This window comes from Paenibacillus sp. 1011MAR3C5, from assembly GCF_003591485.1.
In the GTDB taxonomy this organism is placed as follows: Bacteria; Bacillota; Bacilli; order Paenibacillales; family Paenibacillaceae; genus Pristimantibacillus.
In genome coordinates this window covers 345,514-403,184 of the sequence record NZ_QZCF01000005.1, presented here as the reverse complement: position 1 = coordinate 403,184, position 57,671 = coordinate 345,514, and the positions used below count along the sequence as shown (strand labels likewise).

The 57,671-nt window shown below is 50.5% G+C and carries 60 protein-coding genes (2 of these 60 only partly in view); 8 read left to right on the top strand and 52 right to left on the bottom strand.

Annotation, left to right across the window (positions count from 1 at the left end; translation table 11 throughout):
• From nikB to D3P07_RS17725, 7 genes are all read right to left on the bottom strand, one after another.
• Positions 1-98, bottom strand: the 5' portion of a protein-coding gene (gene nikB / locus D3P07_RS17755; protein ID WP_119801580.1) for a nickel ABC transporter permease. 847 nt of this gene lie to the left of the window's left edge; the window shows 98 of its 945 coding nt (coding positions 1-98); it begins with the start codon at positions 96-98; its stop codon lies off the left edge, out of view.
• Between the two features lies 1 nt (position 99).
• Entirely contained in the window at positions 100-1,662 is a 1,563-nt protein-coding gene (gene nikA / locus D3P07_RS17750; protein WP_119801579.1) for a nickel ABC transporter substrate-binding protein, read from the bottom strand.
• A gap of 68 nt (positions 1,663-1,730) precedes the next feature.
• On the bottom strand, positions 1,731-3,050 hold the full coding sequence (locus D3P07_RS17745; protein WP_119801578.1) for an opine metallophore biosynthesis dehydrogenase: 1,320 nt from the start codon (positions 3,048-3,050) through the stop codon (positions 1,731-1,733).
• On the bottom strand, positions 3,047-3,862 hold the full coding sequence (locus D3P07_RS17740) for a nicotianamine synthase family protein (protein ID WP_119801577.1): 816 nt from the start codon (positions 3,860-3,862) through the stop codon (positions 3,047-3,049). The genes D3P07_RS17745 and D3P07_RS17740 overlap by 4 nt, the downstream gene beginning before the upstream one ends.
• Positions 3,863-4,051: 189 nt before the next feature.
• Positions 4,052-4,837 carry an ABC transporter ATP-binding protein gene (locus tag D3P07_RS17735; RefSeq protein WP_119801576.1) on the bottom strand — a complete coding sequence of 262 codons (786 nt, stop codon included), beginning with the start codon at positions 4,835-4,837 and terminating at the stop codon, positions 4,052-4,054.
• Between the two features lie 63 nt (positions 4,838-4,900).
• Positions 4,901-5,788, bottom strand: a complete 888-nt coding sequence (locus tag D3P07_RS17730) for an ATP-binding cassette domain-containing protein (RefSeq protein WP_119801575.1) — start codon at positions 5,786-5,788, stop codon at positions 4,901-4,903.
• A 234-nt stretch (positions 5,789-6,022) separates the two neighbouring features.
• Positions 6,023-7,276, bottom strand: a complete 1,254-nt coding sequence (locus D3P07_RS17725; protein ID WP_119801574.1) for an MFS transporter — start codon at positions 7,274-7,276, stop codon at positions 6,023-6,025.
• 350 nt (positions 7,277-7,626) lie between these two features.
• Between D3P07_RS17725 and D3P07_RS17720 the strand changes: the two genes are divergently transcribed.
• Positions 7,627-7,824: a hypothetical protein gene (locus D3P07_RS17720; protein WP_119801573.1), complete on the top strand. Its 198-nt coding sequence runs from the start codon at positions 7,627-7,629 to the stop codon at positions 7,822-7,824.
• A 114-nt stretch (positions 7,825-7,938) separates the two neighbouring features.
• On the opposite strand, the gene D3P07_RS17715 is transcribed toward D3P07_RS17720, so the two are convergent.
• The 5 genes from D3P07_RS17715 to D3P07_RS17695 all read right to left on the bottom strand — a co-directional run bounded on the left by D3P07_RS17715 (position 7,939) and on the right by D3P07_RS17695 (position 12,585).
• Positions 7,939-8,247 (bottom strand): hypothetical protein, encoded by a 309-nt coding sequence (locus D3P07_RS17715; RefSeq protein WP_119801572.1) that lies wholly within the window; start codon positions 8,245-8,247, stop codon positions 7,939-7,941.
• Positions 8,248-8,411: 164 nt separating this feature from the next.
• Entirely contained in the window at positions 8,412-9,392 is a 981-nt protein-coding gene (locus tag D3P07_RS17710) for an aldo/keto reductase (protein ID WP_119801571.1), read from the bottom strand.
• Positions 9,393-9,646: 254 nt separating this feature from the next.
• On the bottom strand, positions 9,647-10,180 hold the full coding sequence (locus D3P07_RS17705; RefSeq protein WP_259391562.1) for a cupin domain-containing protein: 534 nt from the start codon (positions 10,178-10,180) through the stop codon (positions 9,647-9,649).
• Positions 10,181-10,190: 10 nt separating this feature from the next.
• Positions 10,191-10,409, bottom strand: coding sequence for a hypothetical protein (locus tag D3P07_RS17700; protein WP_119801569.1), 219 nt, complete (start codon positions 10,407-10,409; stop codon positions 10,191-10,193).
• A gap of 88 nt (positions 10,410-10,497) precedes the next feature.
• Positions 10,498-12,585 (bottom strand): transglycosylase domain-containing protein, encoded by a 2,088-nt coding sequence (locus tag D3P07_RS17695; protein WP_119801568.1) that lies wholly within the window; start codon positions 12,583-12,585, stop codon positions 10,498-10,500.
• A gap of 307 nt (positions 12,586-12,892) precedes the next feature.
• Here D3P07_RS17695 and D3P07_RS17690 point away from each other — a divergent pair, with 307 nt between their 5' ends.
• Positions 12,893-13,243, top strand: coding sequence for a hypothetical protein (locus tag D3P07_RS17690; RefSeq protein WP_119801567.1), 351 nt, complete (start codon positions 12,893-12,895; stop codon positions 13,241-13,243).
• Positions 13,244-13,295: 52 nt separating this feature from the next.
• On the opposite strand, the gene D3P07_RS17685 is transcribed toward D3P07_RS17690, so the two are convergent.
• From D3P07_RS17685 to D3P07_RS17630, 12 genes are all read right to left on the bottom strand, one after another.
• Positions 13,296-14,318, bottom strand: coding sequence for a serine hydrolase domain-containing protein (locus D3P07_RS17685; RefSeq protein ID WP_119801651.1), 1,023 nt, complete (start codon positions 14,316-14,318; stop codon positions 13,296-13,298).
• A 53-nt stretch (positions 14,319-14,371) separates the two neighbouring features.
• Positions 14,372-15,196 (bottom strand): MerR family transcriptional regulator, encoded by an 825-nt coding sequence (locus D3P07_RS17680; protein WP_119801566.1) that lies wholly within the window; start codon positions 15,194-15,196, stop codon positions 14,372-14,374.
• Between the two features lie 177 nt (positions 15,197-15,373).
• Positions 15,374-15,700, bottom strand: coding sequence for a hypothetical protein (locus D3P07_RS17675; RefSeq protein WP_119801565.1), 327 nt, complete (start codon positions 15,698-15,700; stop codon positions 15,374-15,376).
• Positions 15,701-15,796: 96 nt separating this feature from the next.
• Positions 15,797-16,876, bottom strand: a complete 1,080-nt coding sequence (locus D3P07_RS17670; protein ID WP_259391560.1) for an ROK family protein — start codon at positions 16,874-16,876, stop codon at positions 15,797-15,799.
• Between the two features lie 220 nt (positions 16,877-17,096).
• Positions 17,097-18,491 (bottom strand): galactose-binding domain-containing protein, encoded by a 1,395-nt coding sequence (locus D3P07_RS17665; RefSeq protein WP_182914375.1) that lies wholly within the window; start codon positions 18,489-18,491, stop codon positions 17,097-17,099.
• A gap of 97 nt (positions 18,492-18,588) precedes the next feature.
• Positions 18,589-20,163, bottom strand: coding sequence for a beta-N-acetylhexosaminidase (gene nagZ / locus D3P07_RS17660; protein WP_119801562.1), 1,575 nt, complete (start codon positions 20,161-20,163; stop codon positions 18,589-18,591).
• A 42-nt stretch (positions 20,164-20,205) separates the two neighbouring features.
• Positions 20,206-21,060: a carbohydrate ABC transporter permease gene (locus D3P07_RS17655; protein WP_119801561.1), complete on the bottom strand. Its 855-nt coding sequence runs from the start codon at positions 21,058-21,060 to the stop codon at positions 20,206-20,208.
• Between the two features lie 12 nt (positions 21,061-21,072).
• Entirely contained in the window at positions 21,073-21,966 is an 894-nt protein-coding gene (locus D3P07_RS17650) for a carbohydrate ABC transporter permease (RefSeq protein WP_119801560.1), read from the bottom strand.
• A 114-nt stretch (positions 21,967-22,080) separates the two neighbouring features.
• The gene (locus tag D3P07_RS17645) at positions 22,081-23,430 is read right to left on the bottom strand and encodes an ABC transporter substrate-binding protein (protein ID WP_119801559.1); all 1,350 of its coding nucleotides are present in this window, start codon (positions 23,428-23,430) and stop codon (positions 22,081-22,083) included.
• A 240-nt stretch (positions 23,431-23,670) separates the two neighbouring features.
• Positions 23,671-23,883, bottom strand: coding sequence for a hypothetical protein (locus D3P07_RS17640; RefSeq protein ID WP_119801558.1), 213 nt, complete (start codon positions 23,881-23,883; stop codon positions 23,671-23,673).
• A 121-nt stretch (positions 23,884-24,004) separates the two neighbouring features.
• Complete coding sequence (locus D3P07_RS26745) at positions 24,005-24,292, bottom strand: hypothetical protein (protein WP_147384535.1); 288 nt, start codon at positions 24,290-24,292, stop codon at positions 24,005-24,007.
• 196 nt (positions 24,293-24,488) lie between these two features.
• Entirely contained in the window at positions 24,489-25,247 is a 759-nt protein-coding gene (locus D3P07_RS17630) for an HAD-IIB family hydrolase (protein WP_119801556.1), read from the bottom strand.
• Positions 25,248-25,330: 83 nt separating this feature from the next.
• Here D3P07_RS17630 and D3P07_RS17625 point away from each other — a divergent pair, with 83 nt between their 5' ends.
• Both D3P07_RS17625 and D3P07_RS17620 read left to right on the top strand, forming a co-directional pair.
• Positions 25,331-26,023, top strand: coding sequence for a Crp/Fnr family transcriptional regulator (locus D3P07_RS17625; protein WP_259391559.1), 693 nt, complete (start codon positions 25,331-25,333; stop codon positions 26,021-26,023).
• 222 nt (positions 26,024-26,245) lie between these two features.
• Positions 26,246-26,551, top strand: a complete 306-nt coding sequence (locus tag D3P07_RS17620) for a hypothetical protein (protein ID WP_147384534.1) — start codon at positions 26,246-26,248, stop codon at positions 26,549-26,551.
• Between the two features lie 61 nt (positions 26,552-26,612).
• On the opposite strand, the gene D3P07_RS17615 is transcribed toward D3P07_RS17620, so the two are convergent.
• From D3P07_RS17615 to D3P07_RS17600, 4 genes are all read right to left on the bottom strand, one after another.
• Positions 26,613-27,101 (bottom strand): DUF2798 domain-containing protein, encoded by a 489-nt coding sequence (locus D3P07_RS17615; RefSeq protein WP_119801553.1) that lies wholly within the window; start codon positions 27,099-27,101, stop codon positions 26,613-26,615.
• 250 nt (positions 27,102-27,351) lie between these two features.
• Positions 27,352-27,765 carry a TerB family tellurite resistance protein gene (locus D3P07_RS17610; RefSeq protein WP_119801552.1) on the bottom strand — a complete coding sequence of 138 codons (414 nt, stop codon included), beginning with the start codon at positions 27,763-27,765 and terminating at the stop codon, positions 27,352-27,354.
• 110 nt (positions 27,766-27,875) lie between these two features.
• Positions 27,876-28,748, bottom strand: coding sequence for an SDR family oxidoreductase (locus tag D3P07_RS17605; RefSeq protein WP_119801551.1), 873 nt, complete (start codon positions 28,746-28,748; stop codon positions 27,876-27,878).
• Between the two features lie 99 nt (positions 28,749-28,847).
• Positions 28,848-29,264, bottom strand: coding sequence for an Rrf2 family transcriptional regulator (locus tag D3P07_RS17600; RefSeq protein ID WP_119801650.1), 417 nt, complete (start codon positions 29,262-29,264; stop codon positions 28,848-28,850).
• A gap of 406 nt (positions 29,265-29,670) precedes the next feature.
• Here D3P07_RS17600 and D3P07_RS17595 point away from each other — a divergent pair, with 406 nt between their 5' ends.
• Complete coding sequence (locus tag D3P07_RS17595) at positions 29,671-30,300, top strand: zinc dependent phospholipase C family protein (RefSeq protein WP_119801550.1); 630 nt, start codon at positions 29,671-29,673, stop codon at positions 30,298-30,300.
• A 392-nt stretch (positions 30,301-30,692) separates the two neighbouring features.
• Positions 30,693-31,616 carry a hypothetical protein gene (locus D3P07_RS17590; protein ID WP_119801549.1) on the top strand — a complete coding sequence of 308 codons (924 nt, stop codon included), beginning with the start codon at positions 30,693-30,695 and terminating at the stop codon, positions 31,614-31,616.
• A 72-nt stretch (positions 31,617-31,688) separates the two neighbouring features.
• Here the strand turns inward: D3P07_RS17590 and D3P07_RS17585 are convergent, their stop codons facing one another.
• The 20 genes from D3P07_RS17585 to D3P07_RS17500 form a co-directional block, all read right to left on the bottom strand.
• The gene (locus D3P07_RS17585) at positions 31,689-32,930 is read right to left on the bottom strand and encodes a VWA domain-containing protein (protein ID WP_119801548.1); all 1,242 of its coding nucleotides are present in this window, start codon (positions 32,928-32,930) and stop codon (positions 31,689-31,691) included.
• 3 nt (positions 32,931-32,933) lie between these two features.
• Complete coding sequence (locus tag D3P07_RS17580) at positions 32,934-34,532, bottom strand: DUF5682 family protein (RefSeq protein ID WP_310732561.1); 1,599 nt, start codon at positions 34,530-34,532, stop codon at positions 32,934-32,936.
• Entirely contained in the window at positions 34,529-35,278 is a 750-nt protein-coding gene (locus D3P07_RS27805; protein WP_310732560.1) for a DUF5682 family protein, read from the bottom strand. Before D3P07_RS27805 ends, D3P07_RS17580 begins: the two co-directional genes overlap by 4 nt.
• On the bottom strand, positions 35,236-36,330 hold the full coding sequence (locus D3P07_RS17575) for an AAA family ATPase (protein WP_119801649.1): 1,095 nt from the start codon (positions 36,328-36,330) through the stop codon (positions 35,236-35,238). The genes D3P07_RS27805 and D3P07_RS17575 overlap by 43 nt, the downstream gene beginning before the upstream one ends.
• Positions 36,306-36,656 (bottom strand): hypothetical protein, encoded by a 351-nt coding sequence (locus tag D3P07_RS17570; protein WP_119801547.1) that lies wholly within the window; start codon positions 36,654-36,656, stop codon positions 36,306-36,308. The genes D3P07_RS17575 and D3P07_RS17570 overlap by 25 nt, the downstream gene beginning before the upstream one ends.
• A complete protein-coding gene (locus D3P07_RS17565; protein ID WP_119801546.1) occupies positions 36,653-38,113 on the bottom strand; it encodes a HEAT repeat domain-containing protein in 1,461 nt (486 codons plus the stop codon). The genes D3P07_RS17570 and D3P07_RS17565 overlap by 4 nt, the downstream gene beginning before the upstream one ends.
• Before the next feature lie 14 nt (positions 38,114-38,127).
• A complete protein-coding gene (locus D3P07_RS17560; protein WP_119801545.1) occupies positions 38,128-39,579 on the bottom strand; it encodes an SWIM zinc finger family protein in 1,452 nt (483 codons plus the stop codon).
• A 267-nt stretch (positions 39,580-39,846) separates the two neighbouring features.
• Positions 39,847-40,062, bottom strand: a complete 216-nt coding sequence (locus tag D3P07_RS17555; protein WP_119801544.1) for a hypothetical protein — start codon at positions 40,060-40,062, stop codon at positions 39,847-39,849.
• A gap of 115 nt (positions 40,063-40,177) precedes the next feature.
• The gene (locus D3P07_RS17550; RefSeq protein ID WP_119801543.1) at positions 40,178-41,233 is read right to left on the bottom strand and encodes a Cfr family 23S rRNA (adenine(2503)-C(8))-methyltransferase; all 1,056 of its coding nucleotides are present in this window, start codon (positions 41,231-41,233) and stop codon (positions 40,178-40,180) included.
• A 102-nt stretch (positions 41,234-41,335) separates the two neighbouring features.
• The gene (locus tag D3P07_RS27125) at positions 41,336-41,476 is read right to left on the bottom strand and encodes a hypothetical protein (protein ID WP_182914383.1); all 141 of its coding nucleotides are present in this window, start codon (positions 41,474-41,476) and stop codon (positions 41,336-41,338) included.
• A 184-nt stretch (positions 41,477-41,660) separates the two neighbouring features.
• Positions 41,661-42,617: an SDR family NAD(P)-dependent oxidoreductase gene (locus tag D3P07_RS17545; RefSeq protein WP_119801542.1), complete on the bottom strand. Its 957-nt coding sequence runs from the start codon at positions 42,615-42,617 to the stop codon at positions 41,661-41,663.
• 270 nt (positions 42,618-42,887) lie between these two features.
• Entirely contained in the window at positions 42,888-44,141 is a 1,254-nt protein-coding gene (locus tag D3P07_RS17540; RefSeq protein ID WP_119801541.1) for a chitinase, read from the bottom strand.
• 222 nt (positions 44,142-44,363) lie between these two features.
• On the bottom strand, positions 44,364-44,720 hold the full coding sequence (locus D3P07_RS17535) for a nucleotide excision repair endonuclease (protein WP_119801540.1): 357 nt from the start codon (positions 44,718-44,720) through the stop codon (positions 44,364-44,366).
• A 309-nt stretch (positions 44,721-45,029) separates the two neighbouring features.
• Positions 45,030-46,703 carry a DUF6138 family protein gene (locus tag D3P07_RS17530; RefSeq protein WP_119801539.1) on the bottom strand — a complete coding sequence of 558 codons (1,674 nt, stop codon included), beginning with the start codon at positions 46,701-46,703 and terminating at the stop codon, positions 45,030-45,032.
• Positions 46,704-47,003: 300 nt separating this feature from the next.
• The gene (locus D3P07_RS17525) at positions 47,004-48,482 is read right to left on the bottom strand and encodes an Lsa family ABC-F type ribosomal protection protein (RefSeq protein ID WP_119801538.1); all 1,479 of its coding nucleotides are present in this window, start codon (positions 48,480-48,482) and stop codon (positions 47,004-47,006) included.
• A gap of 292 nt (positions 48,483-48,774) precedes the next feature.
• Complete coding sequence (locus D3P07_RS17520; protein WP_119801537.1) at positions 48,775-49,266, bottom strand: DMT family transporter; 492 nt, start codon at positions 49,264-49,266, stop codon at positions 48,775-48,777.
• On the bottom strand, positions 49,263-49,979 hold the full coding sequence (locus D3P07_RS17515; RefSeq protein ID WP_119801536.1) for a Crp/Fnr family transcriptional regulator: 717 nt from the start codon (positions 49,977-49,979) through the stop codon (positions 49,263-49,265). Before D3P07_RS17515 ends, D3P07_RS17520 begins: the two co-directional genes overlap by 4 nt.
• Positions 49,980-50,016: 37 nt before the next feature.
• On the bottom strand, positions 50,017-50,445 hold the full coding sequence (locus D3P07_RS17510; RefSeq protein ID WP_119801535.1) for a DMT family transporter: 429 nt from the start codon (positions 50,443-50,445) through the stop codon (positions 50,017-50,019).
• A 207-nt stretch (positions 50,446-50,652) separates the two neighbouring features.
• Positions 50,653-50,835 (bottom strand): hypothetical protein, encoded by a 183-nt coding sequence (locus D3P07_RS17505; RefSeq protein WP_119801534.1) that lies wholly within the window; start codon positions 50,833-50,835, stop codon positions 50,653-50,655.
• Between the two features lie 186 nt (positions 50,836-51,021).
• Positions 51,022-51,816, bottom strand: coding sequence for an AraC family transcriptional regulator (locus tag D3P07_RS17500; protein ID WP_119801533.1), 795 nt, complete (start codon positions 51,814-51,816; stop codon positions 51,022-51,024).
• Positions 51,817-51,939: 123 nt separating this feature from the next.
• Here D3P07_RS17500 and D3P07_RS17495 point away from each other — a divergent pair, with 123 nt between their 5' ends.
• Positions 51,940-53,166, top strand: coding sequence for an MFS transporter (locus D3P07_RS17495; protein WP_119801532.1), 1,227 nt, complete (start codon positions 51,940-51,942; stop codon positions 53,164-53,166).
• 104 nt (positions 53,167-53,270) lie between these two features.
• On the opposite strand, the gene nagA is transcribed toward D3P07_RS17495, so the two are convergent.
• The 4 genes from nagA to D3P07_RS17475 form a co-directional block, all read right to left on the bottom strand.
• Positions 53,271-54,425: an N-acetylglucosamine-6-phosphate deacetylase gene (gene nagA / locus D3P07_RS17490; RefSeq protein ID WP_119801531.1), complete on the bottom strand. Its 1,155-nt coding sequence runs from the start codon at positions 54,423-54,425 to the stop codon at positions 53,271-53,273.
• Complete coding sequence (locus D3P07_RS17485; RefSeq protein WP_119801530.1) at positions 54,415-55,206, bottom strand: DeoR/GlpR family DNA-binding transcription regulator; 792 nt, start codon at positions 55,204-55,206, stop codon at positions 54,415-54,417. The genes nagA and D3P07_RS17485 overlap by 11 nt, the downstream gene beginning before the upstream one ends.
• Positions 55,207-55,404: 198 nt before the next feature.
• On the bottom strand, positions 55,405-56,178 hold the full coding sequence (locus D3P07_RS17480; RefSeq protein ID WP_119801529.1) for an arylamine N-acetyltransferase family protein: 774 nt from the start codon (positions 56,176-56,178) through the stop codon (positions 55,405-55,407).
• 82 nt (positions 56,179-56,260) lie between these two features.
• On the bottom strand, positions 56,261-56,722 hold the full coding sequence (locus tag D3P07_RS17475; protein ID WP_259391558.1) for a GNAT family N-acetyltransferase: 462 nt from the start codon (positions 56,720-56,722) through the stop codon (positions 56,261-56,263).
• A 270-nt stretch (positions 56,723-56,992) separates the two neighbouring features.
• Here D3P07_RS17475 and D3P07_RS17470 point away from each other — a divergent pair, with 270 nt between their 5' ends.
• Positions 56,993-57,671 carry the 5' portion of a chitinase gene (locus D3P07_RS17470; protein WP_119801528.1) on the top strand. The gene runs 566 nt beyond the window's last position, so the window shows 679 of its 1,245 coding nt (coding positions 1-679); it begins with the start codon at positions 56,993-56,995; its stop codon lies beyond the right edge, outside the window.

The window sequence follows — 57,671 nt, the reverse complement described above, 5'->3', positions numbered from 1 at the left end:
TCTCCCGGTGCAAGCTTCATCAGAATAAATGTAACCAGACTTAAGACGAGCAGCATCAGTACGAGCTGAAGCAGTCTGAGTGCAGCATGCGTCAGCATTTCACTGTACGTCCATCTTATTGGTTACAAGGTAGAACTCTTCAGCGCCGGGACGCCAATTCATAATCCTGTTATGAACGCCGACCAATATATTCGGATGAATAATAAAGGAGTGCACCTTAGCTTCGTTGATCAGTTGAACCGCCTGTTGTGTTAACTCGCTGCGCTTCTGCACATCTCCGGTTGTGTTCAGCTCCATCAGAATGGGCTCCAGATTGTCCACTTTGACATTGGCGGCATTGTAGGAGCCTCCAGGCAGATAGGCTGAGTTCAGGAACGAACCGCCGTCTCCGCGCGGCGACGTCAAGTAGCTTGACGTGGACAGGTCCCAATCGGAATGATCCTTGATGTATACATCCGGATACTCCACGGATGTGACCTCAATCGTTATACCGACCTTCGCAGCTTCGGATTGAACAAGCAATGGAATAAGCGGGAGCTCGGGATTAATACCCGAGAACGCGATTAGCTTTAATACCAGGAGCTTGCCATCCTTCTCCAGCTTCCCATCGCTATTCTTCTTATAGCCTGCGCTCTCCAAGAGCTTTTGCGCCTCTGCCTGATCAAGCTGCTGCGCGGCTTCCCCGCTGCCGAACGGTAGCGTGTTGTTGAATGGACCGTTGGCGGGCAGCGCATGTCCAAGCATGATGTCCTTCACGATCGTATCCCGGTCGATCAGCTTATCAATTGCTCTTCTGACCCTTATATCCGAGACGCTGGCGCTTTGGGGATTATAGGTGAAATAATGCGTGCGAAGGCTCGTCACAGACTGAACCGACAACTGCTGGTCTGATTCAATCGTTGTCAGAGCTTCCGGCGCCAAATGATAGACGATATCCGCTTGCTTCGACTGGAAGGCTAGCGTCCTGACATTCGCATCCCCGTTAAACAGAAATTTCACCGCGCTCAGCTTGGCAGTGCCGTCCCAATAGCCGTCATACCTGTCCAATGTTATTTCTTGACCGGGAATGAATTGAACGACTTTGAACGGGCCTGTGCCGACGGGCGCTTTGTTGAATGCTTCCTTCCCTAGCTTCTTCTCGGCAGCAACGCTAACAATGCTTGCTGTCGGATGAACCAGCTCCGTCGGAAAGGCAGGATGAGGTTCTTTCGTCGTAAAGATCAGCTCTTGTCCATTCGCCTCCATCGCTTGAAGCTTCAATCCGGCCGATAGCGCTTCGCTGTCCTCCATTCCCCGTTCGAAGGAAGCCTTGACAGCTGCAGCGTCAAGCTTTGTTCCATCTTGAAAGGCAATGCCATCGCGGATCGTAAAGCTCCATGTCCGCTCGTCCTTCGCCTCCCAGGCAGATGCGAGCCATGGCGACACTTCCATCTTTTCATTGAGCCGCACGAGCGTTTCGGTTACGCCAGCTCTTAATGCAATCCACTCGTTATGGGGATCCATGGATTCGCTCGGCAAGCTGTGGATAATTGTCACTTTTTTGTCGGCATCCGTTTTTGCTGATGGATCTACGTCTGTCGTGCATCCAGCCAGCAGTGCTGATAAGCATATGACTAGTAACCATAACCGCTTAATGTCACGAAATATCTGATATCCATGCATGGATAGCCCTCCGATTTCTTCGATTATTTAACGGCATTACATTCATAAGATCATCGTCCTTTCATTCCTCAGATGTGACCGAATGAACGATTAAGCATCAGCAGAATCGCATCTGCCTGCTCCTCCGACTGATCCTTCATCAGATCGGGATGAACCTTGTCCGCCCCTACCTCCTGGATGAAGGCGGTCAGCTTGCTCTCAAACGTATCCATAAGGGAACGGGTATGCGACATCTCCAAGCCAAGGCGCTGCCCCACCGCGTGAAGCAGCTTCAGCCGCTTGTAATCCTCATACGGAATACGGGGGATCGCCCAATAACCGTTTTTGAATACAGCCTGCTGATAGGAAATAGCGGAAAAATCCGCATATTTGCCTTGATCATCAGGTTCTGAGAAAGGATCGATCAGGATGGAGGAGTAGCGGATATATAGCAAATATTGCTGCTGGACAGGCTCCATATTCGGAAAGCTGTCAATATCCTCTCGCGACAACGTCGTCTCATGAACAGGGTAATTGTCATCGTTCAGAAATTTCAGCAGGTTTAACGGCTGCACGCCTACATGACGAAGAAGGCGGGATATCTCCTCCCACAGCAGCACCATGCTGCGAATCGTATGCTGCGTTATCGGACCTTCGGGATACAGCTTATATAAGAACTTACGGGAAGTATGGCGGCCAAACACTTCGTTCAACGAAAATTCATTCATAAAAAATGGCGGGTGAACGTACGTCGTAATGCTTCTGCTTTCCGCTTCCAGCGGGTTCGAGGTGATCTCGCATAGAACGTGACGGGATTCTAGCAATTCCTTAAGGAAAAGAAGAGTTGTGCTGGTTGCGCGGTTTGACGAGACGGCTACTCTTCGCTTTAGTCCATTCACAACCGACTTCAATACCGTTGCTTGATTGGAGGGAAACCTAGATGAAGCATAATAAGTGGAGAAGCTTATAATTTCAATGGAAGCCGCCAGATTGCCTAGCGAGCTTTGAACAAGAAGATTGGATCCGATACCTGGGGAGATAAGAATAATGGTTCTTAATTGATGCAGGGTCTCAAGGTTCATGCCTCGTATAACGTGCATGTAGCTGTCGCCTGGGGTACATAGCACAAGCGTATGCCATATGTCCTCGATGCCACCATATCCGTTGTAGAAACGGTACAGCTGTGCTTCTCCTGACTGATGTCTTGCTCTTGGCACCTGTATATCCACAGAGAGGGTATAGCCCTGCTGACTAAGCTCCTGCTGGATCCGATCGGCATGTTCGCCTTCTCGATTTAACAAGCCTATCCGTGCGGAATGTTGGTTCCAGTCTACCGCTGCATGAATACCTGCAGGCCCTGCACCGATCACAAGCGTATTGCCGAATGGGGCTGTCAACGACTGGTTCATAGCTGTGTCGCCTCCAATCCTCTAGCTCCTTTTCGCTGCAGCATTACCGTATCGTAGATCCGTTTGTTCTGGATAATTGGGGTAATCTCCCATTCATCGGACAGCTCCAGCTCCAACGGGAAATTAAAGATTGACTTCAGCCCGTTTCCGTATCTTAGAATGATCTTCGTCTCCAGGCCTGCTGCAGCCTTCAATTCTCTTAGAAGCTCATGCTTGTTGCCCACAAGAGAAGCGATCACAACATGGGTTGCTCTGTCAAGGAATGACATTCCTGCGCCATAGCTGCTGGTGAACGTGAGCTTGGCAAGCAATCCAGCTGCTTCTGCCACTCTGCGGCCAAGCGCAACGGCCTCTTCATCCGTATCCAGACAAAACACTTCCGCTCCAGATTCCTGCGCCATGGTCAGTGCGGATACCGGAAAAGCGCCTGAGCCGATAAACAGAATTCGAGAAGCAGCCTCCATTCCGAAAATCTTCAGCTCTTGACTAACGGTGGACGTCAGCAGTGAAAGATATTCACTTACGTTCATCTTCTGTTCAAGCACTTGACAGGATTGATACTTCTCCAGCCGGCACAAGGCTTGATTGGAGGCTGAGCGAAGCAATTCTCCATGCTGCCGAATCTCTTCACGATCTCCCCATTCCCCCCACAGCGCTTCGCTCTCATCTGATGTCATAAAGCTGCATAACGCATCGAGCTTTAATTGCAGCAACTCATAACAATCCGAGCATTCTTCCGAATATGCCTTCAATCGATGAATCTCATATTCGAAGGATTGCAAGGCAAGCAACAGGGCATATTTCTTCTTCAAACAACTTCCCTCCATTTCATATGAATTTTCGACAAAATAGTAAAAAAAGCCATTTACACTCGAAATTATACAGCAATTGTATGAAGCTGAAATGACTCGAAAGAGTCATTTCAACGCAACGCAAAAAAGTCCGACTACCTGCTTTAGGTAAACCGGACCTTCTGACATTAAACCTATGATTATCTTTCTCTAAAAAAGTGCAGCCTTAATGAGCAGCCGGGTGTAAGGATGGCGATTCTTGTCCCACATCGCTTCCTTGGGGAATAAATCCAGCATTCGACCACCCTTCATCACAATGATGCGGTCGCTTACTTGTTCGATTACGCCAATATCATGAGAAATAAAGAGATAGGACATGCCCAGCTCCCTCTGCAACTGCTTCAGCAGATGCAGAATCTGGGATTGAATAGTAACATCGAGACTCGTCGTCGATTCATCGCAGACGAGCAGCTTCGGACGCAGACTGATGCCTCTGGCAATTGCGACGCGTTGTCGCTGGCCGCCGCTCAGTTCATGAGGATAACAATCCAGATGCTCGCGTCCCAGCTCGACCATCTCGAACAAGCGGGCGGCGCTATCTCGCCTGGAGTCTCTCACATCTAATAAAAATGACGGAATCGCTTCCGGGAAGTTGTCCAGCGGCTCCATGACAGAACGCCAGACCGGCAGCCGGTCATTCAGCGAAGCAGCAGGATCTTGGAAGACAGCCTGAATCCACCGGCGCTGCTTGCGCAGCTCTTTCCCGCTCAGTCTGTGCAGAGATACCCCCTCCAGCAGCACTTCTCCCTGATCGGGTCGTTCCAAGGCAAGCAGCAGTCTGGCTACGGTGCTCTTGCCGCAGCCGCTTTCCCCTGCTAGCCCCAGACACTCACCCTCATGGATATGAAAGGATACCTCTTGCACAGCTTCCACTATACCCTTGCTTCCGGCATGATAGGACTTGCACAGCCGATCAACGGTTAATACGGCATTCATGATATGTTTCCTGCCCCCTTGTCTACCGGCATAATTGCGTATGAATTCGACTTTGCTCGATGCTTACCAGAGACGAGGAGGCACTTCGAGCTTCGGACAAGCGTCCAGCAACTGCTTCGTATAGGGATGCCTGGGCTGCTCCCGGATTTGCTTCGGCTCGCCCAGCTCCATGATTCGCCCCTCCTTCATTACTGCGATCCGGTCAGCTCGCTTCATGACATGCCGCAGATCATGAGAGATGAATAAAATCGCGCAGCCAGTCAGCCGCTGAAGGTCCATCATAAGCTCCAGCACACGCTCGCCCGTAATGACATCAAGCGCCGTAGTCGGCTCATCGGCAATGACTAGAGAGGGCTCCAGCATGAGAGCCGCAGCAATGGCCGCCCGCTGCCGCTGACCGCCGCTAATCTGGAACGGATAGCTTGCATACACGCGCTCCGCCGGCAATGCGGCTTGATCAAGCCAGGACAGCACCAGCTCCTTGGCAGCACGTCTGGATAGCTTGCGGTGAGTCCGTAACATCTCCGTTAACTGGCTGCCGATGGTCAAAAACGGAGTAAAGCTGCCTTGATAATTTTGAAAGATCCAACCGATGCGTGTCCCTCTCAATTGTGTTCGCTGCTTCTCCTGCCTTGCCAGAATATCCTCGCCTTGAAACTGAATGCTGCCGCTTGTTATACGGAGGGAATTCGGCAATAGTCCCGCAACAGCGCTAGCGGTCACGCTCTTTCCGCTGCCGCTTTCACCAACGAGCGCAAGGGTCTCCCCCTTGGCAATGGAGAAGGATACCTCATGAATAAGCGGACGGATCAACTTCTGTTTCTGGACAGCGATGTTGAGACGTTCGATCCTTAAGACTAGCTCTGCGGCATGATCCGAAAGGTTCGATGGATGCACGTGATAGGGTTGAGTTGAATCCGTTGGCTCAAGCTCGGAAGTCTGTGCAGTCATGTCCATTCCCCTCCGTCTAATCGATTGGTTCGCCCTTTATCGCTCTGTTCTGATATCAATTCCGACATTATTTCCCTTGGTTCTTCCAGTTTAAATGATTTTACAGCTTTGTAGAAGTCGAATTTTCTAAATGCTGTAAAAAAAAATGCGCTCCTTGGATTCTCATACGGCTTAATCAGCTTTTTCACGCAAACTAAAATAAAAAAAGCTGCCCAAAGGCAGCTTTTTCCCCCTCTACTCCTGCACAGCCTCTACGATCACGGGCTTGCCAGCTTCGATCAATCGTTTGTTGCCGACGAAGAATGCCGTCAATATGAGCATGAGCAGCCCCGTACCAATAAGCAGCCATTCGATCTGAATCACATCAGCTAGCGGACCGAAGATCAGCATTCCGAGTGGCATCATGGAGGTCGAGATCATGCCGAACACGCCGAAGATACGGCCAAGATAATTGGGATCGACCTTCTCTTGCAGCATGACGGTTGTCGGTGTGTTGAAGATCGGCATCGCCACGCCGAACACTGCCATAAACGCCAGATAGATCCAGAACAATGGAGCCATGCCGAGCGCTACGGTGCATACCGCCATAATCACGCTGGCGATTGTCATGGTGTATACCTTATTTTTGAAGCCGCCCCATGAGGCGATGATTCCTCCGCCCGCCATCATGCCGACAGAAAACGCAATTTCAATTGCAGTCAGTCGCCACACTTCATCCCCGAAGGTGCGCGTTGTTTGCAAGGGGGTCAGGAATGCGGCAGGCGCCATCAGGACAAAGAAAAACGCAAAAAAGATAAAGAAGGTTTTCAGAAAGGCATGCTGACCGATATAGCGAAGTCCTTCCTTGAAATCGTCCAGATAACCTGTTTGCTGGGCTTCGGCTGCCTTCTTATGCAATGGAATTTTGAGAAAGAAAAACAAGGTAGAAATAGCAATAGCCGCGGTCACCACATCGATAAACAAGATGGCTTCGACCGACGCCGCTGACATAAGTCCCGCACTAACGATCGGAGCGATGAACATGATGATCGCTTGGATGCTTCCATTTATGCCATTCACTCTGATCAGCTTATCTTGCGGTACGATTTGCGGCAGGATTGCCCCGACTGCAGGCGTCTGTATGCCCGCTCCGAGTGCCCGCACAGCTGCGATAACGAAAAACAGCCACATTGCTTCGTAACCCAGCATAAACGTAATGGCAAGAATAAGCGTAACAACTGCTATCATTCCATCTGCAATCATAATGAGGTTTTTCCGATTGAAGCGGTCCGCCCATACACCTGCAAAGGGCGAGAGCAAAAAGGTCGGAATAAAACCGCAAATGATGTACAGCGTCATCATAATGCCGGACTGCGTCGTTAGTGTGATGTACCACATGATTGCATATTGCACCAAAGCGGACCCGAATAGCGAGAGCGTCTGGCCGCTTAAGAATAAGATAATATTTCTCTTCCAATGCGTTTGTTTATACTCTTCCGTCTGCGACATTGTATATGTACCCTTTCCGATTTATCTGCTTGTGTTCACTGAGACCTATTTCACGATTATACCCAACAAGATCTTGCCTATACGACAGCTGCTTGGTTGTCCTCCCCCCTAAACGCTACACAATAACTTTATCACAGAATGAGGCCGAATATTTCTCTTGATTTGCTAATTATTTGCTAAGCCTTGGTATTAGTGTTCGCTTCCTCTAACCCTACAGGTACAAAGCCAGCAATCGACTTGATTCGATAATTAACGATAATAATTATTGACGTTAATCAATTCAACCACTTTTGATTAGCGCAAACCAGAAAGAAGCGCGATTAATCATAAGCCCATGAAGGCTTGCTCCTATGAAAGCTTCAAAAGTTAATGGCATTAATGATAGGCATGCCACTATTGCCCGTATGCTGGGACTGCAAAGAAATTGTCGATCAGGCGATAAATTTATGAATGGAATGGAGACGCAGGCATTCACTTGTTTGATGGAAGAAAAAGCTATCGGAGGAATTACGGCGGCGGACAACAAGAAAAGTTTCTCGGCTGGATAATTGCCGTCTGGGAATTGGGGCTTCTGTTCTCATGGGACATGAAGTTCCCCAATCCCGATCACGCCTTATTTCCGTTATTGGATCCATAATGGCGTTCCATGCAAGTGAGGGAGCTTATCCCTCGGTCAGATCGGCCCGAAGGTCGCTGGCGACCTCAATCATCTTGGGAACGACCGCTTCATTGGAGACGGCTACGTACAGATCGCCCATATAATGGCGGAACGGAATCTTGGCTTCGCCGAAGCTCCACATGAAGAAATCTCCGTCAATCGTCATGGTGCTGTCAGGTCCTTTCACCGTAAAAGAAGGCTCATATTCAAAGTCCGGCTTGGACGCAAAGTAAAGCTTGCATTCCTCTAAGGAAATGGTCTGTTCCTCCACCTGGTCTTGAAAGGATCTGGTAATGCGGAATCGTTGACTCATGGCAATGCCTCCAGTTCATCTAGGTTAGTGTAGGACCGTAATCTTCACTATTAGAAATAATAATATAATCCGATGAAATCCAATAGTCAAGCCTGTCCCTGCAAATACGAAAAAACCGCTGATCTGCGCATGCAAGCCAGCGGCTCTCCCATTCCAAACAGCTTTTATTCAAAACCAACAATTCGATGAGGAACATATGGCTCCTCAAGCGAGGCTACTTCCTCTGCCGTCAGCTTAAGGGAAAGTGCCGCATGGGCATCTTCCAGATGCGAGACTTTCGTAGCCCCTATAATAGGTGCGGTTACCGGCTGTTTCTGGAACAGCCAAGCTAATGCGATTTGTACGCGAGGCACGCTGCGTTGATCCGCAATCGCTGCTACCCGCTCTACGATTAGCCGATCTGTATCCGCTGTCGCATCGTATTTGGACCGCTGTACCTGATCCGTCTCGGATCGATGCGTAGTCTCCGCCCAGTCGCGAGTCAATCTTCCAGACGCGAGCGGACTATATGGAATCACGCCAATCTTCTCCTCCCTGCACAACGGGAGCATCTCTCTCTCCTCTTCACGATACAGCAGATTAAGATGGTTTTGCATCGATACGAACCGGGTCCACCCATTGCGCTCCGCTACATGCAGCGCCTTCTGGAATTGCCAGGCATACATCGCCGAAGCGCCGATATATCTCGCCTTTCCCGCCTTCACCACATCATGAAGAGCTTCCATTGTTTCTTCGATCGGTGTCTGGTAATCCCATCGGTGGATCTGGTACAGATCCACATAATCCGTACCGAGACGCTTGAGACTTTTATCGATTTCGCTCATAATCGCTTTGCGGGACAGGCCTGCGCCATTGGGCCCGGCATGCATGCGGAAGTGAACCTTCGTCGCGAGAACGATTTCATCCCGATTGGCGTAATCTTTTAAAGCCCTGCCCACGATTTCCTCGCTAGTTCCATCTGAATACACATTGGCCGTGTCAAAAAAATTGATGCCCAACTCCAGCGCCTTCTTCAGAATGGGCCTGCTTCTATCCCCATCCAGCACCCAAGGATGGACCCACCGTTCAGCTACGCCAAATCCCATACATCCCAAACATATACGAGATACATCCAATCCGGTATTTCCCAGTTTCACATATTCCATCCGATGGCTCACTCCTTTGACTGGTCCTATACCTTAGTTTAAACGCTGAAGTTAACACCAAGTCAAGCCTTTAGGCGTATTTTCTTAGCAATCTCTTGACCAAGACATGAATAACAAATAAGGACGTTACGCACTTATGAACAAAACCTTATTTCTTCATCTGATCAAGACCTTGCGGTAAACTCCTGATTAAGAAACAGCAAAAAAACCGCGCAAGGCACGGTTTGGATCACAGGCATTTTAAGTGCCTTTGCTTACACTTTGTAACCGAATGCCTTGGCAAGTCGGCCTAAGCCGCCCAACAGCACTTTTTGCACAAATCTAGGCGGACCGGCGATGTAGCCGTCCATAGACGCCCATGCAGCGCCAAGCCAAAGCGGATTGCGCGGGATGCCCTTGCGATTCATAAGTCCTTCCGTCTCCAGCTTATGAATCAGCTCGAACATTCGCCAGTGATTGCCTGGCGGACGAATTTCATGTCGCATCACAAGCAGTTCATCATCTTCCTTCCAGAATTGATGAACCTGGCGGGGCCATACCGATACGATGGAACCGGGACCGGCCGCCATCACATCTCCGTCTACTTTGAAGTGAATGGTCCCTTGCTCAATCATGAACCGCTCCGTCAATACCGGATGCCAATGAGGACCGTTAATGGCCCCCTTCTGGGTCATCCGATGCTCCACCATCAAATACTCGCCGTCTTGATCCGTATCCCATGCCTTGCAAATGATAGTGCGGCCATCCGGATAACGCAGCTCATTCTTCATAGGTTTTGATCCGGTCATCTTGCTCGTCTCACCCCCATCGATCGATTAATTGCTCCAGGAAGTCTGCAAACGTAGGAGCATATACGTCTATGATTCCGTTCATCAAATCATATTGCATGACGTTGAACTCATGATGCTCGTTGACTGAAGTCGTATCGAAGAAGTACAGCTCATCCGAATCCGGCACGTAAAGAATCTCTCCGCCTTCCAGCCGCCCGTTGCCGTCATTCCGCAGCCCCCTTCGCAAACTATTATTCTCTTATTCTACCCAATCGTTTCCATAGGTTCAAATCCGCGTCTATAGAAACGATATTTTTGGAGGCAAGACGTCGATCTCAATCATTGTCATTATTGTTGTTATCGTCCCTCTCTCTTTCCTTATGCTCCCGTTTCTTCTTCTCCTGCTCTTTCTTGCGCTTTTTCTCTTCCTTCTCCCGTTCTTTCTTTTTCTTTCGCTCTTCCCTTTCCTTCTTTTTGTACTTATGCCCTTTCTTCTCGTCTTCCGATATGGCAGAATCCTGCTTGTCCGGGATCAACCCCTTCATGACAGGGAACGAAATAATCGGTTGGTCTTGCAGAGCTTGACTCATCATCGCCTGGAACACAACTGCTGCCGCCTTCGAGGAAGTAGTCAAATAATGATTGGCATCTGGATGGTCATACCCAAGCCAGACAGCCCCGACTAGCTGAGGCGTATAACCGACAAACCAGTTGTCTCTTGCGCCGCCTGCAACGCCAGGCATCTCGGTCGTTCCAGTCTTGCCCGCGACCTCTCGGTCAGCAATCGCGGCTGCCTTACCGCTGCCGCTCTGCACCACGCCTTGCAGCATTGCGGTCATCATCCGGGCTACCTCAGGAGCTATAGCTTCGGTCCCCGCTTCCTCCTTACGCACCGCAATGACAGTTCCATCAGCGGATTCAATTCGCACGATGGCATGGCTGCTCAGGCGGTTCCCGTCATTGGCGAACGCCCCGTACGCCTCCGCCATATGCTGCGGAGACACGCCGTGCTTCATGCCGCCAAGCGCCAAACCAAGCGTCCGGTCATCCGCTTCAAGCGGAATGCCGAAGCGAGTCAAGGCATCGATGCCCCGGTCGATTCCGAGCTCATTCAGCAGCTTGACGGCGGGAATGTTATACGACTGGATTAGCGCTTCATACAGGGTCACCCTTCCGTGAAACCGGTTGTCTACGTTTTTCGGCTCATAGCTCCCAAAGCGCACGGCCTCATCCAAGATACGGCTATCCGGTCGGAAGCCATTCTCCAGCGCTGGCGTGTATGAAGCAAGCGGCTTGATCGTAGAACCCGGCTGCCTGCGCAATTGGACAGCACGATTGAAGCCGCGGAACGGCTGATCGCCTCTGCCGCCCACCGCTGCCTTAATCCCGCCGGTCTTCGGGTCGATCAGAATAGCGCCCGCTTGAATCAGTTGATCACCCATGCTTGCCGGGAACAGGCTGTCATTCTTGAATACATCCTCGGCAGCCTGCTGCATGCCGGGGTTAAGCGTCGTGTAAATACGAAGCCCCCCGTGCAGCACATCATTTTCGGTCAAGCCGTACTGGCTAATTGCTTCACGAATGACCTGATCCGTATAATACGGATATTGAATGGAGTCCGTACGGTTCGGCCTGGATTCACGAAGCGTAAGCGTCTCTTTGATGGCTTGATCATAGGCTTGCTGATCGAGATAGCCTTGATTCTTAAGCAGGGAAAGTACCACGTTGCGGCGCTCGATCGCCTGCTCTGGCCTTTTGTACGGCGACAGCACGGAAGGCGCCTTCACCAACCCCGCGAGTAATGCCGCCTCCGCCTCAGTCAGACTGTCGACGGACTTGCCGAAGTACACTTCCGCTGCACGCTTAACGCCCCATGCCCCTTCGCCAAAGTAGATCTGGTTCAGATACATCGTGATAATCTGGTCTTTGTTATATTGCTCTTCAATTTTTTGGGCAAGCAGCACCTCATTCCACTTGCGCTTCAGCGTTCTCTCATGGGACAGGAACACATTTTTCGCCAGTTGCTGGGTGATCGTGCTTCCGCCTTGAACGGTCTTCCCTGCAGTCACGTTCTGCATAAGCGCCCGACCTATGCCCCATATATCCATGCCTTCATGCTCGTAAAATCTTCTGTCCTCCACAGCGACAATCGCATCAATCATATGCTTTGGAATCTCCTCGAAAGCGACAGGCTCAATTTCGTTCAACGAAATGATGACCGCTTCTTGTCCTTTATCATCATATATGACCGTAGGCGCAGGCAGCGGCTCATCCAGCCGCGTCACATCCTGGGCTGATACAAGCATCCGAAGCCCGATCCAGCTGGAGACGCCGAGCAGCAGCAGGACCAATCCAAGCAGCACTAGCCCCTTTTTCCATAACCCGATTCGTTTCTTTTGGTTCACTTTTGATGACTTGCTCATTCCTATAGTCCCCCCGTATTTCTTATCTATATAGATAAACATTCGTAAGGGAGCGGCGATTTGAGTCGTTCGGCCTACCATGCAAAGACATCCATTATCCCCATGTCCGGTCCGCATAATTGGAATATAATAGAAATTAACCGCAAGCAGGTCCGCTTTGATATGAGACGATTGTGACTCTCGTTATGGATCTGGCAAGCGGTTTTTTTGTGGAATGAGGCCGGCAAATCGGGGTGTAGGGAGGGATGAAGGTTCATTTGCAAACCATTAGGCTTAGCCAGCAGTTCAATTCGAAGGAGGCTATAAGATGAAGAAAATGATAGTGGTATTGTTGACTGTATTTTTCGCTTTTGCCGCGACGGCTTCAGCCGATGGCGGTTATCATGTCGTGAACCCGGCCGGTAACTACGACCTGAGAGCCGGTATTCTTTGTTTCTCCAGTACGCCATGCGAAGTGACGATCAAGCTGCACTACGCCGATCCATACGGTCAGCCTGGCACATTAGTCTACCAAACAACACGGACGGTATCCGGTTCCTACACCGAGCTGAGAATTCCGGTTGGCTATTTGTCAGGCAACTATATTACCGACTTCACGTACAGCAACTACAATTGCACGCTGGATAATGTCCATCTGATGCCTACTTCCTACTCATAACTTGTATAGTTAGGCTTGAAAAGCCCTTCGACCGCTTGTCGAAGGGCTTGTTCTAGCTATCTAACGCCGGCAGCAGATGTTCCTTAATCAGAGACCAGCGATCACGCGGATTCATCATAAAGGATGAGGAGATCGCAATAACCATGTGTTGCTCAGGCAAGCAGCAGATCATATTGCCCCCATCTCCCATGGCGGAGAAGGTTCGAAGGCCGTCTTCATTGCGCAGCCACCAGAGATAGCCGTATTGATTCTTATTCATCGCCACGGATTTCTCCACCCAGCTCTGCGGTATAACTTGCAGCTGATCCCGTTTGCCGTTATTGATATACAATAGTCCGAATTGTGCCATATCGCGAGTCGTTAGCGTTAGTCCCCATCCGCCCGTCGAATAATGCCCCGGATCATGAACCCAACCCCTTACCCCCTGGCCGAACAGCTCGTCAAAGCCATAAGCCTTCATTGGATAACCCGGAATCGTCTGCATCCCGGCCAAGCCAAATAAATAGTGGTTGGCGAATTCACGCGCGCTTTGGCCGGTGGTGCGAGTTAGAATAGCCGATAGCAAGTGCGCTCCAGCGGTACTATATTTGAAAGCGCCGACCTCTCCGCCACCCTGGCCGAGCATATCCAGCGAATACTTGATCCAATCAGGCTGCATACACATTTGATCCAGCGGCTCCTGCCAATCCGTAAATGGATAAGGCGCCGTCATCGTAAGCAGATGGCGGATCGTAATGTTCTCCCCTTGCCCGTCAGCCTCCGCCCCGGAAGGTGTATATTCGGGGAAGAAGTCCAGTACCCTGGCATTTTCATCAGCTATATGTCCTTTGTCAACAGCGATGCCAATCAAGGCAGACAGCACACTCTTCGTAACCGAGGCGACGTGATGCTTATCTTCGGGGCCAAAGCCGTTATAATAGTGTTCATACGCAATAGAACCGTCTCTCATTGCCACAATACCTGTAATATTACTATAATCTGCTGCTATTAGCTCATCCAATCCGGACAGGCTCGTCGAGCCTTCCGCCATTTGGAGGGATGTTTCCTTATAGTTATTCCACTCATTGTCAGGCATGTTTCTCCCCCTATGCTGCATCAATTTATTTGGCAACAACATATGCTGCTCCATTACTTCTTCCTGACGGGAAAATAAACCTCTGTCACATTATCTTCCGGGTCGGCTGTCTGCATGGGATCAGTCACATAGATTTCATAAGGCGCCCTGATGATCTCGAACCCTTCGTTTTCGATCCATTCTCTCAATCTGGCAAGCACGGACGGCATCCCGGCATAGGAGCCCTTCAGCACGGACCTCGCGCATAAACCGCCTTGAAAGTCTCGCGTTCCGGTTACGATCTCTTTCACCGGGATTGCGAATTCGGTATCGTTGCCGGACGGATTGAACTCCGGGCTGTGATAAAGCGTCATCGGCGTACCGTGCAGCGTCAGCTTGTCTTTCGCAATTTTTTCATAGAGTTTGCCGAAGTACATTCCGTACCCAGCCTCATAGTCCTCCCCTCTCAGCAATTGGCGTGTGTAAAGCAGATTCATCGGCCCCGTTTCCACCAATTGAACTTCAATGCCATCCAGATAAGCCATCATCGGAATACCTCTATGCAGCTGATCGGCATCCTTCTTTAGTTGATTCAGCGTCAAGGTATACGCATCAATCTGTTGCTGCAGATCGCTGGCTTTGCGCTGGAGAGCAGAGGCCAGCTTCTCATCAGTCTGATCCGCTTCCCATTCCAGCATTGTTCTAATCTCATCCAGCGAGAAGTGATACGATTTCAAGCGGTTGATAAGCAGCATCGTCTTAAGCTGTCGGATGGAGTAATACCGGTAGCCGCTTTCCGGATTGACTACCTCGGGATGGATCAATCCCACCTCCGCATAATAGCGCAGCGTCTTTGTGGATACGCCGCATATTTTCGAGAATTCACCGATTGTGAGCATATGTCACCCCCATTTTACATTGGTTTGCAGGATCATGTTCCCGTCGAGCTGCGGCCTTGCTCAGCTCTTACTATGCGCCTTCCCCTAAGGGCAAGGTCAACGGCCATTTGATTCCCTCCATACGATCCCGTCAAACGAAAAAAGCCGCGATCCACGCGGCTATTACGGTTAAAGCTCTTATATAATGAAATAATCCACTAGAAACACAACCGAGACGGCACTGGTTACAATAAGCAGGACTCCGCCTAATTTATAACTAATCGTTGCTCCATAATTCCGTCGATGCTTTCGCGACAGGAGAACAGCAGGCAGCCAAAAGAGAATCGAAACAATAAATGGATAATGAAATCCGCTTTCTCCATTGGAATATATGTTTAGATTCAACTGCTGAAACAGGTAATGGCTAATCATAAAACCATCGGCAAACTTGTAGTTGAACAAGAAACCAAGCGCCAGAATGAACAACGCTGCTGTACCAAGCCCGAATGTTTTTCGGTTTGTCATAGAGCACACCCCTTACACTCCTAGCATGTTATGTTATACAGTATAACAGATTGGAAATGGAATATTAAGGGTTACTGAGCAGGGAGTTGTCTTCCATTATTTCAATACCGATGCGCTGAATATTTGCTGCAGCATCAGCGTTGCTGCGCCATAGAGCGAGCCCTTGTCTCCGAAGGAAGCGGGGATGATGCGCTCCTGCCGGAACGGAAGCGGGAATGGAAAGGCTTCGATCGCCTCCTTCACCTGGCTCATGAAGCGTGGCGATCCGTTCATCCATCCTTCAATGATCATCACCTCAGGGCTGACGAAGTTGCCTGCGCTCGCCAGCATAAAGGTCGTCACATATTGCACCTTGTCGAAGATCGGCTCCAGCCATTCCTCGCCTGAATTGTAGCGTTCCAGCACTTCACCGAATGCAGCCGGGATTGGGACCTCCCGCTTCAAGGCCATTGCTTGGCTTTTCTTCAATATATAAGGGCTTGTCAGCACGGTTTCGATACAGCCTACCGCTCCGCAGGTGCACTGCTCGCCGCCGGGATCGACCGGAATATGCCCAATCTCGCCGGCAGTGCCTTGAAACCCCGCATAAATCGTAGAGTCGATAATGATGCCTGAGCCAATACCTTCATTAATAGTCAAATAAACAATGTTGCTGATCCCCTTCGCCGCACCGGAATAAAACTCCGCAAAGGCAGCCGCGTTGGAGTCGTTCACCAGCTTCACAGGGATATTCGGGTAAGAAGCCGCAATATGCGCTTTGACGTTGAACTGATTCAATTGCAAGTAACGGGACACCAGGACAATCTCGCCGCTCGAATCAATGATGCCCGGGGTAGAAACGCCTATTCCTTTAATCAGCGACGAATCGACGCCAGATGCTTGCTGCATGCAGTAGCTAAGCGCTTCGTCGATTTGACCGGCAATTCGGTCATTGCCCTTCTCGATCTCCGTCCTGTACTCCGCAATGCATTCACCATGCAAATTCATAATGGCGCATCGCAAATACTGATTGCCAAAGGACAAGCCAATCACATAACCGCCGTCCTTGTTGATCTGGAGCGAGATCGCCCTTCTGCCTACGCCGGTCGTCTGTTTCTCGCCCAGCTCTTCCACCAGCTTCAACTGAATCAGCTCTTCAATTAGCGCCGATACCGTCGTAGCGCTCAGCTTTGTCATCGTCGTTAATTCCGCCCGAGTACGCATCCCTTCACGATGAAGGAGGTTCAATATCGTTGCCATATTTATTTCTTTCATGAGCTGAAGATTGCCTTTCACCTGCACCCAAACCTATCCTTTCACCGAGCATGTTTCCTATATTTTAGCATAATAGAAGGGCCAGACATAGCGTATCCTCAGGGAAGAGGAGCCGGATTCGACTCCCCCTTCTTGCATCGGACTAAATATTATCCGCTTGCCGGATGGACAGATTCCGGTAGTTTTGCACCACATCCTGGACCTGTGCCGGTGTCAGTACCGTGTTCTTGGCATGATACACCCAGTCTACATCCATCTCATACGTTCTAGGTGTTGATGTTCCCATCAACTGTTCCGCCATGAACCAAAGATTGAAGTTAATCGACATATTTGCTCTCGGATAATATTTGCCGCCATGCGTGGATAACAGATTGCCGTCTAGATAGTATTTCACTTCACCGCCAGAGACGACCATCACCAGCGTATGCCAGCCCGTATAAGTGCCTACATGCGCGGAATACAAATTGTCTTTGCTCCACGGATTGTTGCTGTACGTGTACCACGATGTATTCCACATCGCCGGCTGAGGGACGCCCCACCCTCCGTTGGCCAGCAATTCGAAGTCAAGCTCGCTGTAAAGCGGATCGTTGTCATAGCGCAGAGGGGAGATCGTAAAGAACGTCTCTACAATGCCGTCGCCATCCGGTCCTGAGATCGGAGCATCGGTGAAACGCACTCGCGCCGCGTAGGTTCCTTCTCTAAATTTCATAGAAGAGGTATAAATCTCCGACTGGCTTGTGCCCGCTCCCGTGCCATTCGTGCTGGCCTTAAGGCGCATAATCTTGTTGCTTGTGAGCGAGGAGTCGTCATGGAAAGAGATATTGCTGGCAGACCAGGAAGCGCCTGCCGGACCAGGAGCGCCAACTCCCGTACGGATAACCCAGTTATGCAGTCCGATATTGGAATCGTACGGCCCCGAATAATTAAAGTCATTGAACAGTGCATGCGTGACAACTGGAGGCGTAACGCCGCCTGAGCCCTCGCCCCACACCTCTACCTCAACATAATGATTGTAGATGTTGGCACTGCTGCCGTTGGAGTATAGCCGGACATATCTGGCATTGACTGCAGCGAAATCGATGGTCTTCCCGGCGCTGCTCTCGCTGTATTCCGCTTGGCTGCCGAAGCCGAGTCCAGCGCTGTTGTTAGTATCGTTGTTGAATACCGTCGTGACCCCGCTGCTGAAGCTGGCGTCATTGGACAAGCGAACGATGACGTCCCGATATGTTCTGCCATCCGCGAAGTAATGCCATACCTTCACCTGGCTAAGCGAATAGCTTTGTCCCAGGTCGATCTGTATCCATTGCAGATTCTCGGTCACGCCAACATGATTGTCGCTGCTTTTGTTGCCGTCCGTTACGAGAGAAGGACTCCCCCAGATCGGTTGGCTAGCCGTTACAGACTTGCCTGCTGCCAGATTGCTCGGCGCCGCATAGGATACCTCTTTGTAGAACGGTGTCCCAAGCAGAAGCAAGCTCATCGCCAGCACCATCAGACTCCATTTCCTTACGCTTGATCGAGTGCTCCAACTTAACATTGCACAACCACCTCTCATAAGTGTAGGTAATACAACAGTTGAATCCACTTGCATCTGCGAATCGTGATGCCCTGCTCCTTTGCCCCTTACCTCTCTCTCATGCAATCCCCCCTCTCGGTATAAGCAGCTCGGCAAGTGCCGTTAACGAATAATCTGAAGTGGAGCATAGCAGCGCTTTGCTTGCCTGCTCCGGCAACACCTGCGTATCATACGGATTTCGTAGAATGACCGCAAGCAGCGGCTTATGCTTCGCAAGCAAGCGAGCCAACTCCGCCTGCCCTTCGAATAGATGCGCATTAATCGTTCCCTGTATAACCGCATCATAATCTTCCGCTTGATCGGCGACCCGCTGCTGTTCACCCGCATCCGGATTTTGCGATAAGGAGATAGCCGTCAACTGAATACCGCGACTCGCTAACAGCCTGGCAAGCGGCAGCTGCCTATCATCGGAATTGTCGGCTTTGCTTTGTCTCTCCAGCTTCGGAACTAGGAGCAAGTAACGCTTGCTCTTTTGCAACGGAACCATCTGCTGCGGATCATCCGTCAGCTTCACTGTCTCCCTGGCAAGAGCGAGGATGCGTTCCTTCCATTGTTCACGCGGAACCGGTGAAGCCAATGCCCGGTAAGAGGCCATTTTGGCATGCAGCTCATCGATTCTGGTCATAGATTCGTCGATCCGATCCTCCGGGATAACCCCTGCCCTGACTGCCTTCACAATACCCGCCATGACTTCCTCCTGGAATTGCGGCGTATGGCACATTAGAATCAAGTCATTGCCTGCCAAGACAGCCATTACTCCGATCTCGGCAGGCTCGTAGTTGTTCTTGATCGCGCCCATCTCGATATCATCGGTACAGATGACACCTTGGAAGCCCAGCTTGTTCCGCAGCAGCTCTGTAGCGAAATAATAGCTAAGCGAAGCAGGCAGTCCCTGGGATTCCGGAATAGCGGGGAACACGATATGAGCCAGCATCACGGAATCTACCCCGGCCTCGATTGCCTTTTGGAACGGAAGCAGCGGTCCCGCCAGCAGTTGGTCCCGATCAAGCTCGCAGGTTTGCAGGTCAATGTGGGAATCTCCTCTAACTTGGCCATGGCCCGGGAAGTGCTTGGCTGTGCACGCCACTCCCGCTTCATGCATGCCTGCGATATAGGCAGCGCCCAACCTTGCGACCGTGCTCGGAACTTCGCCGAATGACCGAATGCCGACCACCGGATTATCGACGTTCGTATTCACATCCAGCACAGGCGCCCAGTTCATCGGAATGCCGACTTCATGCAATTGGCTGCCGATCAGCTTTCCTTGCTCATGGGCAATCCCCTCGCTGTCTGCCAGCCCGACAGCCCGATTGCTCGGCATATAGGGATAGAAGTCTTTCAGATTGGATAGGCTCCCGCCTTCCTCGTCGATGGACAGATAGAGGGGCTGTCGATTAGGCGTCGATGCTGTCAATTGGGTTGCAGACGCAATCCATTCCTGCAACTGTGCTTCGGATTGGATATTGTGAGGAAAGATTCCCAGCCCTCCGATCGGATGAGCACCGAATCTCTTTGATGTCTCTTCGTCTATATAAGGGCCGGGCACTCCGATTACGCACATCCTCGCAATCTTCTCTTCCAGGCTTAGTCTGGTATTGCTCTCTGGTTGTGGATAGCTAGCGGCTGTTTCCATACTCTCCATCCTTTCTCTATCTGTGTTGCTCTAACATTCGCTTTACTTCACAGCGCCTGACGTTACACCCGCCACGATATGCCGCTGGAACAGGATATACATGACCACGACCGGAATCATGGATAATAACAAACCTGCGAACAGAGGGCCCCACTCTGTACGGAATTGCATCTCCGCCTGCATGACGGCTATGCCGACCGGAACCGTGTACTTCGCAGGATCATTCACGAACACTGTGCCCATCAAATACTCATTCCACGTATTCAGCGCGTTCATAATGCCAATCGTAATGAAGCCGGAACGCGCAAGGGGGAACATCACTTGAAAAAACGTCCGGTAGTAGCCGGCCCCATCCATATAAGCGGCCTCCTCCAGCTCCCTCGGCAAAGACTTGAAGAAGCTTACCATGACGAATACGCTGAAGGGCAGCGCCCACGCCGTATACACAATAATGAGTCCGACAAGATTATTAATTAACCCCAAATCATTCAGCAGGAAAAATAGCGGTACCAGCCCGAGTATCATAGGGATCATCATCGCCGATAAATAGACATAATACATGACCTGGCTGCCCTTGAATGCGAACCGGGCCAATATATAGGCCGTTGTCGCCGAAAGCACGATGGCCAGAAATGTGCTGATCGCCGTAACGACGACTGAATTCATAAAGAAATCATTGAAATGATACCGGTTCCATACATCTGTAAAATTGCTCCACAGCAATGGCAGCTTGGGCAGTGCCCATGGTTTCTCCAGCATAAATTGCTTATTGTCCTTCAATGCGCCGAGTCCTGTCCATATGAGCGGGTACAATACCGCAGCTGTCCACAGCAGCAGAATCATTTGGGACAGGATGGTTAAAGCTCGATGGCTTCGCTTGGATGTAATTGGATTCATGGCCGCTTCCTCCTATGACAGTTGTGTCTCGTCACGGCGCAGCAACCGTTGAAGAACCAACGTAGTAATCAGTGATATTGCAAGAATGAATACGCCGATAGCTGAGGCATAACCCATATGGAATTGCTTGAAGCCCATCTGATACAGATAGGAGCCCATCACCTGCGTTGCATTATCAGGTCCGCCTTCCGTCATAATCCAAACCATGACGAATGAACCGTTCAATGTCGTGATGGCAATATGAAGAATACTCACCTTGATTTGCTCCCATATCAGCGGTACCGTGATGGACCAGAACTGCCTGCCTTCCGATGCGCCATCGATCTCCGCAGCCTCATACAACGAGGTCGGAATGGTCAAGATTGCCGCTACCAACAGCAGAAAATAAAAGCCGATCCCCGCCCAGATCGAAGGCCATAGGATTGACCAGAGCGCCGTCTCGGCTTGACCGAGCCAAGGCGTCCGTACAGGCTCGTCGGTAAAAACCGAAAGCAGCGAATTCAAGATACCGATGTTCGGATTATAGATAAATCTCCACAGCACCCCAATGACCACAACCGAGATAATGTTTGGCATAAAAAAGACGATTCGATAAAACTTCGCCCCGCGAAGCTTGAAGCGTGTGACCGCTACAGCAAAAAAAGTAGCCAATACGACAATGCCGATCACTTTGCCCGCGACAAGGAAATAGTCGTTCGTAATCGATTTCCACAAGATTGGATCCTTGATGAGCTCCACGAAATTTTGAAAACCGATATACGTCATAAACGCCGAGCTACCTGACCAGTCGAACAATGAGATATACATGCCGCGCGCAATGGGATAGATGGTGAACATGGCGAAAAACAAAAAAGTAGGGATAAGGAATGACAGGATAAACCATCTTCTCTTGTTCGTATTGCTCATTCTGACCCTTCCTTGTATCAGATTCGTGTAACGAACTGTGCCGGAGAGCCAGTGCATGCCAGCTATTACTGTAGCACAGGCGATCCGGCAACAATCAGTTCATCAGGTTGCGATTTATTTGCGCGCTTTTGCCGCTGCGGCTTCCACCCGCTCGCCCCATTGCTGCGGCGTAATATTGCCCAAGGTCAAGGCTACCGTCGCGTTGTTCATCTCCGTCTTCACATCCGGATTAAACTCTACGACCGGAGCTACCAGCGTACTGCCGTCGCTATAGAAGCTCATAGCCCCCTTCACCACATCGCTCGCTGTTGAGGATTCCAGATCGGCTTTCACGTTCATAAGCGCTCCTGTTTTCTCTGCGAAGTTCAGCGAATGCTGCTTGGTGAACACGAATTCGATAAAGGCTTTGGCTGCTTCTACGTTTTTCGCCTTTTTCGCAATGGCCATAGTAGCCGTATAAGGAATGGCCACATATTTGCCGCCATTCGACTGCGTCACGGATGGAACGTATGCGAACTTGAAATCTTCCGGCGTATCATTTTTCATCTCGCTCTCCAGCCACAATCCGTTCGGAATGAAAGCCGACTTATGCTGCAGGAACAGCATTTGAGAGTCCGTATGATTCAGCGCTGACGACGCTTTATCGATGTATTCAAGGCTGCTGATCTCGCTGAGCTTCTCCAGCGCCTTCAGAACCGGCTCGCTTTGATAAACGCCTTCCTTCATTTCGCCCATTTCAACCAGAATATTAGCGTTGTCATCATTGGCGGAGATGATAGCCGGGAACAGGAACCCGCCATGAATGTATTCCGGGTAGACACCTGTATGAATATAAGGGCTGATGCCAGTTGACTTGATTTGCTCGCTTAGCTTAAGGAAGCTGTCATAATCGGTCGGTACCTGCCAGCCGTTCTTCTCAAGCAGTGCCTGATCGTAGAAGTTGCCGTAAGCGCCGAATACAAGCGGGATATTATAGACGTTGCCGCCATACGCCTCGGGCTGCGAGATTAGCACATCCAGAATCGGCTCGCCGTCTACATTGACAGCCGACTGAATCCACTCTGTAATATCCAGCAGCTGATCGTCTTCGATCATCTGTCTTGGATTGGAGCCTGCTCCATCGATGTAGACAACATCCGGAGGATCGCCTTGAATCCAGCGAGGTTTCATCTGCTCGTTAATGACCGCTCCTGCCGATTGCTTAATGTTCAGCTTCGGATTGGCCTTTTGGAATTGCTCGATCGTGTCCAGCCACCAAGCGTCTCCGTAACCGCCTACAAAATATTGAATCTCGAAATCTCCCGTCAGCCCCTCTTGGGCCGGCTCCTCGGATTGAGCTGGCGATGCTGTCGGAGTTTTGGTGGCGTTGCCGCCTGCTTCATTGCCAGACTTTGTGCCGCACCCCGTCACGGCAAGCAGTAGAAAACATGCGACAAGCGTTGCTGCAAGCTTCGTTTTTTTCATAGCGACCTCTCCTCTTGTATCTTCTTCGTACGATCAACAAGCGTGGAACGACTGGAAGCAGCTGCCCTCCTTATGTGCGGTGTTCATGGCCAATTAATTATTTAGTCCATTGGACTAATTAAATAATAAGAGCAACTTCCGCCACTTGTCAATAAGGTATTTTATCGATTTCGAACGCAAAAAAAAGACGCTGGATCAGGACAACTCCGCTGAACCAGCCTCTTCCATGCAGTAATCTATCTAAGCTCCGCTATTTTTCTCTCGCTTTTCCAATAGCTCGGTAATGTGATGAAGATCATGCTTGATTTGTTTGAGCTCCTGCTCCATCCCTTTTCTAAGGTCCGACTGATTAATGGCACTCCGTATAACGATGAACAATAGAAAGAAGAAAATAGCTGTCATGATGATTAGAAAAATAGGACCGCTTAGTGCCCATATCCCTACAGTCTGCATTCTGCCACCTCACATCATAGATTTTTCCAATAAATCTGACAAGAGACAAATGAATACTAGTATGAAATAGCTCTAAGCCGAGAAACTCGGCTTGCACGGCGGAAATGTGCCGCCATCATGCTTACTCTAACCCGTGAAACTCGGCTTGCACGGCGGAAATGTGCTGCCATGCTTGCTCTAACCCGTGAAACTCGGCTTGCACGGCGGAAATGAGCTGCGTTGCTTGCTCTAACCCGAGAAACTCGGCTTGCATGACGGAAATGAGCTGCCATGCTTGCTCTAAGCCGAGAAACTCGGCTTGCATGGCGGAATGTTTTTCCAGCCTCCTTAAGGATAATTCAATCTGTTGCAACTTGATTGTATCGGGGCTGGAATGATAGATCAATGTCATCGTTTCTATAATTATCATAGATATTGCACATGATTGTCTCAAGCTTCATGCTTCGCAGTCTATTATTGTCTCAGCTCTGCACAAGCCCGCAACGGTAATGTCCCCATGTCCCCATCCCATTTCCACCAAATTATGGTATATATTTTCTGATCTGAAGTATTGGCGATTGTCATCCATGAAATCAATGCTGCGCTTTTCTATCACGCCATAGAACTCATCTATTGAAAGTAAGAACCATCTCCCCTATTTTCTCAATGACCCGCTCTTCGATGTTCATCACCTGTTCGGTCGCGAACCGCTTTAGTTCAGGGTGGTCGCCGACGCATATGGAACGACCTGCCTGCTGGAACATTGAAATATCATTCGCATCATTGCCAAAAGCGATAAATTCCTGCGAACGTACGCCTAATACTTGAAGTCCCTCCCACTTGTTCACGCCTCGGGGACTAATATCAATGATATCTTCCGAACCATGCATGTAGGTTATGACCGGGAGCTTTTGCAGTTCAACGAGCAATTGACCCGGATTAAGACTGCTCAGCACGACCATTTTCACAATTCCCCCCAACTGTTCATACGGCAAATTGCTCGCCATGCCTTCAGGGTCCAGATTACGGCGAATCGGATGAGTATCATCTCCTGTATATGCGTAGTCCCATTCACCGTCCATCAAATATTTGGCTTCATATTTCGTAATCAAGCAGATTAGCTGTCCTAACGTTTCTTTATCGAAAGGAGAGGTTGTTATGATCTCCCCCCCTAACGCTACGAAAGCCCCGTTACCTCCTACCATCGGGTAGTGATGCATATGTACAGGCAGAATGGGCAGCAAGTCGCGAATAGGCCTCGCGGAGGCAAAAATAAGATCAAATCCTATGCCCTCAAGTGTAGCTAATGCTTGAATCATAGCTGGACTTAATGGTTTCCCGGAAAAACAAATGGTTCCATCCAAATCGAAAACGATTTTCTTCATCAAAGTCTTGCTCCTTCATTTTTTTCTCTCATCTTAGCAATTCCGAGTATAATAAAAAGGACAAATGTCCAAAACGGAGGAAAATGATGAAAACGAGCGTTGATCTGCAGCGAATACGAGGATATATACAAGACTTTCAGCTTGAGCGGTTGCTCTCACCGTCTGACTCGCTCCCCCTTCAGCTCCGCTATTATGAACGAGAAGAAATCATCCTGCATGAAGGCGATGAACTGGACGGGCTCTACTTTCAAGTAGCTGGGAGAACTAAAGTTTCCTCCAGTGTCACGACCGGAAAGGCGCTGCTATTGCGATTTTGCGGACCGCTATCCGTCTTCGGCGATGTCGAGCTCATTCAGAACGTTGCCATCCAATCTCAGGTTGAAGCGGTCGAGGCATCCGCTTTTTTATTTGTAAACAAAAGATCCGTCGAAGCAGAGCTCACCCATAACAACCCTCTGTTGCATGAACTGCTGAAGCATCTATCCTATAAGCTGCTTACTTGCACAACAGCTTCACGAATTAATCTGCTAGCATCCGTTGAAGAGCGATTCGCCAGCTATCTCCTATCAACCAAGCTTCAGCATGAGTTCGGAAAAGAAATTAAAACGCCGCATATTGCCGAAATCGCATCTTTGATCGGAACAACACCGCGGCATCTCAATCGTGTTGTGACAAAGCTCTGCAAGATAGGGGTAATCATCAAAGATAAGAAAAAGATTGCGGTTCAGGATTGGAATCACTTGGATCATATATCCAATGGACTTCGTTATGAATAAATGATTGAAATATGCTGGTTTTTGTAACACTATGACTACTTTTCTGTAAATATATACAAAATAATGCATAAAGTATAAAGTGGAGATAGATGTCAAATCTATTTAAGAAAAGGGGTTTGTATGATGAGGAAAACGTATACATTCATACTTGCTATCGCTTTATTATCTTTAAGCATTCTAACGCCAACAAGTAAGGTTTCTGCTTATGATACTTTTCATTCCATGAGCGATGTGCTAGTCGGAGGTGCTGTATTCCATACGGGTCAAATCACACCTTTTGGTTCAAGCACGAAGCTTCATAAATTTACGACTCACAGAAGCGGTACGGCACTCATTACCGTAGTTAATACGAATTATGGCGGACCGCTGCAAGTTCAGTTGCTAGATGCCAACTATAATGTGATTCCTAATCATAATAACGGGATCAGCGTTCAAGCCAACCAAACCTACTACTTGAGAGTTACGTTGACTGCACCGACTCATCCTAATGGAGCATCCTATGTATATATGGGCCACTATGTGGCATAGTTAAGCATTGCTATGGATATTGAAGAGGCTACCCTGCTTATAGGTCAGCCTCTTGCTGCGGCTATTGCAAAACCGGTTTACTTGCTCGATTCTGTACGAACCTGCTGAACAAAAAACGAACGAGCGGTCCCATCACAATCAGCTGCAGCGGGAAGGCAAATATGAAATTGTGAAAGCACAGCGAGATGTAGCTGGCAACCAGCGATTGACCGTTCAAATGACCGGAGTAATAGGTCATACCGAGTCCGAACAGAGACATGCTGAGAACCATGCCCGTCACCATGAAAAACGCCAAAGACAAAATAACAAACAGCTTTTTCGATTTGTCATAAGGCAGCGCGAAAGCCAGTTTTTTCGCTACGGGTCCCACTACAAACATTTCCACCGCAAACGCGACTACATAACCAACCAGCAATTGAAGCAACACCGTTTGCCACGTCAGCGTTTCCCATGCATCGATCCGGATGAGATTGTACGACGTCATAAAGATGACCATACCGGTAACCATCATCAACCCAAAATAAAATTCTTCCTTCTTCGTCCTTGGCACTAACCCTCATCCTTTCTGTTCACATTTGTCATTATAGAAGCTGGGAGCCCCTCTTCATAAGTGACGATTTTGTGAACAATTTAACCAAACGCATCGGATTAATGCCTGTCGTTGCCGGAATTAAAACAGCGGGCAGAAGAGACAATCGCTTGTCCCATCCGCCCGCTGCACTTGATTTGATACCACATATTCCACGCTTAAGAAAAGAACTTCACAGCATCGCGTCTCGCCGATGCAGCCCTGATAAGCGCTAGCTCGACGTATGAAGCACCAGCTTCATTCCCTCGACCTTGAGTGCGTTCATTTGCTCCACCCAGCCTCTGAATTTGGCGAACGTCTCGTCATCGCAGCCGAACAATCGCTGGATCTCATCTGCAATCCGTTTTTCCTCATCATTGAAGTTGCCATCTGCGAAGATTAGCAGCAGCAGCTCAGCCAGGAAGATATGCTTGATTCGATCGTCCTGCAGGTTGCCGATCAGCTCGGCCGTCGATAGATGCGCTCTTGCGTCCGGCGACCAATCTTCAAGTCCAAGCTCAAGCAGCCAGCCTTGAATATAATTTTGTTCATTGCGATTAATAAATCCGTCTGAGGAAGCAATTCGATGCGCTAGATCTAGAAAAGCTTCCTTATGCTCGCGTTCAACGATAAAATGCAAAAACACTTCTGCACACTCCTCTTCTGACATCCCGGACATGTCCACATCGTGGAATCTGGGAGCTATGTGTTCAGTTTAGTAGAGTCGCGAGCGGAATTCAACTAGTGAACCGGCAATTATTTGGTTGCGGACAATTCATCAATCAATTGCGTCAATGCCTCGCGGATTGGCGTCACAGGACGGCCCAGCAGCTTCTCGAAATCGCCGCTTTCCACCTCAAGCGCCCCTATACGAATGCCTTCCTGAATGCCAGTCAGAATCGGCAGCACAAAATCCGGCATGCCTGCCTCCTTCATGATGGCGGCATAAGCAGCGTCATCCATCTGCTGAATCGGAACCTCCCGGTTCAGCACCTCGCCAAGCGCTGACGTCAATTGCTCTTGGCTCAGCAACGGCCCGGACAGCTCATAAATCGTATGCTCATGTCCTTCACCGCTCAATACAGCAGCAGCTGCCTGTGCATAATCTTGCTGCAGCGCCCACCCTACTCTGCCTCCAGCAGCGGAAGTGATCCATGGCGCACCCGCCAGGACAGCTTGAATGCTGCCAGCTTCATTCTCCAGATACCAATTGTTGCGCAGGAACGAATACGGAATGCCCGTCTTCGCAATCGCTTCTTCCGTCACGCGATGCACAGGCGCGAGGAAGAGCGGACTGTCGGCTGCATCCGCAAGGCTTGTGTACGCGATAAAAGCTACTCCTGCACGTTCTGCAGCAGCGACGGCATTCGTATGCTGACGAATCCTCGCTTCATTGTCTCCATCCGCAGAGATAAGCAGCAGGCGTTCAATGCCTGCAAAAGCGGTATCCAATGTTTGAGGATGGTCGAAGTCGCCATGGCGCACATCGATTCCTCGTGCCCGCAGATGCTCCGCCTTCTTCGGGTTTCTTACGCTTACAGCCAGATTGCCTGCCGGTACCGTCTTCAATAGCATTTCTACGATTTTGGACCCCAGCTTCCCCGTTGCACCTGTCACTAATAATTTCATTGCTCATACCTCCATAGCGATTAGTTGTAATTCAGATTGTTATAACTATATTAGTTACAACTATATGAAAAATAAAAGCCCTCTTGCGGGAGCTTTCATTTATTCGAATTTGGCCGTAAGCTGGTCTAGTGTCGTCTGCGCGAGCCGCTGTTCCATCGCCGATTGAGCATCGCTCATCTCTGCTTGTAGGACCGACTCGATATTGCGGCCGACCGGACAACGCTTATTCGGATCCTCATGAAACCGGAACAATTGATTATCCTCGATCACATGAACTGCCTTATAGATATCAAGTAACGTAATCTCCTCCGGCTTCTTAAGCAGCGAAGCGCCCCCTACACCCGGACGCACCTCTACAAGTCCCGCCTTCTTCAGCATTCCCGTAATTCTGCGAATGACGACTGGGTTCGTATTGACGCTAGCCGCGATATAATCCCCTGTACACTCATTAGGCGTATAGGCAATCAGTGAAAGGGTATGGACTGCGATGGAAAACCGCGTGCTAAATTGCTTCAATGGAATCACCCCGTTGTACTCATTGTAGTTACAACAATTCGCAAAGTCAATGAAGAGTTGTCGAACAGCAACCGCTATCCGCATTTATCCGCGTCGCTCCCGCAAAGCGTGAATAGTAGAACGGATCAGCTCTAGAATTTCATCATTCGCAGCCGCCAACTCGCACTTTCGTACAGCCAAGTCTCGCAGGTTAGGTTATGAATTTGTCGTCGATCGGGACCAACACTCCCACAAGCGCGGAATATGAGCTCCTTCGTCCTCCGTCGCCTCGACAAATGCGTTCAAAAACTTGGTGACCCTAAGGCATAGCGGCAGCTTCAGCTTACATTCGAATACGGTCAACAGGTCTTTTTAGGTAAATAGTGGTAAGATATTGTTATAAAATGACGACTAGGAGGATGATGAGATGGGTTCACGGTTAATGCACGCGGTCATAGCGAATCGAATCGCAGAAGCTCTGCTCATTGAAGACAAACCATCTTTTTTGCTTGGAAGCCTGGCCCCTGACGCGGTGTCGCCTAAGGACGCATCCCATTTCTTTACCGGAGATATCCGCGACTATTCCAGAAGCATTGATTACAAGGGATTTTTGTATCAATATCAAGCGCTGGAACACGAGCCTTACATTTGGGGATACTTCACGCATCTGATTGCGGATCATGTCTGGCTGAAAGGCTTTTATTTGCCATGGCTGCGAAACCGGATGGAGGGAAATCCGGAAGTTTTGCAGCTCTATCACAATGACTTCCGCCTATTGAACGGGAAATTGCTAGATTATTATGGCTGCCAAGAGGAATTGAGAGACAGCCTGTCCTATCGTCCTGCCATTGCGGATCTACAGGAGGTCTCGTCACAGGAGGTCGAAGCGTTTATCCCTCTCGTAATGGAGGATATGGCATACGAGCGATCTGTTCTCGATGAGAAGCTGCATGTATTCACTATGGACCAGATTGTGGGTTATATTGAGACCTCCGTGGAACTGGGTATCAGGCATCTGCGTACTATGCCTGGAATTAAACCTGCGGTTGCGACCTGATTGGGCTTTATCCATTCTTTCACTGTTGCCACGGTGAGCCGCCAGCTGTTGAACCGCGTAGTGGCCGCTATAAGTGGCGACACGGTATACCGCGCCAAGCTCCGCATTTTACTGGAACAGATAGGTTCGTCCATCCTCCTGCCGGAGCAGCGCCTATTCAAAATATTGTTGATAGATGCGGGACGCCGCGCTAGAATTCATATAAGCTCACCTCCGATTAGTTAAGCTCCCGATCGATGTATAAGTTATCTGATATTCATCAACTAATTGAGAATAATTATCAATCATTGGAGCAAAAAAAGCAGCTGTTAAACAGCCATCACTGGAAATTATTCCTGTATGGAGCCCGGCAGCACCGATTCGCCATCTAACAAAATGAAGGAGGAGTAACCATGAGCAATCCGATTAACCGCATAATAAGTCAGCTTGGAGATGATCTTCTGCAGAAGCTGAAGGGGCTCTCTCCATCCGACTTTAATTCCTTGATGCTGGAAGTGTACCGAACAAGGACCGATGCGCTGCGTCCGTCTGATGTGCTTCGCAGCTACGCAAGCAGCCGGTTCTCGAAGCCCAGCGAGCTCGATCCGGTTGCTTATCATCAGCTGGAAGCGGATCTGCTCGGCCTTGCCCGGCAGCAAGACATTGAACCCGTATTGTTATCACCGGTAGCTCCGCTTGGCAACTGCTCCATCTATGGCACGGTCGACCAGAATAAGATCGTGTCCGCCTCCAGAGGCACGGAGGTGCTTGCCGATTCTACGAATATGATGGCAACCATCGCAGCTGACCGGATCAAACAAGGAATCGGGAACCATGATGAGGGTGCCCACCTCTGTTCCACGCATCGTGTCGTGCGCGCCCAGCATTTCAATGGACCAGGCTCATTCGCCCATTTCGGCATATACGGCATGGTGTCGGTTGGCAAAGCGAAAGGCTCCTATCAGTGTGAAGCGAATCTGCTTGGCAAGCAGCTGGGCTATTATCAAGCGCTGTTTCGCTCCCGCTTCCGCGCCGAGCTGTCGATCGTCCTGGAGCAGCGCAGCGGCTATGCGGACGGTGCCGGATTCCTGACGAGAATGGCCGCTATCATCAAAGAACAATTACCGGACGCCTCCATAACGATACAAGAACCGAATGTGGCGAATAGCTATTACCAGGGAATCAACTTCAAGCTGTTCATGACGAATCAGCACGGAAAAACAGAGATTGGCGACGGCGGATTTGTCGACTGGACTCAAAGCATGCTCGGCAACCAAAAGGAGCGGTGCTTGATCAGCGGCATCGGGCTGGACCGGCTTCTGATCATGGAGCTTTAACGCATAAACCCCAAAAAACGCTTGTTGCACGCCAAAAAAAGCCGCCCACGTCTTCGCCGTGAGCAGCTTATCTTAACCTTTTCCCTGCTTTCCTTGTCCGACCCGTTCGGCAAGCTGCTGTAGATCCATGCCTTTCAGCGCGCCCTCGATCAGCTCCGGCAGCTTATCCGGGGTGCAGCCGAAGCAAGGGATGCCGTATTGAGCCAGTCTTTTCGCCACGTCCTCGTCATACGACGGCACTCCGTCATCTGACAGAGCGAGCAGGCAGATCGTTTTGACGCCGGATTCATGCATCTTTCTCAGCCTGCGGAGCATCTCCGTCCGATTGCCGCCCTCATACAAATCCGAGACGAGAATAAACATCGTTTTTTTAGGCTCCGCGATGAAGGGCTCGCAGTAGGCAAGCGATTTGTTAATATCCGTACCCCCGCCAAGCTGAATGCCGAAGAGCATCTCCACGGGATCATTCGCGCATTGCTCGCTCAGGTCGACGACCTCGGTATCGAAGGCAACAACCCGCGTATCCAATGAAGGCATGCTCGCAAAGATAGAGCCGATAATCGATGCGTAGATGACCGAATTGGCCATGGAACCGCTCTGGTCGATGTCCAGAATGACGGTCCATTCTTTGCTCTTGCGCGCACGATCGAAGAAGTAGACCTTCTCGGGAATGAGCAGCTTGCGCTCAGTATCATAGTGCTTCAAGTTTTTGCGGATGGTTGTCGCCCAGTCGAGCCCCGTCATGGAAGGAAGCGGCGAATGCGCCCGGCGGTTGAGCGCACCGGTCACCGCTCTCGTCAAGTCCTGTGCAAGCCGCTTCACAATCTCCTCCACGACCTCGCGTACGAGCGTCCGCGCCGTTTCTTTGGTACGCTCGGGAATTTGTCCCCGCAGCGACATCAGCGTGGCGACCATGCCAATGTCCGGCTTCACCTGAGACAGCAGCTCCGGCTCGAACAAGAGCTGCGTCAGCCCTTTAAGATGCACCGCGTCCGACTGGATTACCGACACGATGTCAGGCGGGAAGAAGGTGCGCACATCGCCCAGCCACTTGGCCAGCTTCGGAGAAGAAGAGCCCAGACCCGCCGATCTCGCGCGGGAGGCGCTGCTTCCCGATTGTCCGGCGACACCCGCATCAGAAGCGCCTGATGTGCTGTCATAAATCGCGGCCAGAGCTTCATCCATCAGCAGATCCTCGCTGCTCAGCCAAGGCGTATCCGCTCCGGCGCCCCGCGACGCCTGCAGCTTCTCTTCAGCAGCCGCTCCCAAGATCAACCGCCATCGTTTGACTTGTTCCGGATCAGGCTGCGTCATCGTCTACAAGTCTCCAAAGTCAAAGTCGTTAAGTTCATCGAGACTCTCCTTCTCTTGTTCATTAAGCGGCTGCTGCAGCCGGACGCCTGCCGATTCTGCGCTGACTCCCCACAAATCGCCCATCATCTCGGCAATTGCAGCCTTCTCTCTCGGCTCGAACGAGCCGAACGCTCTGCGCAGGAATACGAGCGACCGCTTGAACGGCTCCGCCTCCAGCGATCCGACATATGCATCCAGCTGCCGCCACAAGTAAGTTCTTGACAGCAGCGCATACCGATTGCGCATGGATATTCCCTCGAACCAGCCGGCCCCAAGATCGGCGGGGATGCCCGGGGACAGCCTTCTGGACACTTCCTTCGCGCACTCCTCCTCACCGGCTGCATTGCGTTCCAGCAGAATCGAGAACGCATAGCCGGATAGCTTCGCATTGCGGTCATCACGCTCGGCGAGCCTGCGCAGTTGTTCAACCCACAGCTGCTCATCCAATTCTTCATAATGCTCCTGCGCAGCGGTATTCAACAGATGAATGGCTTCGATCATGCCAGCCGCCGCATCATCGTTGCAGCCTGCCGCTTCTTGAAGCATCAGCGCTCCGCGCAAGAAGAGCTGCTGCATGATTGGAATCAGTGCAGCGGTATCGACTCTGCGGATGGAACCGTATTGAAGCATGACGGACAGCTCGTGGACCGTCTGGGCAATCTGCTCGAAGCTGCCTGCATCCACCGCAAGCCGCTGCAGCGCGCTTGTCGCCTGTCCCATCACCTGCGGCAGCCCGCATTCGCAGGAGCGGCGGATCAGCTTTGCCGCCGCCGCAATATCGGCGCATGCCAGCAGCTCCTCGTGGATGACGTACGCGGCAGCCAGCTCGATCGTCTCGCCCTTCAGCGTCGACTCCACCGTCTCAATCTCGGCTTCCGGCGACCATTGCAGCACCCAATGCTCCGCCCAGGTCGCGTCGCTCTGCCTCACGCCTTGCTTGCGGGCGAAGCGAATGCCAAGTGCAGCCAACCGGTGCAGGAAGACGGAGCGATTCAAGTCGAGATAAGCGGACTCCTCCGACTTCACTCTCCGGTTCTCGCGCAGATCCAGCTCCAGATCGGCTGCCACCAGCGATTTGTACTTTTCCAGCTTCAGCCGCTTGAGCTCGCGGTTCAGGTCATCCTGTACTGGAGTTTGGCTGACGCCTTCCGGCAAGCTGCCGATCGCGGTGCCGATATCCGTCCGCGCCAGCGCTTCTGCCACGACCGAATATTCGCCATAACCGAACAACACCGTTGCCGCATCCCGCAGATCCCGCCAGGTGGGCCGGATACCGTCATGCATCGCAGCCAAGGCTTCTGCCATTCGCACGCCTTCAATGACGGAAGCCGTGGACCGCCAGGTCCCCTCCTCGCGCATCCGGGAAGCGACGGAGGACAGATACAGCGCAGGCAGCGCAGCGAGTTCGCCCTGTTGCATGCAGTGCCATAGTAATTCAAAATAAGCAGGCGCCTGATTGCCGGCGCCGTAGCCGGAATGCGAGGATAATTTGTAATAGGAATAAGGCATCAGCGTCATCTTTGCACGCACACGCGGAAGCTTGGCTAGCTCCTCGTCGGTCATTGCCGCAGCGACAGCGCAAGCGCCGGTGTGTGATGCGCTCCGCTTAGCACAACTATCTTCTCGGGAAGATGTCCGCTCGCAACCGCGTGATGAATTTTGCGCCTCATATACGATTCGCGTATCTCATTATAAGCCGATTCTTGCGGGGCCAGCCTAAGCTCTTCGTCCTCCGTAAGGGCTCTCATCTCGGTCGAGTAATGCAAGATGGCACGCCGATAGGCATCCGGCTGCAGGTTATGCTCGAAGTGCCTCTCCCAATACGATTCATAGTCCGGTTCACCCGAGAGCTCTGCTATTCGGCTGTATAAGCTGCCTGTCGATAGTTGCGGCTCATCCGCTCCAGAGGCTTCCGTCTGCGGAGCGCGTCTCCGATCGGCGAGCGCCAGCGAAACCTCCGCAGGCAGATCGATGAATTCCGCATGGCAGTTATTCCGCCTGGCCCACTTGAGCGCCTGATATTCCGGTGAATAGTCGGCAAACGGATACAGCAGCGTGCGAACGGGAAGCTGATCCGTGTAGGCCAGCAAGGCAACCGGAGGTACGACGCCACGCGATGTCAGTTGCGCAGCCAGCTCCCCTGCGTCGCTGGGCCCTTCGATCAGGATTGCAGTCGGCTTCACGCTGTTCAGCAAGGCGAGCAGATGATACGACCCTGCCGGGGAGAGATGCCGGATGCCGAAGTAATGCGGTCCCGAAGCGTCACTCACCCGTTCATCTCCGTACAAGCGCTGTACAGGCTTCGCCATGAGGACCCCCGTTTTTTCATAATATTGTCGAGATATTCCTTCCACACCTGCTGATCCTTCGCATCATCCTTCACGATCGCTCCCTGCAAACCCGCCGCTACATCTTCATCGGTCAGCTGGCCGTTGCCGAAGCTGCCAGCCAGCGCCATGCTTCCGGTCAGGAGAGAGATAGCCTCAGCCGTCGAGATGACGCCGCTAGGCGACTTTAGCTTCTCCTTGCCGTCCAGCGTCACGCCGCTGCGAAGCTCGCGGAAGATCGTCACCACTTTGCGGATCGCATCCTCGTCCGGCTGCGAAGCGCGCAGCTCATAGCTTGCTGATATCTCGCTCACACGTCTGCGCACAATATCGATCTCCGTCTCTATGCTGGACGGAGCCGGCAGTACGATGATATTGAAACGACGCTTCAAGGCCGCCGACATTTCATTGACGCCGCGGTCTCGTGTATTCGCCGTCGCAATGATGGAGAAGCCCCGCTCAGCGGACACCTCGCGCCCCAGCTCTGGAATCGAAATCGTCTTCTCCGATAGAATCGAGATTAGAGCGTCCTGCACTTCAGAGGCACAGCGGGAGATTTCCTCAAAGCGGGCAATGCCTCCCCCTTCCATGGCGCGAAGGATCGGGCTGCGAATAATCGCCTGGTCGGATGGCCCCTGCGCTAGCAGCAACGCATAGTTCCAGGAATAACGAACATGCTCCTCGCTTGTGCCTGCCGTCCCCTGCACCACCTTGGACGAATCGCCATGGATCGCAGCGGTCAGATTCTCCGACAGCCAGGACTTCGCCGTGCCCGGCTCGCCGATCAAGAGCAGCGCTCTATCTGTCAGCAAAGTGGCAATCGCCATCTCGACCAACCGTTTATTGCCGATATACTTCGGTGTAATAACCGTGTCTCCCGCCTGACCGCCTGTAATAAAGGTCAGCACAGCGCGCGGAGACAGCTGCCAGCCCGCAGGCTTCTCCGCCGCTTTGTCTGTTTCGCGGAGCGCTTCCAGCTCATGCACGTACAGCTTCTCCGCGGGCAATCTTAAGACATTTTGTTTTTGATCCATTCCCATACCCCGCTCCCTCTCTCGCTTGCCGCTGCATCGGGCGCAGCTTCCAGCGCCTCGACGAGCTCTATCATTTGTTCTTTCACAGATTCATAGGCCATATTTTCGGCAATGACACGCAGTTCTGGCGTATAGGACTTCGGCAATAAAGCAATTAATCGCTGAAATCGTTCGTCTAGATAATAGAAATTGCGACCGTTCTGTCTGCGAAGCATATCCATTAGCTGCTCAGGCGCACTCTTGTCGTCAAGCCGGAACAAGGCCGTCAGCGCGATAATTGTCTGATAATCGTTAAATCTGGCGCGTTCCTTCAGTTTGGAAGTCAATAAGACGTTATGTCGCGATCGGCTTGAAGAGCAAAGGCACAGACCAGTTCCGTCATGTCCTGTTCGACAAAGACGTGAACCCAGCGTGAATCCCAAGCATCGCTTGGCACGACATATATTCTGTCTTCTTGTTGATACACTTGCTCGTCAATCATGGATTGTATGGTACTCTGCAAACTTTTAGCCGAAGCAGAGCGTCCCTTCAAATCCTGAGCATAACGGTCATACAGATCGGCAGGCGACAAACGTCGGTATGCAGCACGGAAGCTGTAGCCGATAAACTTGCGCTTGTAACGAGTGTGCAGCTCGATGCCGAATGCGTCGGCCGCCTCGCTGTTCAGCTCAAGCAGCAGGTCTGCGGCCGTTTCCTGCACAGCTTCAGTGTCGGCTTGGATGAACGCTTCCGTATGAAGCAGCCTCTTCACAAGCGGATAAGCTTCTGTAGCAAGCTCTTGGCCACGGCCCTCCAGGCATCGGATATAAGTGTGCAGCTGTCCGATTGCCGTAACGCGTTCTTTTCCCTCCAGCTCCAGGCAACGGCTGAGCTCTTGCTCTGCATCTATGATAATGCGCTTGTGAAGCTCCAGCTCGTCACAAGACTTGATCGGATCGATGACAAGCTCTCCGCCTTTCGACTTGGCGGCTTCAAGCAAGCGCTCGATTGCCCTTGGTGAACCCAGGTGAGCGAGGGCGTAGAAGGCAGCTTGGCGGATTTCACGGCGCTTCTCAGCGCTCTGCTCCAGCAGAAATTCCTCTTGGTCTGGATAACCGCCAAGCAGCTCAATCGCCGCAACTTTAAGCTCAAACGCCCCAGAGTTTCCCGCTTCCTTCACAAGCTTAAGCACCGATTCGCCTTGCAATTGAAACAACAGCTTGAGTCTTCTCGCGTCTCCCTTGCCGCCTTGAAGGTCAAGCCCCGCCAACAAGACAGGAACCGCCGCAAGCCCGAATTCAGGAATAAGCTTCTGCTGTACGAACTCCGGAATCTCAGCGTACACATCGTCAAGCGCCCCGCATACAGCTGACAGCGCACGCAAGTCAAGGAAGCTTCGATCCTCGTAAGACTGGCGCAGCTGCTCCAGCCGCCCTTGACCCTTCGTGGTAAGAGCCGTAAGCAAAGGGTACAGCCTTCGATACGTCAAGTCGGTGGCTAATTGGAGCCCTTCGCTTTCAACTGGCTGCGGGATTCCTTGTACATCCGACTTACCTTGTGTATGGAGTATCGCGCTGAGCAGTGTCGACAGCTCCAAAAGCTTCGCCGGACTGTCGGCGCGAGGCGCGGACAGCAGTCCATCCGCCGCATCCGCAAGACGATTGAAGACAGGAGCGGATTCACCGATCCTTCTTAAAGCAGGCACCAACTTCGATATTCGCAAGTCGCCTTCCGCCAGTGCGCTGCCGGCAACGAACAGACGGCGAACCTCTTGCTGCAAATTAAGCAACAGATCTACACTCATCGTTTCTCTCTCCTCTAGTACAGCAGCCGAATGATTCGGCGCTCCGTGATGATGCTCATGGGCTGGACTTCCAGGCGTCCGGTATCGACATCATGCCGGAACATCACTAGTGCAGCCTGTTTCTTCAGATCATCCGCCGGCAGCAGCGGCAGAATATCTTCGAGACGCTGGGGAGCGGTAGTCATAGTCGATACAACGGGAAGATACTTGTCTTGCGAATCGCGAAGGACATACCCATCCTCCGTCTTCTCGATCGCCTCATAAGCGACCAGCTTAACGGGATTGCGGCCTGACAGCGGGTTCTTGATCCCGTTCTTGACGGCCTTCACCACATCGGAGTAAGATGCTGCCGCAAGCGTCTTCACCGCTTGATAATCCGCATCCGAGGCATCACGGTGCTGCGCTTTCTCCCACCGTACTCTGGCATTGCTGTCACCGGGATAGAGGAACAGCTCTTCGGTTTGCACGACAGCGTGGAACGTATCTTCTTCCTTGATCGCTTTGGCAGCGCGGAAGGGGCGAAGATGCCTGGTGCTATGTACGTTACCGTCTTGCAAATCCACCCACCATCCGGCATCGACATATTCGCCGCGCGCCGTATCCGTATAAGACAAGAAGGACAATTGCAGCAGCTCTGCATCCCGCTTCACCCGGCCCAGCTCCCTGAGCTCGGCAAGCTGCCAAGCGTGTCCCAGCAATTCCTCCAGCGCCGTCTCCGTATCCTGCGGCGAATCCGGATCAGCGAGACGCTGCTCCAAGTAGCTTCTGCCCTTCCGCACTAGCGCATGAAGACGAATAAGCTGCTCCATAGCCCGGGAATATACCGCTTCCCTATTTTCCTCCTCCGTCAGCAGCAACACTAGCTCTTTTAGCTCCGCTTGCGCTCCCGGAATATAATAATTGCCTAATTGCTTCGCTTGATCTCCCAGCAAACGTATCGTTTGCTTGTCTATGCCGCCAAGTCCATTCTGAACGGTCTGCAGCACCAGCTTCTCCAACAGGCTTAAACCTTCGATTTGAGCGTTCATCTTTTTACTCAGAGCGGATTTGTTCACCTTCCGTTTGACTGGAGGAGCCTCTCCTCTCGCCTCTGACGATTCGGCTTCCTTCTTCTTCTCCTCGCGTTTCTCCGCCTTCTCACGCTTATCCGCGATATCTGCAGGAATCTCGGCTTGCTCGAAGGACTTCCCGAGAGCAAATGCGTACATTAAGCCAAGCGCATGCTTGCACGGAAATTGCCTGCTCGGACAGGAGCAGCGGGATACAGGACTCTCTTGCTGGATGAAATCGACCGAACAGCGGTACGGTTCCTTGCCGCTGCCCTTGCACTCGCCGAATAGGAGCGTGCGATCTTCTGTTATGCGCAGCACCTGGAAACTGTTCTTTTTGACCAAATCCCGGCCATTCTTCATCGCCCCTGCATTAGGGGCCAAATGATCGATATAGACTTCCGTTAGAAAATTCATGATCTACCTCGCTAATGATGATGGAATCGTAATACCTTCTACATGAGACGCCGATTTCCTTTTACGGAACATGCCGCCTTAATCCAAGGCCTCCTAGTAACGTATGCCGGGCTGACACCCAGCCATTCCTCCCAATTGACTTTCACTTGGCGATATAGGCGGTCATATCAGCACAAAAAAGGACTATACAGATATGCTGCCGGATGCAGCACATGTATAGTCCATCGACACTTTTATGGTTTTTTTTTAATAATGCGGCTTCGCATCTTACTTCATCATGCGCAGCAGTTTCTTGTACAGCTTGTCAAGAATGTGGTTGATCCATTGCGTCAGTCCATATAACAACAACACGGCGGCGACGGCCATGAGCGTCAATAACAAGACGCTGCTAATCGTTATGGTTTCCTGCATTAATCCCCGAATGATCAGGAAGGCATACGTCAAACCGACAAGCCCGCTGCCGATCCAGAACCAACGTTTCATTCGGACCACATCCTCTCCTGGCAAGCTATTCATAACAGCTCGCGCCTGATTACCGACAGAAATCCGCGTGTTTTACTGCAGACAACCTGCCTAAAGTATACCAGAAACCAACCATTCAGCACGATTCCCTTGGTGTACGTGATGGCTCCAATCCATAAAGCTGCCCGCAGCCGGCCTGAATATCCGAGCCGAATTGCGTTCGGACTGTAACTTGAATGCCTTTGGCCTTCAGCACTTGCACAAAGAATCGGACGCGCTCGCGGTCAGACTGCTCATAGTCAGGCGTCTCTTCCGTTGCATTATAAGGGATCAGATTGACATGATACAGATGCTCCCATTCTCCTCTTCCTCTTAGCAGCTCTGCCACAGCTTCAGCATGCTCCGCTCCGTCGTTCACGCCTCTGAGCATGATATAGGCAATGTACACTTTGCGCCCCGTCTCCTGAATATGCTCATCCAGTTCCTCCATGACATCGCGGATTGGGTACCGGTCGTTAATCGGCATGAGTGCACTTCGCTGATCATCGAACGGCGAATGGAGCGAGAAGGTCAGGTTCACTTGCGGAAATTCCCGTCTGAGACGTTGTATCCCCGGCAGAATGCCAATGGTAGATACCGTAATTCTGCGCTGGCCTAATCCAAACAAACGAGGATCGGTCATCACCCTCAGCGCTTCGAACAGATTAGGATTGGCGAGCGCCTCTCCCATTCCCATAAAGGCTACACTGTCCAGAGCATACCCGTTCAAATGAAAGTACAGGAGCTGATCGGTAATTTCATCAACGGTGAGATGGCGCTTTAGCCCCATCGTTCCGGTGGAGCAGAACCGGCAGCCGAATCCGCAGCCGCATTGAGATGATATGCAATAGGAATCCCATCCTCTCTTGTAGCTTAACCTGACGGCTTCGACCCGTTCATTCCCCGCAATTGCGAATAAGAATTTGCTGGCCTGATCCGATCGCTGCTCCAAAACCGGGGTTACAGAGGACACCCGATTGCCCAGCTGTTCCATTAAGGCATGCCGCAAGGATTGGGGCAGCATATGCATCTGTTCATATTCGCCGATCCTCTGCTTAAAAATCGCTTCTGTAATTTGTTTATATCGATATCCTGGCTGCTTGATGCTTTGCAGGATGTGTTGAATCATTTCATATTTGGATGTTGGCTTCATCAATATCTCCCTTTAGCTCGGAGAAAGCACAAAAAAAGCACCAGCGAACCGGTGCTTTTCTGCATCTTGCGTTAACCAACTATACGTCGAAGAACACTTTGCCTATGACAAAGAGCGCAAAGTGTGACGATCTATAGGAGGATAAAGCTCCGGTAGCTGTTTGTTGTAGTTGTGAACCATGCCGGCAATCGCATTCGTTGACAGGTTCACTAATACATCTCCAACTACTAACAACATCAACATCGCTTCATCCTCCTTCCAAAACATAAGAATACGTTCATTCAATAACATACCAGCTAGTGGAACTGTAGTCAATCCGTTAGTATTGATTATGGTCTGAAAGATAGTACAGCAAAGTAATCTATATAATTGATTAACCAATTACAAGTGCTGAAATAAAAGGGTCTTTTGCTGATTAGACCCTAGCTTATGGGGTTTGAAGCGATTTTATGGTTGCCGCGATGCCTTGTTCGAATGCGGTCTTGCGGATCGGGCCGATATGCTGCTCATACTTCTTCCCGCTTAATACCACAGGGTCTTCCGTCAAATAAAGCATCTCGACGATTTCTTTCATGACCGGAACGCCCATGCCAATGAGGGAGAGACCTATCCGTCCCAGCGGAATGACGGCTTTGGAATTTCCGCTAGCCTGCTGCGCAATACGCACAATGTCGCGGCCTGAGATCAAACCCGTGCCAGGAATATTCCAGTTCTGCCCGTAAGCGTGGTCGTGCTTGGCAAGCTCTACGATCATGGCAGCGGCATCTGGAAGATAGACGTATTCGCGTGGAGTACGCATATTGCCGATAAAAAAAGCCATTTTCCCTGCCGCTATCGCTTCTAGCGTAGAGCCCAAATACGATGCAGCATTAGCGGTTGGACCATAATAATCCGGCAAGCGCGCTATGATGACATTGGACCGGGACCATCTTCCTCTGTCGAACAGCATATGTTCAAATTGCAATCTGGTTTTTCCTTTTCTCGTATGGGGCTCCTTCGGATGATTCTCATCCACCCGATCCGTCTGTCTTCTTCCGTACGGATAGATGCCGTCAATGGCTACGATGTTAATGCCAAGCCGATTAGCCGCTTCCATAATCGCTTCCCCGAGCGGGATCAGCTTGCTCTCCATCACGTTGTACGGAACGTTGGCGCAATGAAACAACACATCCGCGTCCTGGGCCGCGGCGATGATGTCTTCAGGCTTTAATGCATCACCCTCCGCAAACGACAAGTTCGCATATTCGCCTATTCGTGCCGACAGCTCATCCAGCTTCTTGCGCATACGTCCGAAGGCGATCGTCGGTATGCCTTGCTTCGCCAGCTCTTCTGTAATCGCTGCGCCCGTGCCTCCTGTAGCGCCAATAACGATTGCTTTCTTCATCTTGTTCAGCTCCTTGTAGGTTTCATTGGAATATTCTTATCATATGACGAAATTAGTGATTGGTCAATCACTAATTAATTGATCAATTACTAAATGGCTTGAATGCGCACATTTTAATCTATTACAACATGCAGGAATCCGTGTAGCAGGAAGCGACAGATTCAACTTTACGGACTTATCTGCAATTAGAAAGATAAAACAGCAACAGTCCAGGACCTTTTTACGTCCTGAGCTGTCGCTGTTTGGATTCCATCCTGTGCAGCCTTCGTTTTAAAATGGACTCATGCCTGCAGTGTCTACTTTCTCCCCGTCTATCGAAATCCCCATTTGAGAAGTAATTTTACGATAAAATCCAACGCGGCGACCAATGCGACGGTCGGTTTCGTCCAGGTTGCCTTCCAGATTGCCGTTAATAATCATAATGGTGATGCCAAAGCCTGCCTGTGTTAATCCTTTAGAAATATCCGATTCAGCAGGCGTCCAGTTGCCCACCATTACATCATGAGCGGAGGGCTTCGGTGGCTGCGGGGTCATCCAGAACAGGAGTGCTGTCATAAAGCCCAGCTTGCCGTCATTCACAATAAGCTCAGGCTGTTGAAGCAGTGTATCTTTGGTGCCATAGATAATTCCGCTTATCAATCCATAATTGTAATTCCAGCTTAGCTGAATCGGCCCGCGGCCATGATAGGATTTGCCTTCTGCTGGCGGAAAGTTGTCATTTGCTTCAACATAATTGACCGTATCGGTGTTCATATAAGCTATTTCCTCGTTCCAATATAACCCCCAAGCAAGCGGTCCTCCAGGGGATGTTGGCGCGCCTCCGCCCGTTTCATGCGCAATGTTGGCAAGGAATGCCGCCAGCTCTCGCTTTCGATCCAAGTCAGACCCTTCTTTGATAAAGGAGCCAAAATCAACCGTTTGCGATAAAACCGGAATCTTCCTGTTAGGGAGTGTGTTAAAGTTAGCGTTTTGGTAAATAAGCGTTTCGGTCTTTGTTTCTTTATCTAAACGAAATACGCGGCTGTTGCTTGTATCGTCCTCTCTGTATTCAACCTTATACTTGATATTAGCGACATCCATTATGGCCGCAATCAAGTTGTCATAAGAGTAATAGTCGGTTTGATCTGCATGGTAATAGGCTTGATCAGCGGCAAAGTTATGCCATTCTTTCGTGCCAATCCGGTAAGGAAACAGTTGATCGAAATTCTTACGCGACAGTGCGCTTTGTACAGCGGCAACGGCATTGGCTGGTGAAAATTGCGGATCTATTCCGTCCCACAAGGATAAAATCTCGGAATCCGTAAGTATGCGGCTTTGGCCAACCCGTAATTCATCTAAAGCTTCAGATTCCATTCCACTTCCCCCTGCAGTTTCCTCCTCAGATGAGAGCGTTATTGGTGCTTGTCGTTTTAATTTCGCAGAATGTGAAAAGGGATTGGATGCTAAATAGGTGAACAATAATCCCACAGTCAATGCAACAGCCATAATAAGAACAATACTCTTCCATGTCATCCCGGTTTTCATGTTCCACCTCCAATTCTGGAAACAAAAGCACGATTCCAATTATAGTCATATATACAATCGTTTTCTATAGGAGTAATCAACGATAATTGATAGACATCCCCCTAATTCACAAATCGAACACTTGCAAAAAACACAAAAAAGGCTGGCTTCATGCGATGCCAACCTTAACCATTTACATTAAAAACGAGCCCCAAAAGGAGGCTCAAATGTATTGAACGACCGTTACTTGTATAGCACTTTATCTACATTGTATTTGGCTTTGAGTTCGTTGATAATAAACGTTTCATAAATTTCTCTATGAACAGGGTCCTCCACGATACATACCTCGATTTTGGTCACTTCGCTCCTGTGATTTTTCATGACGGATACGGTATCTTCAAAGTGTTTTTTGATCCGAGGTCTGAGCTTACGCGCTTTGCCGACAAACAGGAGCTCATCCCGTTCATTGTAGAACATGAAGATCCCCCCTGTTTCTCTCGAAATCAGATGGAAATCTGTAAAACCGTAAATATGACTTAACTCAGGCTCTTTCTGCTTGTGTATAGTCACATCTGGCGTTGGAATTGTTATTTGTATCATGTACATCCGCTCCTCTTTTACCTTGCTTGCTCATAAGAATATCCTACCTATTATACCTGCTTTTATTCAGGATGTCCTGCTTAACCTGAATGCCCATGTTTTTGTATAGATACATGGGAGCTAAGTAGGAGCGTATGCTGACTTAACGCTTTATGGCAAGAGGATTTTTGAAATTTGTATAGCGAATGATTGTAAAGAAACGGCATTACATCTTGCTTTATCAAGTCGTTAAAGAGCTGCTGCAATACGATCCCTCTTAGAAAAAATAACTATGGCATAGTTCTGCTTTTCCAGCTTTTTGTGAATCCGTCAAGCTTTACCCGCCGTCTTTAGCAGACGAAGCAGCAGCTCCTTGCGCGGTTCTTGCGCCTTGCGAGCCAATGCAGCCAGCTTATCCGTCTTGCCCCAGATCGGGTACAGCACCCGCTCGGCTTCGCAACCCTTCAAAGCCTCAATATGCTGCACCAACATGGACAGCTTGTCCTCGCTTTCGAGCTCCGGCTGAATCCTTAGCTTCAACGATTCATGTGAGCGACGCAGACAGGCAACCAATGCCGGAGCCGAGCGTTCGGTTATCCCATGAGTTTCAGCAAATACGCCCGTGAACTTGTCGTGTGCCAGCTGATGCTCATCATCCACAAGTGCCATGTAATCTTCAACGAGGGGAAAATACCGCTCATCCGCAAGTCCCAGTCCGAAAACGGCATAACTGCCCGGCATTACGCTTTTTTCGCCTTCCGTATCTGCGTACCATTCAAACTCTTCCATCGCCTCGCGAGCATATTCCTCCAGTAACGGATGCAGTTCGGTATAAGCCAGTGCATTCGCAAAAAAACGATGCGTATCCGATTTGGCAAGCCCCTTCACGGGCAAGACCAATTTTACGCTGGATTTCAGTTTAATTTTGCAGCTTTTCGGAAAACCCTTTCGTAGCAGGGAGAGAATAAACGATATCGCCCGTTCGTACGTACGGGCTTCCTCCTTGCGAATCACCACCGTAATGAGAGAAAACACATCATTCGCCTTGCATTCGGCCAACTCATGGCGCATATGGACATCTTCTTGCGAGAAGCTGCCGCTTCCTTCCTTCAGCATGCGACTGGCTTTGCTGCTGCCAAGCTGCGTGGCAAGCTCCAGATACGTCTGGCCCCTTGATTTGCTATAGCTCGGCTCATAACGAAGAATCATCACCGCGCCGTACAATAAAAGGTCAATAGGCTGATTCGGCTCGTTTTTGTTTTCCAAAGCTGCACCCGGCTTGATCTCATATACATTGGTCCTGTATTCGGAACGGGTAATATCGATGTAACGCGGCAGGAATACTTCCTCGGCCCAACTGGTCAAAGCTTGGATCATATGGCTACGATGCTCTGAGAGCGCTTGTATCCGTTCTTTGTTAAGCTCCTGAATTCGGTCGAATAAAGCAATCAACTTACCAACTTCCAATTCTTGAAATAAATGAGGATCGAGCAGATGGCGCGTCAAAAAAAAGGTTTCAAGCGGCTTGGTCGGGTAAGAACCCTGCTCCAGTTTTTTCTCGATGTAGGTATGAATACGCGCCAGAAGCTGCCTCTGCTTCTCTGCATTTACGGTTTCCAGCACCAATAATTCCACAGTACCATCTGTCGAAGCGAAGCTGCCCTTCATCGTAAACCGGTAGTCGATGAGTGGCGACGTCTCCAGCTTCTCCAGCTTCTTCTTTACGAATTCCGCAAGCAGCGGCTGAACTTCCTGCACAATCTGCTCCCTCGTAAAAGGTGCAGCCTTTATTGGCTTCTTGTCCGCATCATCCCACCCGAAATTCAAACTGTCAACAATAGTTCTGCCTGGCCGATAATCTAGGGTAGCATCGTTAAAGATGCCGATTTGCAGTGTAGTGCGCTTAACCGCGCTTTCCACGTCCTTTCGATTCTCCTGTTCGTCAAACCAAGCTTGAATCGCGCTTTTCATCTCTTCCAGCGCATCTTCCTGCCATGTGTTCATCTTCCCCCGCCTTTCCTGGAGCTTCATTAGCTGATCTCGCGATGTCCTCACACTTAACTACAAAAAATAGGTATTAACGTTCGCATCCCCTATTATTTTACATGTCGGAACACTTCCGGAACAATGAGTCTATCGTCTGGTTACTGGATGGCATGCTTTAATCGATCTGTTGAGCATTTGGTTTGCTTCATGAAAGGAAAGGGAGAATATAAAAAAAGAAGCACACCCTTAGTACCGGGCATTGTGCTTCTTTCCCAATTAGCAATTCTCGAATACGTCAGACTGTTGCTCCGTTTCAATTTAAAGCTCGATCGTCTTGGTCGCAATACGGCTTACAAATTCTCTATCATGCTCAACAAACAGAATGGTCGGCTCGTATTCCAGGAGCAGCTCCTCGATCTGCATGCGGGAGATGACATCAATAAAGTTCAGCGGCTCATCCCATATATGCAGATGGGCTTCTTCGCACAAGCTCTTGGCGATGAGCACCTTTTTCTTCTGACCGCCGCTGTATGCGGAGATATCCTTCTCGAACTGCAATCTGGAGAAGTCCAGCTTTCTGAGAATCGCCTTGAACAAGCTCTCATCGATGCCATGCTCCCTGGCGTAGTCGGTCAGATTGCCTTCAAGATGCGACGTGTCCTGCGAGACGTACGAAATCTTCAGTCCGCTCCCCACTCGGAATGTGCCGGAATGGCTGATCGGTTGGCCAAGCAGCAGCTTGAGCAGGCTGGACTTGCCGGAGCCGTTTTTGCCGGATAACGCGATTCGCTCGCCTTTCCCAATGGCAAAGCTGATGTCCTTACAGACTGTCCGGTCTCCATACTGAATCGACACATGATCGAATTCGGCCAGTTGGTCCCTGTGATAGTTAAGCTGTGCGATCTTCAGGCTTTCAGAGCTTTCGATGTTTTTCAGAAGCTTGGATTTATCGTCAATCGCGGATTGCTGGCGCTGCTCCATTGACTTGGAACGCTTCATCATTTTGGCCGCTTTATGCCCGACGTAGCCTTTGTCCACCTTGGAGCCAGAATTTAGGGTGCCGTTTTTCGACTTCTCCACTTCATCCGACCAGCTGCTCGTTCGCTTGGACGCTTCGGACAACCGCTTGATGTCCTTCTTCAGCTTATCGTTCTCTGCCAGCTCATAGCTGTCTTGCCTCTGCTTGTTCTCCCACCAATCGGAGAAATTGCCCTTCTGAATGTCAATATTGGTCCGGTTGATGGACAAAATATGGTCAACGCAATTATCCAAAAACGCCCGGTCATGCGATATCAATATATATCCGCGCTTGGACTTCAAATAATCGCTGACCAGTTGTCTTGCGCCCATGTCCAAATGGTTCGTTGGCTCGTCGATGAGCAGGAAGCTATTCTCCTTCAGAAACAAAGCCGCAAGCAGCACCTTCGTCTGCTCCCCGTTCGACAAGGAGGAGAATGGCCGGTACAGCACCTCTTCCGAGACATCAAGCAGCGTAAGCTCCTTCGCCAGCTTCCAATACTCGTAATCCGGGCAAATCTCATCGACGATGTCGATCGCCATATGGTCCCGATTCTCCACGTGAAACGGAAAGTAGTCAAAGCTTACCTTGGCCGATATCGTGCCGCTGTACTCGTATTTCCCCAGCAGCAGATTCAGGAACGTCGTCTTGCCGCGCCCGTTCCGGCCCGTGAATCCCAGCTTCCAATCGGTGTCGAGCTGAAAGCTGACCCCTTCGAATATATTGTCGTAGCTGCCATCGTAGGCAAACGTAAGATTCGATACTTGAATTAATGACATATAGGATATCCTCCCTGTACAAAAAAATAAGAGCTGCAAGAAAGACGCCCTCTCGCAGCTCAAATCCAATTATACAGCCCTATCCAGCCAGCAAATGCCGGAAATGAATAGAGGTATCCCGTTTGAGTGAAGAAGATGCAGTCTTTCTTGCATACAAAAAATAAAACAAGCGACGTTGTCCGTTCGGTTCATCTTGTTTTATTGTCTCGTATCGTGCGCAAGAAATCCTACATCGATCCTCTTCACTCCAATCCTTAATTTACAGCCATATTACCATAGCCTCATCCGTTATTCAACCGTTAGCCGCATGAGGCTTCACTTGCTCCGCCTTTTTGACGGGTTCTCTTCGCTGCCCCTTTACCTTATACATCACCAATCCGGCAATGAGCAACACAGCGCCGATCGCTTTCTGCGGGGTCAATGGAACCTCCTGCAGGCCAAACCAGCCCAGTGAATCCCACCATAACGCGCAAAGCAGCTGAGATGCCATCACAATCGCAATCGCGTAGCTGGCGCCGAGCTGCTTGACCCCGTTCACCACGCAAGTAACAACGCCGATTCCAAGCAAGCCGCTGAACCAATACCATATGGGCATGGAGCCCATATCGAAGAAGCTGCGCCCTTCCATCAGCACGCCCATTCCGAATGATGCAAGCAATCCCATGCCCAGCACAAGCGCCGATGTCGTCTGCGAGCTTACAGCTAGGCTGACTTTGTTATTGAACATCGTCTGCACGCTGATCAGGCAGCCTGCCGCCATCGCCATTACAATTCCCCAAATCATGGCTTTTCTCTCCTGTCCTCAGTTTCATAAATATTTCGTCCCGCTACCCGGCTCAAGCCCTGACGGTCCCTTACGATAAGCAATCCCCTGTCCCGCTTCACCAATCCATCGATTATGAAGCCAAGCAACACCCGATTCATATGCCGATAGCTCGTTCCAAGCAGGCTTGCCGTATCCTTCATCGTGGATATCGCCACCCCTTCATTCGCATCCCCGCCGCTCGCTGAAGTGACGGATAACAAATAACTGGCGAGCCTGACTTCTACCGGATGAAGCAGATTGAAGCTAAGCGACAAAGATTTCGAATAAAATTTTTCCGTAACCTTATCAAGCAGAAACCGCAAAAATCGGGCTTCCTCGTCTAATTCACTAAGCAAACGCTTATGGAAGGCGATCGTCTCCACTTCCGTAACTGCCGTCACGGTATTGAGATTGTCCCAGCCCCGTACACCCTCGATCTCGCCTAGAATACCTAGAGGCTTCATGAAAGCGACCAGTAAGGTGTTCCCTTCGAACGAGGTTGTATAGACCTTGACCTTACCTTGTACAAGGAAATGAATGTACTGCGGCTCTTCCCCTTGCTTGCACAGCTCCTCCTCCGGCCTGAATCGGAACAGCTTCAGATGTTTTTGCAGTAATCCTGGCAATACATCAGCAAGCTGAAACTGCCGGATATAGGCTTCGATTCTCTCTTCGATATGGCATGCTTTCATCGTTCATCATTCCTTATCTCCATATACAGCGCCTGGCTTAGAAGGTTAGACATAGGATGCCAATTACCATCAATCCTAAGCCGGCCCATTGCGTTCCCCGCAATGTAACGACAGCCGATGCACCGAACCAGCCGGCTTTCTCCATCATCAGGGTTGCGATCATCTGCGCGATTAACAGTGATGCGACAGTCAATGCCGCGCCATTCTGGTGATAGGCTGTTATGTTGCTGAACAAGATAAACGCAGCAAACGCTCCGCCGAAGCGATAGACCGGCTTGACCTCCTTCAGGTTGCGCCACGACTGGTCGCCGAGCAGCAATACAATCAACAAGGCAGCTATAAATCCCGTTCCTTGCGTAAGAGTCGCTGCCTGCCATGTGCCAATTCGGTCGCCAATCGCCGCGTTAGCTGTTCCTTGCAGGGTCAAGAAGGCTCCCCCCAGCACCGCATAGATTACGCCTTTCATTTCCCGCTCTCTCCCCCTTCTTATATCCTACCTCTTATTTAACGATAAGGAGACAATTGCAGGAAAGGACATATGTCCTCAGCATGAGGGAAGAATCGCATCCATCCTACTTCTATCCCTGCCTTGCGGCAAAAATAAAAAGCCCGCGGCTAATCGCCGGGGCTGGCAGCATCCTGCTGCGTAGCTTGCTCTCTCTGTTCTGCGGATCTACGCGTCTTTGTTTCTCGCTGTCTGCAGTGCGCTCTCATTGTGATGCAATTCCTTCAGCATGGATTGATAGACATTGCTTTCATTCACGCTGAGCCCTTTCTGGTTGTCCTTCAAAATCATACGATAGATATTGCGCTTCAACAGTTCACTCTTCCGGCCCAACTCTTCTTTGTAAGTCATGTCCAATCACCATCCTCTACATTTCCTATCTATTATATCGGAGATGAAAAAACATGAAAAACCGCATATGACGACAATAAAATTGAAAATTCTCGCCATTTCCTGAAAATGCCGCCCAGAGAAGTGATGCTCGAAAAGTTGCTCCCGTATGCTCGCTCAGACGCCCCAACATCCGATTTACAAACCTTACATCCCCCGAAAACTCTCTGGAGTCATACCTGAAAACTTCATAAACACCCGATAAAATTGGCTGGGACTGGAAAATCCTACATTAAAGCTGATGTCTGTCACCGTATGCTCACTCTTTCGCAGCTGCCGCTTCGCTTCCTCCACCCGTAGACGAAGCACATATTGATAAGGCGTCACACCCATTGCCAGTTTGAACGACCGGATGAAATGATAGCGGCTCTGAAGCGCGACTGCCGCTAGCTGGTCAATGTCCAGCTGCTCTGTATAGTGAGAGCGAATATATTCGAGCACTTGCATCATGCTCCAATCCGATGCCCGCTCCTCTAACTTCGCTGGCTCAGCTTTCGACTGCCGCCCAGCGGCAAGCATAGCCCCAAGCTCAGCAAGCGCCAGAGACTGCGACTCCTCCACAGCCAATGAATCCATATGGTCCATCGCGATGAACCGCGACGCACAACGCTGGAAGTAAGACAGCATGGCAGCGGGCGCGAACGGCCTCTGAATCGGCCGCTCCTCCCGGTAGGCTTGCCCGACCAGCTCATCCTTCGCGATAACGATAATAATGCCCGAATCATTGCCCATCTGGAAGCAATGTCGATCCGCAGGGTTCACGACGAGTCCTTCGCCTGCTCGCAGCTCCATATACCGGCTCTCGTAATGAAACTCGCAGCTTCCTTTGATCGGTACGGTAATTTGATATTCATGATGATGGGCATGAGGGATATTCACGAATTCATTCTCTATTTTGTGCAGCTCGATATTTGGCAATATAATCTGCATTTGTGTCTGCATGGCACTCACCCTGGAGTAATTATAGCAATTATTGCGGGAATAGAAAGCATTTTTTGCGACGCGCGCGGCAGTACCTATCCGCTATGATGTAGTCTAAATCTACTAGAATAGGATGTTGAGAACATGTCGCACACCGCAACGGCCCTCCGGGCCAACCAAACGGCCATGACCGTGCTGCTCGGCGTCAGCATGGCGCATCTGCTGAATGACGCCATGCAGACCGTCGTGCCCGCCGTCTTCCCTATCTTCCAGGAGCAGCTCCAGCTTAGCTTCGTTCAGATCGGCTGGGTGGCATTCACACTGAACATTACAGCCTCCGTGCTTCAGCCGCTCATCGGGATCTATACGGACCGGAGACCAATCCCCATGCTGCTGCCGCTCGGCATGGTATTCTCGCTGCTGGGCATGATTGGGCTCGCTGTCGCTCCAAGCTATACGATCCTGCTGCTTGCTGCTGCACTCATCGGAATAGGCTCCTCCGTGCTTCACCCGGAGTCGTCTCGCGTCGCTCATCTGGCGGCTGGCAAAAGCAAAGGCTTCGCCCAATCGGTGTTCCAGGTAGGAGGCAATGCCGGTCAAGCTCTCGCACCGCTCATGGTCGCCTTCGTTATTAGCCCTCGGGGACAATACGGCTTTCTTTGGTTCACGCTGCTTGCCGCCATCGGTATTCTGATTCAATACCGGATTAGCAGATGGTACCGCGAGCAAACCTCCGCTGCCGCTGTCGCCAAGCGCAAAGCGAGCACATCAGCCGCTGCCGCCAAGCGATTCAGCAAGCCATTTATTGCTTTTGTACTGGGCATCCTGATCATGATGCTGTTCTCTAAGTTCGTCTATCTGGCAAGCATGACGGGCTATTACTCCTTCTACTTTATGGAGACCTTTCATCTGCCGCTTGAGCGGGCCCAATTGGCCTTGTTCGCCCTTCAGTTCGCCGGTATGATCGGCACCTTCCTGGGCGGGCCGCTTGCAGACCGATTCGGCAGACAGCGCATTATTTGGTTCTCTATATTCGGCACGGCGCCGTTCTCCCTGCTTCTTCCTTATGCAGGACCTACTGGTTCCATCTTGCTATGTATCGCAATTGGCTTGATCCTGATGTCCGGGTTTTCGGTCATTATCGTCTATGCGCAAGAATTGCTGCCAGGACATGTCGGTACGATTGCCGGATTGTTCTTCGGTCTATCCTTTGGTCTAGCGGGACTTGGTTCTGTTGTCATGGGCTGGCTGATGGATACGCACAGCGTAGAGCTGATGGTCAAGGTATGCTCCTTCCTGCCGCTGCTCGGCCTGTTCGCCCTGTTCCTGCCCAAAGATTCGAAGATCATGGGGCCGCGATCGAAAGAATAAGTTGCGAAGTTTATATGTTTGCATAATATGTTCTTTTCATAAAAAGAGAGAGCTGTCCCTTAGTCTTGTAAGACTTTTGGGACAGCCTCGACGATTGTTATGAATTACCGTTCCGGAATCAGCTCGCCATTGATTAGGGTCCACTCCACCTCGAACCGATCGTTCAGCAGCACCAGATCGGCATCATAGCCGGTAGAGATGTTGCCGATCTCATCCAGTCCCAATATTCTAGCCGGCGTTGCCGAAGCCATCTGTACGGCATCGCTTAACGAAATGCCGGCTTCAATCGCAAGCCTGAGCGCTTCATTCATCGTGACGGTGCTGGAAGCCAGCGTCCCGTCCTTTAATCTAGCTACGCCTTCGACGACTTGAACCTGATGACCGCCGAAGACATACTCCCCATCGCCTAGTCCCATCGCTTGAAGTGCATCCGTAATGAGCACCATTCCGTCAGCTCCTTTCATACGATGCATCATCCGCACAATGGCAGGATGCAGATGAATGCCGTCCACAATGGCCTGCAAACTGACATGCTCTTCCTCAAAAGCGGCTACGACGAGCCCGGGATCACGATGATGAATGGGACGCATCCCATTAAAGCAATGGGTGACATGGCTGGCTCCCGCTTCAAACGCCAGCTTCGCTTCCTCATAAGTTGCATCCGAATGGGCAAGGGCGATGACGACATCTTTTTCCTTCAGGTAGGCAATCAGCTCCATCCCGCCGGGCAATTCTGGCGCGATCGTCACCATCCTGATCAGTCCCTCTGCCTCGCGGAATATTAGCTCCATCTCCTCCAGATCGGGATGCCGCAAAAACTTCTCGTTCTGCATCCCCTTACGCTTGGGATTCAAGTAAGGACCTTCCAGATGCAGCCCGGCGATTCTCGCACCGGACTCTTTGCCGATTACCCGTTTGACGCTGCGTATCATAGCCAGCAAATCATCCATCGACGAGCTCACTGAGGTAGCCAAAAAAGCCGTGCATCCTGTAGCAGCACATGCGCGCGACACCTGCTGGATACTCTCCTCGCTGCCATCCATCATATCGAAGCCGCTCGCGCCGTGGATATGGACATCGATCATTCCGGGGATCAGCAGGCAACCAAGGCCGTCAATCCGTTCATACTCGCCATTGGGAAGTGCCGATAAACCGATATCGATTTTCTCGATTTTACCAGCTCTGATCCAGACGGCTGCGGGTAGAACCTCATTGCCAGAATGCGGAATACATACATTGTGGATTACTTTACACGCCATGCTGATTCTCCTCTTCATTTAAGCTCCGGTCACACTCAATGACCGTAATGTTTTTCTGGTCCAGCACCTCATGGATTTCGGCGGGGATGGCTTGGTCCGTAACCAAAATATCTACCCTGTCAAAATCCAGCCGATACACCGATTTGCGATTAAATTTGGTGAAGTCCGCCAACACAATAACCTGGTCCGATCGGAGCGCCATTTCCTTTTTTACCGAGACATCATCTTCATGCGGGTAGTACAGGCCATCGCTATGGATAGCAGAGGCCCCTATGAACGCCTTGTCGGCTCTAACTTCCTTCAGCTTGTCGATCACGGACGGCCCATACAACCGCCGATCACGCGCATGCAAGTAACCGCCAAGCACATAGACTTGCAAATCCTCTCTTCCGGAGAGAATGCCTACAATATCAATCGAATGCGTAATCGCCATCAGCTCAGCAGCCCTCATATGCTCAGCGAGGCACTGCACGGTCGTAGACACATCCAATAGGATGGTCTCCCTGTCATGAATCAGCTCTGCTGCTGCCTTTCCGATTACCCGTTTCCGATCGGATTCTTCGATTAATCGATCCTGATAAGTCGCTATTTCTCTTTTCAATTGAGGCATGGCGACTCCGCCATGCGTTCGGATGACAACCCCCTCTTGCACCAGCTTCACAATATCCCTTCGCGCGGTGTCTCTGGAGATGCCCAGAAGAGAACAGATATCCACCACGCTTATGGAATGGTGTTCTTTCAAGTAACCAAGGATCTTAAGCAACCGCTCTTCTTGATACAACTGACCACCTCATTTTACATACATCTTACCATAAGATATAAGTATTTTGGATATATATTTAAGTAATTGTAAGTATTTAATGATGCTAATTTAATTATTATTGTACCCTTTTACGTTTTAGGGCAAGCAAAAAAACCGCATAAAGATGCGGTTTAGAGTACGTTCATGCTCAAACTGTGTTGAAGCTATGCTAACCCATTATTTCGACGATTCATCATGCAGTACAATACCAAAATAAGTGCTAAGCGCTTCGGCATACTCCGATTCATTGGCAGGTGTAAATGTATGCACGCCGTCCTTTCTGAACAGACGGAATTCATCGTCCGCAATCGAATTGCGGCCATCCTTGGTATGAATCGCAAGCATTTTGACGGATCTAAAGATCGAATCCGGCGCATGCTCGCACCAGTACGACGCCATCAGAAAATCCTTTGCAAGCTGCCGCTCCTCTGTAAAGGAGAACAAACGCGACCATTCGCCATCCTTCCGCTCCATTAACAGCCAGCCGAAATCATCATCCCGATCCAGGCGGTAGCATTCTCCGCCTTGCAGCTGCTCCAGCCCTTCCTGCAGCAAGAGCGGGCGCCTCGGCACGACTCCGCCTACCCCCACGTCGCATAGATAACGGGAATCCCCTATCTTCACCAGCAGTACATGATGCCTGCGCTTAGGCGGCAGATCCGTCTCGTCCCTCCAGAATCGGGCGAAGCAATCGGTCACGTCATAGTGAAGCTCGCGCAGCAGCCATCCGAACAGCGCATTCAGCTCGAAGCAATAGCCGCCGCGTCTCCGCTCCACGATTTTACGATAAATATCCTTCGGCACCAAGGAAAGCGGCTTGCCCTGCAATATGTCCAAATTCTCGTACGGCACCGATTGCAAGTGACGCTCCTGTAGCTCCGCCAGTACCTCCGCACTGCCGTCAATGATTCCTGTATAGCCGATTCTCCGCAAATACGATTGAGCGTCCATCTCTGTTCCCCCATTGAAAATCAGTATGTAAGCCTCTCCTTATCTTACAATACACCGGACATTCTGGCATCTGCTTTAATGATCAGCCTAACTTTTTCATATAACCGACCAAGGTCATACGGCTGTTAATGGAATGCTTATATTCCGTGCGCTTATAGCCCATCTTCTCATACAATCGGCAATTTCCTTGCTCCTGAAGGATCGTCTGCAGCTCCCATACTTTATGCTCCGGGAACAATCCCTCCGCCAATCGAATCGCTCTCTGCGCGATGCCTCGGCCCTGAAATTCCGGCAGTACAAAGATCGGACTGATCCATGCGCTGTTCTGACGCTGCACGATACGAATGGCGCCCACAACTACACAGTTAACAATAATGGTGTAAAAACGTCCATTCCGAATTTTATCGATTAGACGATCCAGCGGCTCATTGGCCGGATTGGTATCGTCATCCATATATTTGTGCAACAAAGGCAAAAAGGTACGTTTCTGCATGGCATGGAGCTCTTCAGCTTGTTCAACCTTCACCTCTACTAATTCAATCATGATCTTCCCCCTATTATGAAATAACCACAGCATTTCACGAACATTGATAGGATTAACTGTAATATTTAATATAGTTAAGTGAATATAATCAATAATTTACAATTGATAACATAAAAATAATAGACTATCATTGAAGTGCAAGCGCTTTAACTTAATAGATTCTTCCTGCGAAAGGAGTGAGGCAGAACGAACCGTTATGAGCGAGGTATGATTCACTCAGCTTAGATTGGATCGTCCGACATCATCATAACTTTTTGGGAGGGATTTGTAATGAAAAGCAGTATGGCCAAATATTTGTTAATGATCGTTATCGTAATCGGAACTATTCCCTTATATTCGCTTACAGCTTTTGGTGCTTTGGCTACCCCCACATTGAATGTCAGCGCTTCAAGCGGAACTTGTAATCTTAGCTGGAACGCCATATCCGGCGCAACGGGTTATGATATTTATCGGAACGGCAATTGGTACAGATGGGTGAGCACGCTATCGACCGCCGATACCGGGTTATCGAACGGAACCGCCTACACCTATACCGTCGCCGCGCAGAACGCGAACGTATCTCCGATCGACACTTCACCGCAAAGCGCCAGCAGGACGTGTACGCCAAGCTCAGGCGGCGGTGGAGGCTCCTTATCCGCACCAGCCCTGAACGTCAGCGCATCTAGCGCCACTTGCAGCTTAAGCTGGAATTCAGTATCTGGCGCGACCGGATACGATGTGTACCGGAACGGCAGCTGGTACAGATGGACGAACGGTCTATCCACAATTGACTCCGGATTATCGAACGGTACGACTTACTCCTACACCGTCGCAGCTCAGAACGCCAACTCTTCACCAATCATTACTTCTCCGCAAAGCGCCAGCAAGAACTGTACGCCTAACGGCACAACCAATCCAACTGGATTTGTCGTCTCCCAAGCCCAATTCAACCAAATGTTCCCTAACCGCA

Bases quoted from the DNA above. Each gene is read 5' to 3' on its own strand.
- nikA (WP_119801579.1), bottom strand. From the start codon at position 1,662: ATGCATGGATATCAGATATTTCGTGACATTAAGCGGTTATGGTTACTA.
- D3P07_RS17745 (WP_119801578.1), bottom strand. From the start codon at position 3,050: ATGAACCAGTCGTTGACAGCCCCATTCGGCAATACGCTTGTGATCGGT.
- D3P07_RS17735 (WP_119801576.1), bottom strand. From the start codon at position 4,837: ATGAATGCCGTATTAACCGTTGATCGGCTGTGCAAGTCCTATCATGCC.
- D3P07_RS17730 (WP_119801575.1), bottom strand. From the start codon at position 5,788: ATGACTGCACAGACTTCCGAGCTTGAGCCAACGGATTCAACTCAACCC.
- D3P07_RS17725 (WP_119801574.1), bottom strand. From the start codon at position 7,276: ATGTCGCAGACGGAAGAGTATAAACAAACGCATTGGAAGAGAAATATT.
- D3P07_RS17720 (WP_119801573.1), top strand. From the start codon at position 7,627: ATGAAAGCTTCAAAAGTTAATGGCATTAATGATAGGCATGCCACTATT.
- D3P07_RS17715 (WP_119801572.1), bottom strand. From the start codon at position 8,247: ATGAGTCAACGATTCCGCATTACCAGATCCTTTCAAGACCAGGTGGAG.
- D3P07_RS17710 (WP_119801571.1), bottom strand. From the start codon at position 9,392: ATGGAATATGTGAAACTGGGAAATACCGGATTGGATGTATCTCGTATA.
- D3P07_RS17705 (WP_259391562.1), bottom strand. From the start codon at position 10,180: ATGACCGGATCAAAACCTATGAAGAATGAGCTGCGTTATCCGGATGGC.
- D3P07_RS17695 (WP_119801568.1), bottom strand. From the start codon at position 12,585: ATGAGCAAGTCATCAAAAGTGAACCAAAAGAAACGAATCGGGTTATGG.
- D3P07_RS17690 (WP_119801567.1), top strand. From the start codon at position 12,893: ATGAAGAAAATGATAGTGGTATTGTTGACTGTATTTTTCGCTTTTGCC.
- D3P07_RS17685 (WP_119801651.1), bottom strand. From the start codon at position 14,318: ATGCCTGACAATGAGTGGAATAACTATAAGGAAACATCCCTCCAAATG.
- D3P07_RS17680 (WP_119801566.1), bottom strand. From the start codon at position 15,196: ATGCTCACAATCGGTGAATTCTCGAAAATATGCGGCGTATCCACAAAG.
- D3P07_RS17675 (WP_119801565.1), bottom strand. From the start codon at position 15,700: ATGACAAACCGAAAAACATTCGGGCTTGGTACAGCAGCGTTGTTCATT.
- D3P07_RS17670 (WP_259391560.1), bottom strand. From the start codon at position 16,876: ATGACAAAGCTGAGCGCTACGACGGTATCGGCGCTAATTGAAGAGCTG.
- D3P07_RS17665 (WP_182914375.1), bottom strand. From the start codon at position 18,491: ATGTTAAGTTGGAGCACTCGATCAAGCGTAAGGAAATGGAGTCTGATG.
- nagZ (WP_119801562.1), bottom strand. From the start codon at position 20,163: ATGGAAACAGCCGCTAGCTATCCACAACCAGAGAGCAATACCAGACTA.
- D3P07_RS17655 (WP_119801561.1), bottom strand. From the start codon at position 21,060: ATGAATCCAATTACATCCAAGCGAAGCCATCGAGCTTTAACCATCCTG.
- D3P07_RS17650 (WP_119801560.1), bottom strand. From the start codon at position 21,966: ATGAGCAATACGAACAAGAGAAGATGGTTTATCCTGTCATTCCTTATC.
- D3P07_RS17645 (WP_119801559.1), bottom strand. From the start codon at position 23,430: ATGAAAAAAACGAAGCTTGCAGCAACGCTTGTCGCATGTTTTCTACTG.
- D3P07_RS17640 (WP_119801558.1), bottom strand. From the start codon at position 23,883: ATGCAGACTGTAGGGATATGGGCACTAAGCGGTCCTATTTTTCTAATC.
- D3P07_RS26745 (WP_147384535.1), bottom strand. From the start codon at position 24,292: ATGATAATTATAGAAACGATGACATTGATCTATCATTCCAGCCCCGAT.
- D3P07_RS17630 (WP_119801556.1), bottom strand. From the start codon at position 25,247: ATGAAGAAAATCGTTTTCGATTTGGATGGAACCATTTGTTTTTCCGGG.
- D3P07_RS17625 (WP_259391559.1), top strand. From the start codon at position 25,331: ATGATGAAAACGAGCGTTGATCTGCAGCGAATACGAGGATATATACAA.
- D3P07_RS17620 (WP_147384534.1), top strand. From the start codon at position 26,246: ATGAGCGATGTGCTAGTCGGAGGTGCTGTATTCCATACGGGTCAAATC.
- D3P07_RS17605 (WP_119801551.1), bottom strand. From the start codon at position 28,748: ATGAAATTATTAGTGACAGGTGCAACGGGGAAGCTGGGGTCCAAAATC.
- D3P07_RS17595 (WP_119801550.1), top strand. From the start codon at position 29,671: ATGGGTTCACGGTTAATGCACGCGGTCATAGCGAATCGAATCGCAGAA.
- D3P07_RS17590 (WP_119801549.1), top strand. From the start codon at position 30,693: ATGAGCAATCCGATTAACCGCATAATAAGTCAGCTTGGAGATGATCTT.
- D3P07_RS17585 (WP_119801548.1), bottom strand. From the start codon at position 32,930: ATGACGCAGCCTGATCCGGAACAAGTCAAACGATGGCGGTTGATCTTG.
- D3P07_RS17580 (WP_310732561.1), bottom strand. From the start codon at position 34,532: ATGACCGACGAGGAGCTAGCCAAGCTTCCGCGTGTGCGTGCAAAGATG.
- D3P07_RS27805 (WP_310732560.1), bottom strand. From the start codon at position 35,278: ATGGCGAAGCCTGTACAGCGCTTGTACGGAGATGAACGGGTGAGTGAC.
- D3P07_RS17575 (WP_119801649.1), bottom strand. From the start codon at position 36,330: ATGGATCAAAAACAAAATGTCTTAAGATTGCCCGCGGAGAAGCTGTAC.
- D3P07_RS17565 (WP_119801546.1), bottom strand. From the start codon at position 38,113: ATGAGTGTAGATCTGTTGCTTAATTTGCAGCAAGAGGTTCGCCGTCTG.
- D3P07_RS17560 (WP_119801545.1), bottom strand. From the start codon at position 39,579: ATGAATTTTCTAACGGAAGTCTATATCGATCATTTGGCCCCTAATGCA.
- D3P07_RS17555 (WP_119801544.1), bottom strand. From the start codon at position 40,062: ATGAAACGTTGGTTCTGGATCGGCAGCGGGCTTGTCGGTTTGACGTAT.
- D3P07_RS17550 (WP_119801543.1), bottom strand. From the start codon at position 41,233: ATGAAGCCAACATCCAAATATGAAATGATTCAACACATCCTGCAAAGC.
- D3P07_RS27125 (WP_182914383.1), bottom strand. From the start codon at position 41,476: ATGTTGATGTTGTTAGTAGTTGGAGATGTATTAGTGAACCTGTCAACG.
- D3P07_RS17545 (WP_119801542.1), bottom strand. From the start codon at position 42,617: ATGAAGAAAGCAATCGTTATTGGCGCTACAGGAGGCACGGGCGCAGCG.
- D3P07_RS17540 (WP_119801541.1), bottom strand. From the start codon at position 44,141: ATGAAAACCGGGATGACATGGAAGAGTATTGTTCTTATTATGGCTGTT.
- D3P07_RS17535 (WP_119801540.1), bottom strand. From the start codon at position 44,720: ATGATACAAATAACAATTCCAACGCCAGATGTGACTATACACAAGCAG.
- D3P07_RS17530 (WP_119801539.1), bottom strand. From the start codon at position 46,703: ATGAACACATGGCAGGAAGATGCGCTGGAAGAGATGAAAAGCGCGATT.
- D3P07_RS17525 (WP_119801538.1), bottom strand. From the start codon at position 48,482: ATGTCATTAATTCAAGTATCGAATCTTACGTTTGCCTACGATGGCAGC.
- D3P07_RS17520 (WP_119801537.1), bottom strand. From the start codon at position 49,266: ATGATTTGGGGAATTGTAATGGCGATGGCGGCAGGCTGCCTGATCAGC.
- D3P07_RS17515 (WP_119801536.1), bottom strand. From the start codon at position 49,979: ATGAAAGCATGCCATATCGAAGAGAGAATCGAAGCCTATATCCGGCAG.
- D3P07_RS17510 (WP_119801535.1), bottom strand. From the start codon at position 50,445: ATGAAAGGCGTAATCTATGCGGTGCTGGGGGGAGCCTTCTTGACCCTG.
- D3P07_RS17505 (WP_119801534.1), bottom strand. From the start codon at position 50,835: ATGACTTACAAAGAAGAGTTGGGCCGGAAGAGTGAACTGTTGAAGCGC.
- D3P07_RS17500 (WP_119801533.1), bottom strand. From the start codon at position 51,816: ATGCAGACACAAATGCAGATTATATTGCCAAATATCGAGCTGCACAAA.
- D3P07_RS17495 (WP_119801532.1), top strand. From the start codon at position 51,940: ATGTCGCACACCGCAACGGCCCTCCGGGCCAACCAAACGGCCATGACC.
- nagA (WP_119801531.1), bottom strand. From the start codon at position 54,425: ATGGCGTGTAAAGTAATCCACAATGTATGTATTCCGCATTCTGGCAAT.
- D3P07_RS17480 (WP_119801529.1), bottom strand. From the start codon at position 56,178: ATGGACGCTCAATCGTATTTGCGGAGAATCGGCTATACAGGAATCATT.
- D3P07_RS17475 (WP_259391558.1), bottom strand. From the start codon at position 56,722: ATGATTGAATTAGTAGAGGTGAAGGTTGAACAAGCTGAAGAGCTCCAT.